Annotated in this window: 65 protein-coding genes and 2 tRNA genes (1 of these 67 only partly in view); 17 read left to right on the top strand and 50 right to left on the bottom strand. The window is 57.5% G+C overall.

Annotated features, from left to right (window positions below):
- Positions 1-253 carry the 3' portion of a hypothetical protein gene (locus ACXAHG_RS18495; protein WP_475059698.1) on the top strand. Its footprint begins 113 nt before the window's first position, so the window shows 253 of its 366 coding nt (coding positions 114-366); the start codon falls outside the window, past its left edge; its stop codon occupies positions 251-253.
- Positions 254-1,015: 762 nt separating this feature from the next.
- Here the strand turns inward: ACXAHG_RS18495 and ACXAHG_RS18490 are convergent.
- The gene (locus ACXAHG_RS18490) at positions 1,016-1,378 is read right to left on the bottom strand and encodes a helix-turn-helix domain-containing protein (RefSeq protein ID WP_475059708.1); all 363 of its coding nucleotides are present in this window, start codon (positions 1,376-1,378) and stop codon (positions 1,016-1,018) included.
- 587 nt (positions 1,379-1,965) lie between these two features.
- On the opposite strand from ACXAHG_RS18490, the gene ACXAHG_RS18485 reads away from it, so the two are divergent.
- Positions 1,966-2,253, top strand: a complete 288-nt coding sequence (locus ACXAHG_RS18485) for a hypothetical protein (protein WP_475059696.1) — start codon at positions 1,966-1,968, stop codon at positions 2,251-2,253.
- A 265-nt stretch (positions 2,254-2,518) separates the two neighbouring features.
- Here ACXAHG_RS18485 and ACXAHG_RS18480 read toward each other — a convergent pair whose 3' ends face one another.
- The 9 genes from ACXAHG_RS18480 to ACXAHG_RS18440 form a co-directional block, all read right to left on the bottom strand.
- On the bottom strand, positions 2,519-4,867 hold the full coding sequence (locus ACXAHG_RS18480) for a calcium-binding protein (protein ID WP_475059693.1): 2,349 nt from the start codon (positions 4,865-4,867) through the stop codon (positions 2,519-2,521).
- A 965-nt stretch (positions 4,868-5,832) separates the two neighbouring features.
- Complete coding sequence (locus ACXAHG_RS18475; RefSeq protein ID WP_475059691.1) at positions 5,833-6,024, bottom strand: hypothetical protein; 192 nt, start codon at positions 6,022-6,024, stop codon at positions 5,833-5,835.
- A gap of 14 nt (positions 6,025-6,038) precedes the next feature.
- Positions 6,039-6,770 (bottom strand): NlpC/P60 family protein, encoded by a 732-nt coding sequence (locus tag ACXAHG_RS18470; protein ID WP_475059688.1) that lies wholly within the window; start codon positions 6,768-6,770, stop codon positions 6,039-6,041.
- A gap of 30 nt (positions 6,771-6,800) precedes the next feature.
- Complete coding sequence (locus ACXAHG_RS18465) at positions 6,801-7,115, bottom strand: phage holin family protein (protein WP_475059686.1); 315 nt, start codon at positions 7,113-7,115, stop codon at positions 6,801-6,803.
- 10 nt (positions 7,116-7,125) lie between these two features.
- Positions 7,126-7,419 carry a hypothetical protein gene (locus ACXAHG_RS18460; protein ID WP_475059684.1) on the bottom strand — a complete coding sequence of 98 codons (294 nt, stop codon included), beginning with the start codon at positions 7,417-7,419 and terminating at the stop codon, positions 7,126-7,128.
- On the bottom strand, positions 7,416-7,748 hold the full coding sequence (locus ACXAHG_RS18455; RefSeq protein ID WP_475059681.1) for a hypothetical protein: 333 nt from the start codon (positions 7,746-7,748) through the stop codon (positions 7,416-7,418). The genes ACXAHG_RS18460 and ACXAHG_RS18455 overlap by 4 nt, the downstream gene beginning before the upstream one ends.
- An 11-nt stretch (positions 7,749-7,759) precedes the next feature.
- Complete coding sequence (locus ACXAHG_RS18450; RefSeq protein WP_475059679.1) at positions 7,760-8,518, bottom strand: hypothetical protein; 759 nt, start codon at positions 8,516-8,518, stop codon at positions 7,760-7,762.
- Positions 8,515-9,423: a hypothetical protein gene (locus tag ACXAHG_RS18445; protein ID WP_475059677.1), complete on the bottom strand. Its 909-nt coding sequence runs from the start codon at positions 9,421-9,423 to the stop codon at positions 8,515-8,517. Before ACXAHG_RS18445 ends, ACXAHG_RS18450 begins: the two co-directional genes overlap by 4 nt.
- Positions 9,420-14,459, bottom strand: coding sequence for a phage tail tape measure protein (locus tag ACXAHG_RS18440; RefSeq protein ID WP_475059675.1), 5,040 nt, complete (start codon positions 14,457-14,459; stop codon positions 9,420-9,422). Before ACXAHG_RS18440 ends, ACXAHG_RS18445 begins: the two co-directional genes overlap by 4 nt.
- Positions 14,460-14,525: 66 nt before the next feature.
- Between ACXAHG_RS18440 and ACXAHG_RS18435 the strand changes: the two genes are divergently transcribed.
- Positions 14,526-14,924, top strand: coding sequence for a hypothetical protein (locus ACXAHG_RS18435; protein ID WP_475059672.1), 399 nt, complete (start codon positions 14,526-14,528; stop codon positions 14,922-14,924).
- 37 nt (positions 14,925-14,961) lie between these two features.
- On the opposite strand, the gene ACXAHG_RS18430 is transcribed toward ACXAHG_RS18435, so the two are convergent.
- The 4 genes from ACXAHG_RS18430 to ACXAHG_RS18415 all read right to left on the bottom strand — a co-directional run bounded on the left by ACXAHG_RS18430 (position 14,962) and on the right by ACXAHG_RS18415 (position 16,786).
- Positions 14,962-15,321, bottom strand: a complete 360-nt coding sequence (locus tag ACXAHG_RS18430; RefSeq protein ID WP_475059670.1) for a hypothetical protein — start codon at positions 15,319-15,321, stop codon at positions 14,962-14,964.
- Positions 15,318-15,614, bottom strand: coding sequence for a hypothetical protein (locus tag ACXAHG_RS18425; RefSeq protein WP_475059668.1), 297 nt, complete (start codon positions 15,612-15,614; stop codon positions 15,318-15,320). The genes ACXAHG_RS18430 and ACXAHG_RS18425 overlap by 4 nt, the downstream gene beginning before the upstream one ends.
- Positions 15,611-16,309 carry a Rha family transcriptional regulator gene (locus tag ACXAHG_RS18420; RefSeq protein ID WP_475059666.1) on the bottom strand — a complete coding sequence of 233 codons (699 nt, stop codon included), beginning with the start codon at positions 16,307-16,309 and terminating at the stop codon, positions 15,611-15,613. The genes ACXAHG_RS18425 and ACXAHG_RS18420 overlap by 4 nt, the downstream gene beginning before the upstream one ends.
- A 261-nt stretch (positions 16,310-16,570) precedes the next feature.
- Positions 16,571-16,786, bottom strand: coding sequence for a hypothetical protein (locus tag ACXAHG_RS18415; protein ID WP_475059665.1), 216 nt, complete (start codon positions 16,784-16,786; stop codon positions 16,571-16,573).
- Between the two features lie 63 nt (positions 16,787-16,849).
- On the opposite strand from ACXAHG_RS18415, the gene ACXAHG_RS18410 reads away from it, so the two are divergent.
- A complete protein-coding gene (locus ACXAHG_RS18410) occupies positions 16,850-17,293 on the top strand; it encodes a ubiquitin family protein (RefSeq protein WP_475059663.1) in 444 nt (147 codons plus the stop codon).
- A gap of 19 nt (positions 17,294-17,312) precedes the next feature.
- Here the strand turns inward: ACXAHG_RS18410 and ACXAHG_RS18405 are convergent, their stop codons facing one another.
- The 17 genes from ACXAHG_RS18405 to ACXAHG_RS18325 form a co-directional block, all read right to left on the bottom strand.
- Complete coding sequence (locus ACXAHG_RS18405; RefSeq protein WP_475059661.1) at positions 17,313-17,549, bottom strand: hypothetical protein; 237 nt, start codon at positions 17,547-17,549, stop codon at positions 17,313-17,315.
- Between the two features lie 134 nt (positions 17,550-17,683).
- Positions 17,684-18,157 (bottom strand): hypothetical protein, encoded by a 474-nt coding sequence (locus tag ACXAHG_RS18400; RefSeq protein ID WP_475059659.1) that lies wholly within the window; start codon positions 18,155-18,157, stop codon positions 17,684-17,686.
- 96 nt (positions 18,158-18,253) lie between these two features.
- Positions 18,254-18,739, bottom strand: coding sequence for a hypothetical protein (locus tag ACXAHG_RS18395; RefSeq protein WP_475059657.1), 486 nt, complete (start codon positions 18,737-18,739; stop codon positions 18,254-18,256).
- 105 nt (positions 18,740-18,844) lie between these two features.
- Complete coding sequence (locus tag ACXAHG_RS18390; protein WP_475059654.1) at positions 18,845-19,054, bottom strand: hypothetical protein; 210 nt, start codon at positions 19,052-19,054, stop codon at positions 18,845-18,847.
- Positions 19,039-19,446: a DUF4128 domain-containing protein gene (locus tag ACXAHG_RS18385; protein ID WP_475059652.1), complete on the bottom strand. Its 408-nt coding sequence runs from the start codon at positions 19,444-19,446 to the stop codon at positions 19,039-19,041. Before ACXAHG_RS18385 ends, ACXAHG_RS18390 begins: the two co-directional genes overlap by 16 nt.
- Positions 19,443-19,844 carry a hypothetical protein gene (locus ACXAHG_RS18380; protein WP_475059651.1) on the bottom strand — a complete coding sequence of 134 codons (402 nt, stop codon included), beginning with the start codon at positions 19,842-19,844 and terminating at the stop codon, positions 19,443-19,445. Before ACXAHG_RS18380 ends, ACXAHG_RS18385 begins: the two co-directional genes overlap by 4 nt.
- A complete protein-coding gene (locus tag ACXAHG_RS18375; protein ID WP_475059648.1) occupies positions 19,844-20,227 on the bottom strand; it encodes a hypothetical protein in 384 nt (127 codons plus the stop codon). The genes ACXAHG_RS18380 and ACXAHG_RS18375 overlap by 1 nt, the downstream gene beginning before the upstream one ends.
- Positions 20,224-20,688 carry a DnaT-like ssDNA-binding protein gene (locus ACXAHG_RS18370; RefSeq protein ID WP_475059646.1) on the bottom strand — a complete coding sequence of 155 codons (465 nt, stop codon included), beginning with the start codon at positions 20,686-20,688 and terminating at the stop codon, positions 20,224-20,226. Before ACXAHG_RS18370 ends, ACXAHG_RS18375 begins: the two co-directional genes overlap by 4 nt.
- Positions 20,685-21,128, bottom strand: a complete 444-nt coding sequence (locus ACXAHG_RS18365; protein ID WP_475059644.1) for a hypothetical protein — start codon at positions 21,126-21,128, stop codon at positions 20,685-20,687. The genes ACXAHG_RS18370 and ACXAHG_RS18365 overlap by 4 nt, the downstream gene beginning before the upstream one ends.
- The gene (locus tag ACXAHG_RS18360) at positions 21,121-21,387 is read right to left on the bottom strand and encodes a hypothetical protein (protein ID WP_475059642.1); all 267 of its coding nucleotides are present in this window, start codon (positions 21,385-21,387) and stop codon (positions 21,121-21,123) included. Before ACXAHG_RS18360 ends, ACXAHG_RS18365 begins: the two co-directional genes overlap by 8 nt.
- Before the next feature lie 60 nt (positions 21,388-21,447).
- Complete coding sequence (locus ACXAHG_RS18355) at positions 21,448-22,416, bottom strand: major capsid protein (protein ID WP_475059640.1); 969 nt, start codon at positions 22,414-22,416, stop codon at positions 21,448-21,450.
- Positions 22,417-22,428: 12 nt separating this feature from the next.
- Positions 22,429-23,130 (bottom strand): hypothetical protein, encoded by a 702-nt coding sequence (locus tag ACXAHG_RS18350; RefSeq protein ID WP_475059637.1) that lies wholly within the window; start codon positions 23,128-23,130, stop codon positions 22,429-22,431.
- 41 nt (positions 23,131-23,171) lie between these two features.
- The gene (locus ACXAHG_RS18345) at positions 23,172-24,266 is read right to left on the bottom strand and encodes a phage minor head protein (protein ID WP_475059635.1); all 1,095 of its coding nucleotides are present in this window, start codon (positions 24,264-24,266) and stop codon (positions 23,172-23,174) included.
- Positions 24,256-25,656, bottom strand: coding sequence for a DUF4055 domain-containing protein (locus tag ACXAHG_RS18340; RefSeq protein ID WP_475059631.1), 1,401 nt, complete (start codon positions 25,654-25,656; stop codon positions 24,256-24,258). The genes ACXAHG_RS18345 and ACXAHG_RS18340 overlap by 11 nt, the downstream gene beginning before the upstream one ends.
- Complete coding sequence (locus ACXAHG_RS18335) at positions 25,653-26,903, bottom strand: terminase large subunit domain-containing protein (RefSeq protein WP_475059628.1); 1,251 nt, start codon at positions 26,901-26,903, stop codon at positions 25,653-25,655. Before ACXAHG_RS18335 ends, ACXAHG_RS18340 begins: the two co-directional genes overlap by 4 nt.
- Entirely contained in the window at positions 26,881-27,450 is a 570-nt protein-coding gene (locus ACXAHG_RS18330) for a terminase small subunit (RefSeq protein ID WP_475059625.1), read from the bottom strand. The genes ACXAHG_RS18335 and ACXAHG_RS18330 overlap by 23 nt, the downstream gene beginning before the upstream one ends.
- Positions 27,451-27,566: 116 nt before the next feature.
- The gene (locus tag ACXAHG_RS18325; RefSeq protein WP_475059622.1) at positions 27,567-27,704 is read right to left on the bottom strand and encodes a hypothetical protein; all 138 of its coding nucleotides are present in this window, start codon (positions 27,702-27,704) and stop codon (positions 27,567-27,569) included.
- A 464-nt stretch (positions 27,705-28,168) separates the two neighbouring features.
- Between ACXAHG_RS18325 and ACXAHG_RS18320 the strand changes: the two genes are divergently transcribed.
- Positions 28,169-31,717, top strand: a complete 3,549-nt coding sequence (locus ACXAHG_RS18320; protein ID WP_475059620.1) for a calcium-binding protein — start codon at positions 28,169-28,171, stop codon at positions 31,715-31,717.
- Between the two features lie 228 nt (positions 31,718-31,945).
- Here the strand turns inward: ACXAHG_RS18320 and ACXAHG_RS18315 are convergent, their stop codons facing one another.
- The 11 genes from ACXAHG_RS18315 to ACXAHG_RS18265 form a co-directional block, all read right to left on the bottom strand.
- A complete protein-coding gene (locus tag ACXAHG_RS18315; RefSeq protein ID WP_475059617.1) occupies positions 31,946-34,849 on the bottom strand; it encodes a hypothetical protein in 2,904 nt (967 codons plus the stop codon).
- Positions 34,850-35,084: 235 nt separating this feature from the next.
- Complete coding sequence (locus tag ACXAHG_RS18310; RefSeq protein ID WP_475059614.1) at positions 35,085-35,381, bottom strand: hypothetical protein; 297 nt, start codon at positions 35,379-35,381, stop codon at positions 35,085-35,087.
- A gap of 267 nt (positions 35,382-35,648) precedes the next feature.
- On the bottom strand, positions 35,649-37,394 hold the full coding sequence (locus ACXAHG_RS18305; protein ID WP_475059611.1) for a calcium-binding protein: 1,746 nt from the start codon (positions 37,392-37,394) through the stop codon (positions 35,649-35,651).
- Between the two features lie 140 nt (positions 37,395-37,534).
- Positions 37,535-38,143 (bottom strand): transcription termination/antitermination protein NusG, encoded by a 609-nt coding sequence (nusG, locus tag ACXAHG_RS18300; protein ID WP_475059609.1) that lies wholly within the window; start codon positions 38,141-38,143, stop codon positions 37,535-37,537.
- Complete coding sequence (locus ACXAHG_RS18295) at positions 38,140-38,352, bottom strand: hypothetical protein (RefSeq protein WP_475059607.1); 213 nt, start codon at positions 38,350-38,352, stop codon at positions 38,140-38,142. The genes nusG and ACXAHG_RS18295 overlap by 4 nt, the downstream gene beginning before the upstream one ends.
- Positions 38,349-39,230, bottom strand: a complete 882-nt coding sequence (locus tag ACXAHG_RS18290; protein ID WP_475059605.1) for a helix-turn-helix domain-containing protein — start codon at positions 39,228-39,230, stop codon at positions 38,349-38,351. The genes ACXAHG_RS18295 and ACXAHG_RS18290 overlap by 4 nt, the downstream gene beginning before the upstream one ends.
- Entirely contained in the window at positions 39,227-39,583 is a 357-nt protein-coding gene (locus ACXAHG_RS18285) for a RusA family crossover junction endodeoxyribonuclease (protein WP_475059602.1), read from the bottom strand. The genes ACXAHG_RS18290 and ACXAHG_RS18285 overlap by 4 nt, the downstream gene beginning before the upstream one ends.
- Positions 39,583-40,122, bottom strand: a complete 540-nt coding sequence (locus ACXAHG_RS18280) for a class I SAM-dependent methyltransferase (RefSeq protein ID WP_475059599.1) — start codon at positions 40,120-40,122, stop codon at positions 39,583-39,585. Before ACXAHG_RS18280 ends, ACXAHG_RS18285 begins: the two co-directional genes overlap by 1 nt.
- Positions 40,122-40,508, bottom strand: a complete 387-nt coding sequence (locus ACXAHG_RS18275) for a hypothetical protein (RefSeq protein WP_475059596.1) — start codon at positions 40,506-40,508, stop codon at positions 40,122-40,124. Before ACXAHG_RS18275 ends, ACXAHG_RS18280 begins: the two co-directional genes overlap by 1 nt.
- The gene (locus tag ACXAHG_RS18270) at positions 40,505-40,717 is read right to left on the bottom strand and encodes a hypothetical protein (RefSeq protein WP_475059594.1); all 213 of its coding nucleotides are present in this window, start codon (positions 40,715-40,717) and stop codon (positions 40,505-40,507) included. Before ACXAHG_RS18270 ends, ACXAHG_RS18275 begins: the two co-directional genes overlap by 4 nt.
- On the bottom strand, positions 40,717-40,983 hold the full coding sequence (locus ACXAHG_RS18265; RefSeq protein WP_475059591.1) for a hypothetical protein: 267 nt from the start codon (positions 40,981-40,983) through the stop codon (positions 40,717-40,719). The genes ACXAHG_RS18270 and ACXAHG_RS18265 overlap by 1 nt, the downstream gene beginning before the upstream one ends.
- 300 nt (positions 40,984-41,283) lie before the next feature.
- On the opposite strand from ACXAHG_RS18265, the gene ACXAHG_RS18260 reads away from it, so the two are divergent.
- Positions 41,284-41,598 (top strand): hypothetical protein, encoded by a 315-nt coding sequence (locus tag ACXAHG_RS18260; protein ID WP_475059589.1) that lies wholly within the window; start codon positions 41,284-41,286, stop codon positions 41,596-41,598.
- A gap of 150 nt (positions 41,599-41,748) precedes the next feature.
- Positions 41,749-41,994, top strand: a complete 246-nt coding sequence (locus ACXAHG_RS18255; protein ID WP_475059587.1) for a hypothetical protein — start codon at positions 41,749-41,751, stop codon at positions 41,992-41,994.
- 2 nt (positions 41,995-41,996) lie between these two features.
- On the opposite strand, the gene ACXAHG_RS18250 is transcribed toward ACXAHG_RS18255, so the two are convergent.
- Both ACXAHG_RS18250 and ACXAHG_RS18245 read right to left on the bottom strand, forming a co-directional pair.
- A complete protein-coding gene (locus ACXAHG_RS18250) occupies positions 41,997-42,467 on the bottom strand; it encodes a hypothetical protein (RefSeq protein WP_475059585.1) in 471 nt (156 codons plus the stop codon).
- A 101-nt stretch (positions 42,468-42,568) separates the two neighbouring features.
- Positions 42,569-42,784, bottom strand: coding sequence for a hypothetical protein (locus ACXAHG_RS18245; RefSeq protein ID WP_475059583.1), 216 nt, complete (start codon positions 42,782-42,784; stop codon positions 42,569-42,571).
- 87 nt (positions 42,785-42,871) lie between these two features.
- Here ACXAHG_RS18245 and ACXAHG_RS18240 point away from each other — a divergent pair, with 87 nt between their 5' ends.
- Positions 42,872-43,192 carry a hypothetical protein gene (locus tag ACXAHG_RS18240; RefSeq protein WP_475059581.1) on the top strand — a complete coding sequence of 107 codons (321 nt, stop codon included), beginning with the start codon at positions 42,872-42,874 and terminating at the stop codon, positions 43,190-43,192.
- 653 nt (positions 43,193-43,845) lie between these two features.
- On the opposite strand, the gene ACXAHG_RS18235 is transcribed toward ACXAHG_RS18240, so the two are convergent.
- Positions 43,846-44,514 (bottom strand): hypothetical protein, encoded by a 669-nt coding sequence (locus ACXAHG_RS18235; RefSeq protein WP_475059579.1) that lies wholly within the window; start codon positions 44,512-44,514, stop codon positions 43,846-43,848.
- A gap of 803 nt (positions 44,515-45,317) precedes the next feature.
- Here ACXAHG_RS18235 and ACXAHG_RS18230 point away from each other — a divergent pair.
- The 8 genes from ACXAHG_RS18230 to ACXAHG_RS18195 all read left to right on the top strand — a co-directional run bounded on the left by ACXAHG_RS18230 (position 45,318) and on the right by ACXAHG_RS18195 (position 49,822).
- The gene (locus tag ACXAHG_RS18230) at positions 45,318-45,686 is read left to right on the top strand and encodes a hypothetical protein (RefSeq protein ID WP_475059576.1); all 369 of its coding nucleotides are present in this window, start codon (positions 45,318-45,320) and stop codon (positions 45,684-45,686) included.
- A gap of 398 nt (positions 45,687-46,084) precedes the next feature.
- Entirely contained in the window at positions 46,085-46,786 is a 702-nt protein-coding gene (locus ACXAHG_RS18225) for a lambda exonuclease family protein (RefSeq protein WP_475059574.1), read from the top strand.
- Positions 46,783-47,472: a hypothetical protein gene (locus ACXAHG_RS18220; protein WP_475059572.1), complete on the top strand. Its 690-nt coding sequence runs from the start codon at positions 46,783-46,785 to the stop codon at positions 47,470-47,472. The genes ACXAHG_RS18225 and ACXAHG_RS18220 overlap by 4 nt, the downstream gene beginning before the upstream one ends.
- Positions 47,472-47,882, top strand: coding sequence for a hypothetical protein (locus ACXAHG_RS18215; RefSeq protein WP_475059569.1), 411 nt, complete (start codon positions 47,472-47,474; stop codon positions 47,880-47,882). The genes ACXAHG_RS18220 and ACXAHG_RS18215 overlap by 1 nt, the downstream gene beginning before the upstream one ends.
- On the top strand, positions 47,879-48,220 hold the full coding sequence (locus ACXAHG_RS18210) for a hypothetical protein (RefSeq protein WP_475059567.1): 342 nt from the start codon (positions 47,879-47,881) through the stop codon (positions 48,218-48,220). The genes ACXAHG_RS18215 and ACXAHG_RS18210 overlap by 4 nt, the downstream gene beginning before the upstream one ends.
- 139 nt (positions 48,221-48,359) lie before the next feature.
- A complete protein-coding gene (locus ACXAHG_RS18205; RefSeq protein ID WP_475059565.1) occupies positions 48,360-48,650 on the top strand; it encodes a hypothetical protein in 291 nt (96 codons plus the stop codon).
- Positions 48,651-48,935 (top strand): helix-turn-helix domain-containing protein, encoded by a 285-nt coding sequence (locus tag ACXAHG_RS18200; protein WP_475059562.1) that lies wholly within the window; start codon positions 48,651-48,653, stop codon positions 48,933-48,935.
- On the top strand, positions 48,821-49,822 hold the full coding sequence (locus tag ACXAHG_RS18195) for a tyrosine-type recombinase/integrase (protein WP_475059705.1): 1,002 nt from the start codon (positions 48,821-48,823) through the stop codon (positions 49,820-49,822). Before ACXAHG_RS18200 ends, ACXAHG_RS18195 begins: the two co-directional genes overlap by 115 nt.
- 75 nt (positions 49,823-49,897) lie before the next feature.
- Here the strand turns inward: ACXAHG_RS18195 and ACXAHG_RS18190 are convergent.
- The 5 genes from ACXAHG_RS18190 to ACXAHG_RS18170 form a co-directional block, all read right to left on the bottom strand.
- Positions 49,898-49,973 (bottom strand) — tRNA-Val (locus tag ACXAHG_RS18190).
- Positions 49,974-50,048: 75 nt separating this feature from the next.
- Positions 50,049-50,618 carry a histidine phosphatase family protein gene (locus ACXAHG_RS18185; RefSeq protein WP_475043905.1) on the bottom strand — a complete coding sequence of 190 codons (570 nt, stop codon included), beginning with the start codon at positions 50,616-50,618 and terminating at the stop codon, positions 50,049-50,051.
- Between the two features lie 115 nt (positions 50,619-50,733).
- Positions 50,734-50,808, bottom strand: a tRNA-Val gene (locus ACXAHG_RS18180).
- A gap of 13 nt (positions 50,809-50,821) precedes the next feature.
- Positions 50,822-51,352 (bottom strand): HU family DNA-binding protein, encoded by a 531-nt coding sequence (locus tag ACXAHG_RS18175; protein ID WP_475059560.1) that lies wholly within the window; start codon positions 51,350-51,352, stop codon positions 50,822-50,824.
- A gap of 148 nt (positions 51,353-51,500) precedes the next feature.
- Complete coding sequence (locus tag ACXAHG_RS18170) at positions 51,501-51,956, bottom strand: Lrp/AsnC family transcriptional regulator (RefSeq protein ID WP_475043909.1); 456 nt, start codon at positions 51,954-51,956, stop codon at positions 51,501-51,503.
- A 132-nt stretch (positions 51,957-52,088) separates the two neighbouring features.
- Here ACXAHG_RS18170 and ACXAHG_RS18165 point away from each other — a divergent pair, with 132 nt between their 5' ends.
- A complete protein-coding gene (locus ACXAHG_RS18165) occupies positions 52,089-53,144 on the top strand; it encodes a Glu/Leu/Phe/Val family dehydrogenase (RefSeq protein ID WP_475059558.1) in 1,056 nt (351 codons plus the stop codon).
- The last annotated feature ends 106 nt before the right edge of the window (positions 53,145-53,250 follow it).

The following is a 53,250-nucleotide window of genomic DNA, read 5'->3' as shown; positions in this document are numbered from 1 at the left end:
GCTCAAGATTCAGTGGTTCGCCGATCAGCAGCGCCGGCTTGTCACTCTGGACGAATACCGCGATCCGCCCAGCATCCAGACACGCTGGGTGTCTATCAAGGAATGGCTGGAGGTGCACGACAGCCGACACCTGGCGGGCTGCCGACGCGGCCGGAGATGGAGAGGTCAGATTTCGGACACTGACGGGCTGACACTCCTTACTTGGATGAACCTTTTACGGTTCCTCAACAATCCTATGCCAAAATCACCCTGAGAGTGGTCAATGCTCTCACTACCTTGCGAAGACCTGATAGATTGGGCGCCTCACCCCCGGGGCGCCCTTTTTATGTACCTTTGACGAAGCGTAAGCGCCCCCTTAACCATTTTCACCTAAAAAGAGAGCAAGGGGAAACCCGTTCTCCCTTGTCATCTAGGCAGATGATCCTGCGGGCGCTAGCAACACCGCCCGCAGGTCTCCTATTCTGGGCTCTCGTCTGCAGTTTTTATGGCTGCCAAGGCCTCATCACCCAGAGCCGTTCGAAGCACCACATCCACCTCCGGCAAGTAGGACGTCCACATAGGGGCGCCGTCCATCTTTGCGTTCGGCGGGTGTCCCTCGAACTCACATAGCGCCCGCGCCGCACGCTCACGGGTCGACTTTTCCTTAGGCATAGCCAACTCCTCATTCGCGGCAGAAGACTAGCACCAGGCGAGCCATCCCCAGACATAGAAAACGCCCGGCCGCCAGGGCCGGGTCGAATTGAAAGCTACCTGCTATCAGAATATGAAGTCGCCGGCGCTTAGATTGGAAACCCCTACACCTGTGAGGTGCATCTGATTGCCGTCCGCCGCTTGGCCACCTGTTCGTTCTTTAGCTTGCTTGAAGGTCCCTCCCCTACTGTGGACCTTTGACGAAGCGCAAACGCCAAAGCAACAGATCGCACGCACAAAGAGTGGGAGAGTATTGGCGCTCCCATTCACTCCTTCTAGGCCATTCAGGCCCGGCAGCACCCTAACCGCTTGCCGGGCCTGGTTCTTAGGTAGCGAGAACTTTTGCAAGACGTGTTAGCTGAACACGCTTCTCCTCTGGAAGGCTGTAAAAAACCCTGACGAGATCAGCGGCCTCCCTGGCCTCCAGAATTTCGGCCGAAAGGCTGCTACCAGCCGAGGCCCCTTCTGTCTCTTCCACACCTTCAAAGAAGTGGGTGATGTCCACTCCAAGAGCAGAAGCGATTTCCCAAAGACGTGACGCACTTACACGATTTTCGCCCTTCTCGTACTTCTGGATCTGCTGAAACTTTACGCCGACTTCAGACGCCAAATCTTGCTGATTTTTCCCAATGAGCCAACGCCGTTGGCGAATTCGCTTGCCAACGTGGACATCAACTGGATGCGGCATGTAGGCTTCTTTCTCTTTCAACTTTCGACGCTATCACACTATCCATAATTGAGCAGAAAACCACAACTTCCCGCGATAAGGAAAGACTATTGGGTCTGGCAGAAGGGCTGCACTTGGCGGAGCAGTTACCAGAACTCCAGTCGTCCGTCCGATGGTGGCTGTGCCGGGACAACGCCGTCATTCGTTGCAAGTGCTGCTAGTACAGCCAAGAGCGTCAGGTTTGTGCAAAGTGAGTGGCCGTAACAAACTTCATCCAAGATCCAGGGCGCCAAATTTCGCGAGGAGTGCTCGCCGGTGCTTCTGCCATTCCGACCCCCGAAGATCAATCCACCCATGCTCGGTGAATTCCTCGGCCGGATGAACCGCAAAACTTGGGGAAGGCACAAGGGAAATCTACGCCCACAGAGGTAATCTATATCACTAAAATTCGCGCAAAAGTGGAAAGATTTACGTTTTGTTTACTAAGGTCAGTTCAACTTATGTTCTACTCCAACAAGCCACTAAAGCGGGCCTTTAGAGCAAGCGCAATGGCACTTCAGGCAAGAACTCCTCGGGCACCCACGGGTGGGAAATCGTGGAGAAGTCACATGTCAAGCATCTTTGACGCCCCCGAGAAGTACAGTTGGGACAACATCGCTCCGATATCTAGCAATCGATTGCTAAAACTAAAGAAAAACCTGGAGTCTGGAAATGTCGAGATCATTGATCTCAGACCCCTCCCACAACAAGCTGACAAGTCTTTACCGCCTATTGACGAAGACTTGATAACAGGGATCGAGCGTCAGATCGAAGCGCGAGCCCGGCCTAAAGAGGTAAGAAGTATTGGCGAACAACATCTTAGAATAGTTGAAAAACCACGCCAACCTAAGCCCTGAAGCAAGCTCTGGTGGCCTCGGCGGACGCTGAAGTCACCAAGCATCTCGAACTCTGTTTTTGGAACCGAGATCGCAAACTACAATGGCAGCCTCTGCGGTAAGCCCATTAAGCTTCGGCTTTTTCTGAGCCCCCCCCTCTGTAGGGTACGTGACGTGACCGGCCGGGAGCCCTGCGATACACGCCCAAATTGGTTCACCGCTCCGCATCTCCAAGTATAGCACGAACTGCAACGACCTTCTGACATGTCGAGAATGTTTCTCGCCCCTAAAGGAGCAAAGTCTCTCCTTCTACCAGAGACAAAATTTCATCAACGGAAACTCCGGACAGAACCAGGCGTTCATCATCGGTCGAGATCGTGGTTGTAATTTCACCATCAACAGCGACTTTGTCGAATTTCAGAGACGAAACGTGATTGCTTCCCCAGGCTCTCAAGTCAAGAAGATCAAGTCCGACCTCAAAGTCGCCCAAAACATCCTGCTTTCCATCCGAAGTGAAAACAAAATGATCGGCGCCTTCGCCGCCGAAAACTGTGTCACGGCCTGATCCATCGTAGATTTTGTCCGAACCTTCTCCACCGTTTATGTAATCACTTCCTCTTCCGCCATCGATGGTATCATTGCTCTCTCCACCATCAAGCAGATCACCTCCAACACCGCCGTCAATTTTGTCGCGCCCCTTTCCTCCTAGGATGTTGTCGCGACCAGCGCCACCATCAAGCGTGTCATCCCAGGTTCCGCCGGAAATAGTATCACTTCGCCTTCCACCGTAGATCAAATCTCGTCCGTTTCCACCTTCTAGCCGATCCTTTCCACCTTCACCCATGATCGTGTCATGCCATGCTCCACCCATAACGGTGTCATTGCCCGCGCCCCCAACAATTTTGTCTTTACCGGCCCCCCCCTGAAGCACGTCCCGTCCCTTTCCACCGTGCAGGTAGTCGCGCCCGACGCCGCCATTGATAGTATCATTTCCCTCCTCACCAAAAAGCCGGTCAGCAGCAGAATTCCCATCAAAATAATCGTCGCCTGCACGGCCATAGATAACGTCCTTGCTATCGCTTCCATCGATATGGTCGTCACCATCTCCGATTCTAGTAAATTCGATGAAGTTCAGTGCCCAGGGATCTAGGGAGATTACCACAGTCCCATCGTCAGACGTGGAGCTCTCGCCGTTGATCACAACCGGATCAGCTCTATGGTCGGCGCCACCTTTACCGCCATCAGTGAGCATAGTAGATTTGATGAAGTACAGGTCATCACCTACGATCTCTGAAAAATCAAGCTTGAAACTATCGCGGGTTTCACCGCCACGGTCGGAAGCAATAAATGAGAACTCATCATCATTCCCGAAACCATGCACATCAACTTCACTCTCCAGTGACCAGTCGAGAACTGGTGATTTACCAACAAGCCTATCGCGCATTTGGGAAAATGTTTCACCAGCAATCGTCAAGTTCTCCTGCTCAACATCCGTCAATGTAATGCTTTGTGTGGTGTCAAAAGTGAGCGGCCAAATTTGGGAAACATCGATTCCATGGGTGATTTGCTCATAAAACATCTCAACCAACATCGATGCATGTTCAAGTCCGCGCGCATTTTCTCCGTAGTAGTTCGAATTCCACTCTGTGACATGAAACGAAACCGGGTCCATAGAATCCGAACGGTCCAGAAGATCGACAAAACGGTCATATTGAGAGAACATAAAAGCGTTCTCTTCATCAACAGCATCCAGCCCCGTACTTACATAGTAATGCTGAAGAACACCATCTACTAAGTCAGCCGACTCAGGCACACGATTAATTTGCTCTACCAGGTCTCGAACTTGATAATAGGCGCTTCCCTGTCCATCTACTTGAGTTGTGATAAAACCTTTTGGGACTTCACCATCAAATTCTTTCTCTATGTAGTCCTGGGAGTAAATTCCGTACATATCCTTTTCAGGATCGATATAAACGATGGTGTCCTCTCGTGGCGAGTATACCGCAGACGCTGACGACGTTCCTTGCACAACGAGATCAGGCGCCTTCAGATCATTCCGTTCGTAAAAATTCGCAATCACCGGCAGAAGGTTCGCCACGAGGTAGCCATACTCGGAGGCTGTCATCTCGCCAGACCCCCAAAATTCGTTTCCCAATTCAATCGCAGAGATTCTCACGCCGTTCGCAGAGGACTCACGAACGACCGCTTCCAGAAAGGTCTCCAGATCATTCAGGTATTCATCGCTAATCTCTTCACGGCTCCCGTAACTGCCATCGCGCATTGCCTTCGCAGCGCTTTTCTCAAAACCTGTCCGAGTTGGGATCACAATCGAAACTGAAAGCTCAGACTTGCCGGCCTGTTCAAACATCTCGTCCATGGGCAGAAGATCCTGAACCCTCTGTGTTGTTGACAAATCAGCGTTGGGGTTCGCCATGTCAAAATAATATTCGGTAGCGGCTCCTCCAGGATATCGAAGATTGGTGATCCCCATCTCTTCAACCAGCGAGGACAGGTTGGACGATGGGTCGACATACTCTTCGTCGTAGATTGTTACGAGATTAACGCCGAAGTGATCTTCGGTTACCTTATTACCAGTATTATAGTCAGTTTCGTCCCTAACGATATGCGTCACCATACGAGCCACCCACTGTAAATTTTCACGATTTGTTCCCATCGGAAAACTGGCCGAGATATATTACCGAAACAATAACGGCCTAACGGGTAAAATCACGCACTTACCATTTACAAGGCTTCAATATTTTTTCGAAAAATACTCACATTATCAATTACAATGCTCCAAAAACTTTATCCCTATTTTTGAAAAATCGTCAAACCCACAAATTTGAAACACAATTATCCACACCTCTAGAAAACCTCCATCGCCAACCCAAGTACGAATATTTCGGAATACGGTAGAACCCACCGACGGAGTCTAGCCAATACGCAGGAAAACTCTCGCCTGCTGTTCCATCAATAAATTTCCGTGAGAGTCTTGAGTGACGAGCAATCGATGCGTAAGAACTTTTTGGGGATGTTAACAAGCCACCTCACAGAGATGAGGAAGTGCGAATATCTCATACGAACTTTTGAGGCTCATGTTCTCCCGCGCAGAGTGATCGAAAGTCGCAACCTTTCGGCAGTATAGACAGCACTGCGCGCACTCAGAGGGCCAACCTTAACCCTTACCGATTGCCCGAATATCTGCACGCATGCCTCAATTATCCGCAAGGCGCTGTTCGCGACGTGCTGCCCGTGCGAAGACTTAGCAGGTGACCAATGACTGCCATGGGCTCTTTCGAACTTTGCGACAGGGTAGCAATCAGGCTCCCTGCCCGCCACCTTGCATCTCCATCCCCGAAGTTGCACGGCAATACCTGCCAGTGTAACCCGTTCTCCTTTGATGGATCTTGGGCCAACCCTAAACACTTCATCAACCATTTTCCCGCTAAAAGCGTAGGAGGGATTTCAAGCTCCCTTTCTACCTTCAAGGTCAGGCAGGCCCAGCAACACCCTAACCTGTTGCTGGGCCTTGCCCCGGTCCAGAAACGACAAAAGGCCCCAGTTTTCACCGGGGCCTTTCCTTTGCGCGCGCAGTGCGGCTCAGCGGATGCGCGCCAACAGGCCGGTTGCGATCCCCTTGCGGAGCGAGCCGAGGCCAAGGGCGTTCATGACCACAAGTGCCCAGCTATCGGTGACATCGATCCCGGGGACATCGATCCCCAGGCCGCGTTCAACGAGAACACTCAGCAGGATCATGGCTGCAATGATGTACGTCTTCTTGCCTTCAAGCATGTGCTTTCCTTTCGTCAGGCTTCATTGGTGGAGAGGACAGCGCCGCTGGCATCGAGGAGAGGCAGCGGGCGCTGATAGGAGGCGGACCAAGCTTTCGGCCAGCGCAGGGCAAGCTTTCGTCGCCCCGAAATCCAACTGTCGCGGACAGAATCCTGCTGGTTGCCCCCACGCACGCGAAACCGGTTGAGCGCAGGATCGTAACCGACCGCAAAGCCGACATGCCCACCCTTGCCACGGGTGAAGCTGATGACGGCCCCGTAAACCTTGCCGCAAGCGATACCGTAGTGGGCGAAGTTGCGCGCCCAGTACGGATTGCGCTCAAGGGCATCCGGCAATGGCTCGCCGGGCAGCGCCAATTCCAGCGCAGTGATCGCGGCATCGCCGCACCAGGGGTAAACCGCCGGATCTCCCAGCGTGGAACCGTCCGACGCCAGCCAGGCGCGCAGCTCAGCGTTGTCGTGTTTCTCATGCAGGCCCATCACCTTGCCGATTTCCACCAGCCACGGCGGCTCTGGCGCGGTGTCTGGCCCAAAGCGGCGCGGGGATTGATCCTCGACGGCATTCTCCAGCCGCTCCAGCGTGATGGGGCCGACGTAGAACCGGGCGCGGAGCCCCTGCCCTTGCTTGAATGCGATCACCGCGGCCTGCGTTTTCGGCCCGGCAATTCCGTCAACCCGGCCGGAATAATGGCCAAGCGTCTTCAGCGCGCGCTGGAGCCAGCGCACGTCATAGCTATGCAATGTCATGGGAACCTCAGTTCAGTTTTTCAGGAAGGATCAGGGCTTAGCCTTGGCGATCCACTTGCTCAGAAGGGCCTCAGCACCCCGCGGCCCGATGTAGGCGGCGAAGGCCACAATGCCGGTGGATACCGGCTGGCCGACTTCCAGATAGCTGGCGATACTTTCGCCAATGATAGCCATCCCGACCGCAACCGGGATTTCCCACAGCAGTTCCGGGCCGAAAAAGCGCCGGGCGCCTTTGCGCACCTCGCCGGAATGCCACATCAGACGGCCCACAGTGGCGCCGATCAGAGTTGTGAATGCCCCGCCGGTCCAGGAGGACAGCCAGGCCACAAAACCAGTTTCATCCATGGGCCACCTCTCAGAACGCTGCGGCGAGTTCGGCCACGCCCGGCGGCACGTCAGGCCAGTTGCCGTCAACCTTCGCCGCGCGCATGGCATGGATCCAGGCCACGCCAGAGCGGAAAATTTGCAGCTGAGTTTCATCCAGAGCCCCCGCTGCCGCAGCAGCCGCAAGGTTCATCTGCGCGGTTTCATCTGCCACAGCCAGGATGCGCTGCCGGCACTCGGCCTTGCGCTCCCGGGCCTGCCCCGTTGCCGCCGCTGCCGCCTTTGCCTCTGCCGTGATCACCTGCGAAAAGTCGATGTTGCTCATTCTGCCTGCTCCTCTTCAGCTTCTTCAGCCACGTTGTGCAGCGGCACTGGCACCGGCCCATCGGCGCTGACAGTCACCGGCTGCGGGAACTTGGTCTCCTGCGGGGCATTGGCGCCGTGCGGCAGGATCAGCGTCAGGCTGGTCACGTCGCCGTTGCGCTCCACATCCGAGACCAGCCATTCGCACGGCACCGCAGAGAGCGGCAGCGTTGCGCCATCGGGCAAAGGACCGAAGTCAAAAACCTCGCCGTTTATGGTCAAGGCATCGCCTTGCCTGGAAACAGTCAGCACGTCATCCCGGCGGACTGGGGACCAATTGATTTCGAACATGGGAACCTCCGTTATTTCCAGCGGCCAATTGCCATCAATGACACGCCCAATCCGTCCAACCTTGCGGCGCTGGTGTTCCAAAGGTTGAAGCTGACGCTTGAAACGGAGGGCGGGCGAACAGAGCAAAAGCACGCATTAGCGCTGGAGCGCGGCGCAGCCGTTACCGCAAGCCCGGCAGTTGTTGAGAAAGGCGCCGGGAAGGTCCAAGAGCTATCCACCGTGTCGCTGGTAGTTGAAGTGACTTTGGTGCAAATCAGCGTCCCGTCCGGGAATTTCACATATTCGCCGTTGGCGTTACTGTCCCGCTCCGGCTCGAAGCTGATCCAGTCAGTGGGCACCCCGCTAGCGAACCGCCGGTAAAGCAGCGGGCCATTGCCACGCTGCCAAAGCTGAAACGCTCCGGGGTTTCCTGTGCCCTCGCCACGCTGCACATGCAGAAGCGCGCCGTTCACGGGAGTCTCAGACCCGGTTCCGGCGGTATTCGCATCGGTTGTATAGAAACCGCTTGGAATACCATCAGAAATGTCATTCCCGGGCGGCGGTGAGGTGCTTTTGGCACCAAGCCCGAAGGCCCCAACCGGCATTAACTTTCCAGCGGTCGAATCTGTCAGGCTCGCCATCACCTGGAAGAAGTCCTCAGCGGACAGCCCCTCTTGTTCGGCAATGTGAGTGCCGACCAGCCAGGAGAACAGCGCCAGAGAGTGAGCGTTGAAGTTCGCTGGATCGTTCAGGCTTGGCAGCGTCGGTGCCGGAGTGAATGAAATCGTCATGTCAGACCCTCAATTTCGAGTGAAACAGTAGATTTCCCCTTCTTCTTCAGGGGGATTTCGTAATCTTGGAAGAGCCCGAAGGAGATGGCGGCATAGTCTGCAACCAGATCCTCGTGGGCGAAATATACGGCCGCCGTGTCGCGCAGGCTGTCCAGCTCCCGCTTCACCCGGGCGGCGTCATTGGCGGTCATCGAGAAGGTGAAGTTGACCGGATCAGACTTGGCGCGGCTGACAATCATCCAGTTGCCGAAGGCGTCCTGCTCTTTGGTGCTGAATGAGGTGAGTCCGATAGTGGTCCCCTCATGCGTCACTCCCAGAGAGACGATTTTCCCAAGGGAGATTTCACCCACCCTGGCAATGCAGGAACCGTTCCCGATGGTAATATCGATGCGGTATCCGGGCAGCGCGGTGAGGTCTGCAAACATGGCCAGCGTTTTGAACTGGTCCAGATCGGTCGTGAAGAAGGAAAACCAGTCTACGATATCCCCGTCCTCAACGAGGTCCAGCGTCCTGTCGTAAACCTCTGCAAGGGCCGCGTCGAGCACCTGGACCCGGACCTGAGCTGCGCTCAGATTGAAGAAAGCTATCCCCGTGACCAGCTTGTTCGTCGTGATCGAATAGGTGATGCTGCCGGCGTTTGAGGTCTGGTCAGCCAACACCCCATCAAAGGCCTTCCAGCGGTTCGTTGCGCTGATCTCCAGCCACCAAGTGCCGTCGTCGGCGGCTGGATCGTTGCCCTGGTTTCCGCCCTGCACGCTCTCATAGACGCGGTGCGCAACCGTATCGATCACCCGCTCCTGCGCCGCATAGGTCGTGCCAGCGACCCATGCGGCATGATCGTCTTCAGCCACGTTGGACGCGGTAAGAAGCGCGTCTGTCATCGGAATTGGCTTGATGATTTTCATTCTGCCACCTGTGTCACTTTGAGCGAACCGGGGTCTTTGCTGAACTTGGTCAGCGCATCGCCGCTGCGCTTTGCGTGCTTGATGCTGGCGATCATGAGCTGCTGGATCGTATCTTCGAGGCTTTCGATCCGCTCGTTTGCTTTGCGGAGCTCTTTCACGACTTCGCGGTTATCGAGCATCGCCTTGGTTTCTGCCGGGTTGTAGATCCGGGACGGGGCCACCATCTCGATGTCGTTTTCCCCAACGCGGGCAAGGCCACCCCGGTGCGTGCCGCCGTTGGCAAAGGCCGGGATGTCTCCTAGATCCCGAACCTGTTTGCGCAGTGCTGCAACACGCGCCTCCGCCTTCCCGACGCTCGTGTTGGTCGAGCGAAACACTGAGCCGATGGCATCCGTGCCAAACTCGGTGCGCAGGGCTTTCTTGAAGCCGGCAACATCGCCGCCGCTGTAGTAGTCGAAGGAAGAGACAATGCGCCCCGCATCGTTGACGGACACACTCCCCTTCTGCCCGACGAGCCCGATGCCGTACTGGCTGCGCAGCGCGTTGAACTCATCGACCACGCCCTGGGCCTGCTGCGCCCGCGCGGCCGCATCGGCCCCCTTCACCTGCAGCCCGGCAATCTTCAGCGCGCTCTCCCGCTGTTCCCGGTCCGCATTCACCGCGTCCCGCAGCTCGCCCAGCATGCCGCGGAGCTTGTTGATCGGCGACACCAGATCCTGCACGCCGGTTTTCAGGCCCTTGAAGGCTTGGTCAGTGGTGAGCTTAACCCCACCGCCGAAGGTGATCTTGCCGTTACCTTCGGTGCCGATCAGATCCTGCAGCCGGCTGATCCGGCTGATCGCCTTTTTGCTGTCTCCCTCTAGCGCGACGTTCACACGCCGGGTCAGGGATGCATTGCGGGTCAGCAGCATATGGCGCGTGTCCGCGTCCAGATCCTTGGCCAGCGTCAGGTTCAGATCCCGGTGCAGGCCGCCAGTGGTTTCCAGCACCAGGCGCCGGGTGCCCTTGTCCAGATCGTTGCGCAGAACGAAGTCCAGCGCGGAGACGTGCTCTGAAGCCGCATTGGTGGCGATCCACTTGTCGGCCGGGCTCAGCTCATCATTGCGGATGACAAAATCCAGCGTCGTGCGCAGGCCTACGTCCGCGCTGTCCACCAGGCGCTGCACCCAGCGCGGGGCATCGTCTGCCAGAGACACGGCCACATCGAGGCGCCCAACGAGATCATCATAGCTGAAGGCCTCGGCATTGCGGATTGCATCCTCCAGCGCGCCTAGAGAGCTTTCGAAAGCCTCCACCGTGCCGTCCCAGTCTTCGGTGAGCGCCTTCACACCGTCGCCGAGTTCGGCCACCTGATCGCTGGTCAGCCCTTCAAGCTGCAGGAACCGGCCCAGGCCGGTCAGAACCTCAATCTGCTGCTCATAGAGGCCGCGCAGCACATCGTCATTGGCACCTTCCAGATCGGCAATCCCCGCCAGGAAACTCACCTGCCCCTGCACCTGCGCGGCAATCCGGCGGTATTCCAGAGAGCTGGTGGCGTTTGCCCGGGCGCTCTCCAGATAGGCCTTGGCCAGCGCCGGCACATCCCGGGCGGCGTCCACATCACCGCCGCGGGCCATGTCAAAGGCGGTTTCGAACCGGCCCCGGTTCACAGCCGCTGCCTGGCTTGCGCTGGCCGCGGTCAGATCGGTGTTCAGCAGATCCGACAGGAAGCCGCGCAGCGTGGCTGCCGTGCGATACCATAGAGACGCAGACTGCTCGGAGATCCGCGCCATGTCCTGCGCCGCGGCGCGCTGCGCGCCAATCTCGCCGCCGATGCCGTCAACCAGCCCCTGCATAGCCTCGGTATAGGCCGCAACCTTGGGCAGCACCTGATCCATGCCAGCCGACAGCTGCAACAGCTCCGCATAGAGTGCCTGCCCGGAGGCTGAAGTCAGATCGATGCTTTCGACCAGATCACGGAACTCCGCGCGGCTTTGCGGGAGGGCGATACCCAGCTCACCAAACTGGCCTTGCAGCTGCTCCAGCGTGCGGCGGCGCAGCGTCGCCTCCTTCTCCGCCTCCGAATAGAAGGCCGAGAAATAGGCATTGGCCGCCGACAGCATTTGCTCCTGTCCGCCGAAGGCCTCAATCAGACCGGACGCGGCCTGGCCGCCCATGACGCTGGCTTCAAACGCGGTGGCGTTCAGCAGGTCCAGCATGTCGTTGACGGCCATCAGGCCACCGGCCAGGCGCGACAGCGTCTCACTGGCTGTCTCGCCAGAGCGGGCCACATCGTAGCCCTTGAGGATCACCTCAGCCATAGAGTCCGAGACCGCCCCCATGTGGCTGGCGAACTCCTCCTGGATCTCCTCCTGCGACTTGCCGTTCACCCAGACCGAAAAATGATCGCCTTCGATCTTGCTAATCCCCCTGGACCTGAGGCCAAGGGCAGCAGCCATATCCCGAAGACCGGCCACCTGAAGCTGCATCGCCTCATCAAGGGCCGCCTCGATCTCGCTATCAACGGCGCTGCGGGTCCACTTGTCGCCGCGCAAGAAGCCGCCCTTGTAGTGGGTGAACTTGTTGCCGGTGAAGCCTTCGGCGTCAAAGGTGCCCTCAAAGCCCTCGCCGTTGTATTTCCGGGAGAAGGCCTTTTTCAGGAGGGCCGCGGCGCCAATGATGATGCCAAGCGCCGGAAGTGCAGCGCCCGCCGCGCCTGCAGAGAGCCCGACACTGCCGCCCGCCAGCCCGCCAAGGGTTGCAAAGGACGCGCCGAGGCCGCCGCCGCTCAGGATGCCGCCCAGGCCGGAAACGAAACCCGGAACCGCCCCTGCCAGTTTAGTCAAAGTGCTGCCGCCGCTGAGAAGGTCGAAGATACCGCTTTCTCCGCTGCCCAGCAGTCCACCGGCTGCCTGCGTTGCGATCCCGGAGCCGCCACCGAGGCCCAAGCCGATCAGGATCTTGTTCCGGGCCGCAAGCGCGATCATCTGCGCCAGCATTCCGGTGAAACTGTCGAGGACGGCGTCCGCAAAGCCTTTGAAATCACGAAAGCCGCGCGCGATGAAATCGCCCCAGGCGTTCGAAATGCCATCAAGGCCGCCAACAAGGATGCCCGCTTTCTTTGTGCCCAGCTCTTCTGCGGTATCGGCGGCATCCTTCATCGCATCCGCGAAAGCCTCGGCTTCGGTTTTGGCCTTCTTCAGCCCTTTGCCAGCCTTCTTGCCACCCTTGCCGAGATCCTTGAGGGCCTTGTTCAGGGCGTTTGCAGCATCTGCGCCATTGTCGGTAGAGTCTGCCGTTCCTTCTACCTGCGCACGGAGTTTGGCTGCAGCCTCTTTCGCCGCACCGAAACCAGTAACGAAGGCGTCTGACGCCTCTTCTGCAAGAACAATTGAGCGCTCTGCCGCATCCCCCGAGGCCTTAAGGAAAGCGGTTACAGCCTCATCGGCTGAAGCACCACTCAGACCCATCATCTGAAGAAAGTCGCGCCACTGGCCAGATAGTGTCGCCATAAGGTTGAGGAAATCGGACTTCACCAACTCCCATACTGAAGCCAGAGAAGAAGGAATGGCACTTGCGCTGGTTTTGATGCCATCCCATACGCCGGATGCCACCTCTCCGAGCAGCTCCAGGGCCTCACCCCAGCCACCGGTTGCTTTGACCAGATCCAGGAGCTTCCCGATCAAAACCCCCGCCCCGACCACCAGCACGCCAACGCCGGAAGCAATAAGCGCACCACGCAGTGTGACGAGAGAGGTGATCCATGCACCGGTAGCTGTCACGGCGCCAAAAACCGCTGGCGCATAGGCCGTCGCCACTGCAATGCCAGCTGCAGTTACCACCCCAATCACGCTATTAAAGTTATCGCTCAGGATACCAGCACCGGCAGCCAAGACCTCAACAGCCGGAACTCCAACTGTTAGAATTACTTGACCCGCTTGGGTGGCTAGGTTGGTGAACTTTCCAAAGGCCGCATTCAATCTCTGGTCAAGTCCCGCTGCAACCTTTCCAAAGGCCTCATCTGTTGCACCGGCCTTGTCGCCCATGTCTGCCATGATGTCTGCAAAGGTCTGACCAGCAGCCCCGGAAAACGCCAGAACCGCATTCAGCGCTTCGACAGAGCCAAACAGCTGCGTCATCGCATCCGTGCTGCCACCGGTGGCATTGACGACGTCAGCCAGGAAGCGCTCCAAGCCCTTGGCCTGGAGAGCGTTTGCCGAGAACTCAAGCCCTAAGGCCTTTGCTGCGTCGGCGGCCTGTTTCGACGGCTGCAAGATCCCTGTGATAGCGGCTCGAAGACCAGTCGTCGCCATGGCAGTTGATTGGCCCTGAGTGGTCAAAGCAGAGACACCGGCAATCATCTCGTCAAACGACACGCCTGCGGCGCTGGCGATAGGAACAATCTGCCCCATCTGCGCGGACCGCTCGCCGATTGTGGTTTTGCCTGCCTTCATGCCGATGAACATGGCATCTGACGCCTCGGCAGCAGTCAGCCCGGTTGCGCTGTATGCGTTCACTGCAGTGGTCAGGGCATCGACGCCCGTCGTGATATCGGTCACACCGCCGATGGCCAGCCGGTTTGACTGGTCGAGAATTTTGGCTGCGGCCTCGACGCTATCAGCGCCAGCAGAAATTGCCTGATAGAACGCCTTGACCTGCTGTGTTGCGTCACCCCCGAAAGTCGCGGCCATCCGGCGCGCCTCTTGCTCCACAAGGCTCATTTCGGCCCGCGTTCCCGCAATCAGAGTGGAGGTTTCCGCCATGGCCGCCTGGAAGCCCCTCGCCTGGGCCACGGCTTGCTGCGCGGAGGCGAAGCCCGCCAACCCGACAGCCACAGCGCCGATAGCCTTCCCTAAGGCTGAAGCCGCGGCGGTGGCGCCACCTACCGACCTACCAAGGCGCCTGACCTCGTCACTCGCACGGCCGGAGGAGCGTTCCAGCTTGTCAGCTGCGCCAGACGCGTTGCGGCCAGCACGCACGAAGCCGCCAAGATCGTCTCGGGCGCGGACGACTTGGCGGGTGTCAACAGCGATACCGAGGCGTGCAAAATCGGTCATGATCACCTCATGATTGCAGGGGGCCTCGCATCCTCATAGGTTGCGGGGCAGAATTGGGAGATTTTGATGAAGAGATTCTTGGCTGCCCTATCAGGGCTTTTTGTTGTGGCGGCGTGTAGCGCGCCAGAATTCACTCAAGAGCAAGCCGCATCAATGACGAATATGCAGCTCTGTCAGGCCTACGCTTACGCCAAAGAGTTCAACGACGCACAACGCTTAAATCGCTCGAAACATGAGCTAAAACAGCGGCGAGCAGTGTCGGATCGTGACCTTTCAGATATGGCAAAAGGTATGATCCGCACCGGAATGAAAGATTTCGTCGCAGTTTGCTCTTGGGGCCCTTACCGCAAGATCAACGCCTCAGGCGGATCCTACGGTGAGACGGCACAGTTTGTGATGAGCCCGCAGGGAACCTATGTTTACACCCGCAATGGTAAAGTTACATCCTGGCAGCAGAGCTACTGAGGGGGCAGCCCAGCCCCGGAAAGGCTGGGCTTTTGCCTTAGGCGACCGCTTCGAGAGTGGCCGTGATGGTGTCTAGGATGCCGGCGAACTCGTCCGTGATCATACCTTCGAACAGATGGCTGTAGTCATCCTTGAACCATTGCAGCTGCGCCAAGGCGCCTGCGGTGGTCTGCGCCAGAGTGTTGCAGATCTTCTTGCCCAAGGCTTCGCGCGCGTCCCAAGCGCTTTGATACTCAGGTGTTCCGTCCTCGGTCTTTTCCCATTCGGCATCAGCGGCTCGCCACTGCACCAGCCACACTGGGTGCGGATCGACTGGAGCGGCCTGGGCGAAGGAGCCGGCAAATCCGGCAACCGGGACGGCGACCGCGGCGGCGATCAAGCTTCTGCGATGCATCATGCCGCACCGCCTTCCCGGTGACGGTGGATTGCGGACTGCAGTCGGCGCTTTGCGTTCTTTGACAGCCGCTTGGCTTTTTCGGATGCCTCATATTTAGCCTTGGAGTGCTCCAGCATCTCCCGCCAGGCGGGCGTGTCGCGCTCAACGTAGTCGATGCTGAGGCCGGCCTTGTAATCGTCATAGGCTTCGTTCAGCTCTGCCGCCGCGTGCTTTGCTTCGCGCTCCAGGCGGTCAGCTTCAATCGCTTTTTCCGCGACTACGAGGAGGCCGGTTAGCTGCTTCACATCGATCATTTCGAAGCCTCCAGCTTGGGCGCAGTGGCGTTGGCATTGAGTGCAATCGCAACGCTGTGGGTTGCGCGCTTTGTCTCCTGGTAGCACTCGCTGAAACCATCGCTGGCGGCTTCACTCATATTCTGTTCGGCCAGCGCTTCGATAAGGCCGGTTGCCATCAGCTCCACACTGGTCATGCCGTCACGAGCGTTTTTAACACCACGCTCTTCACGAAGCTGCTTTGGCGTCATGCCGGTTGCAGCCTTGGCAACAACCTTGGAGCAATTCATGAAGTGATGCGGTTTCATGCAGCCATGGTCGCGCAAGGAGTCTGTGAAATCTTTCCGGATTGCCTTCCCATCTTGGCGCAACATCTGCCGACGCTGCTCCCCGCTGGAGTTCTGCCGAACCAGCTGCTCCAGCTCTTCCCAGCGATCCACCAAGCGAGCTGTGAACTCAGGGCTGAGCTGGGCAACCACCACATAGGTGTCCCGCTTTTCCAAGCGATACACAGAGGTTGTGCGCTTCCGGCCCATTGCATCTGTACCTTGTTCGTCCGCCATTGGCGGCTGAACAATTACGCCACGATCCGCGAGACGTTTGATGCTGCGCTTCACGTCATCGTGGCGGCTTTCAACCAACTCAGCAATCTCGAGGCTGGACATTGTGAGCGGCTCAGCATTGAAGCCGCTATCGATCAGTGTTATCCTGCGCATTGGATAATCCTTTCGTGAGAGTTTGGGTTTTCATTGAAGCCGTCGAGAGTTGCCGCTCTCGGCGGTTTCGTTTTTGGACCTTCTTACGTGTTCTCATTCATCTACTTGCTCCATCAGTGCATACTACGAAAAGGCGTTGTTTTGTTGCCATTCATCGGAGTGGATTCGTGGATTCAAGTCAATATTTGCAGAGATAACATCCACAGAATTCTCATAAGCACCTGTTAATTATAAACATTTACCTTGAAAACCATCCACACCCTAAGACTGTTCTTGTGCGGCGGCCTCCTGGGACTTCCACCCTGCCCCCTTCTTGAGGCAGTGAACAATTTCGCCACTGTAAGAACGGTCGTTCTCAATCGCGCGAACTTTCAGCATCTTTCGCAGGCTGACAGGCACCGAGATGGTAATCCTGGCTTCTTCCTCTTGTTCCATTGCGGACCCTTTCACTAAATTGGTGATGCGCTCAATATGCATTTCACCAATTTGGTGCGCAACCTTTTTCTTGCCCCTCGTTCACTTTTTTGGTGATAAGCAAATATGGCCAAGCAAGACGAATACACCCGGTACACGATCCGCATCCCCACCCCGCTATATGAGCGGGTGAAATCGGCTGCCGGAGAAAAGTCGGTAAACGCTCAGATCATTGAGGATTTGGAGGAGAAGTACCCAGCTCCAACCAAAGAAGAGCTTGTTGAGAATATCTTGTCGGCGATGTCCGCCCTTGCAGAGCTCTATGAAAAAGACATCCCACCTGCAACTCGTAGAGGGATTATGGAGGATGTGGTCTCAACTCTCATTCCCGACCCCAATGACAGTCAGGATTTCGACAGAGATGAATATCTGGATTCAATCGACTATGAAAAAGCTGAGTTCCCAATAACCAGCGTGTCCGTAGGTGGCCTAGAAGGAAAGCTCTCCGCATCTCCTGCCGAACCCACACCACACCACACCAAGCCGAAGCACGACTCTTCCACGGACTGAAGGTTAAGTCACCGCTGACTTACTCCCTCTCCAGAGGCGCCATTGTCAGTGCTTCAGCGCCCTTGCGCTTCTCGGATAGATATTCCTGGCTCATCCGCACCAGCGCCTGAACTTCCCATGCGCTGGCGATTTCCGGGCTGTTCCGGGCGTAGGCATCAACCTCCGCCCACGACAGCGACGCCTCATCCATGGCGCCCGGCATGGACGGGCCAACCTCAAGGAAGGCCCGCCAGATCATGTCCTGGTATTCGCTCAACTCGGGAAATGGCGGCTCCTGCCCTGCATCCAAGTATACTTGGATGCGCCGGGGTTCCGTGCGCTCAATACTGCCATCGGGCTTTTTGACCTCGATAGCGCTGTGCAGGAACCCCAGCTGCTGGGCCGCGAGGATCAGCTGTTGACGATTTCCCGCGTGAAATTGCCCTTGTCGCCCAAAAAAGCGTCGATACCCTCCATGATCCAGGTGCGGGTGCTGAACAGCTTCAGCGCGTTCTCCCGCGAGAATTCCAAAGGCGCGGGCTGGATTTCCGGGTTATCCAGATCGGCGTCCTCGATATAGCTCACGCGGCGCCAGCCGGTGCAGAGTTTTGAGTAGAACTCCGCACGGGCCAGTTCGCTGTCCTCGGCAGCGTCGATCATGTCCTGGACGCTCATGGACGCGCTCTTGCGCTTGCCTTTGCTCTTCTTGTCCATCTTGCGGACCATCGCAGCGGCCGCGCGGCGGCCGGCATCGCTTTCAAGGCCCAGGAAATCCATCTCGATTGCCTCGCCGTTGTCGAACAGCGGCTCGCCGTCGAATTCAACCTGCCAGGTTGCGCCCTGCTCTGCGTCGCGGCGGGTGTTGATGCGTGCAAATGCGGTCATAGATCTTTCTCCGTGGTGGTGATGTGTGGATCTCGTGGTTGCATGATGCGGGGCGGGCGCGACCACGAACGCTGCCCGCCCCAGTCCCGGCCGGGATTAGGCGACAGCGGTCGTGACTTCGATTTCGTTCTGCGAGAACATCACCTTGGCCCCGGCGTGGCTGCTGTCCGTCGCTTCGTTCTTGTCGAAATCGCTCAGGACGCCCTGAGCGTACTCAACAACGTCGCCAGACTCCGCGGTCGGGTAGCCGTCCGCCCCCTTGGCGCCGCTCGCTTCAACGATCTTGAACGAGCACAGGCCCCGGGGATCACGGGCGATCTGCTCAAGCAGGACCTGGCCTGGATCAGTCCCGGAATCGGGCTCAGCCACAGCAAAGGTGCTGTCATTGAACTCAGCAATGCCCTTGACGGTTTCTTTGACCCCTTTGGAAAGATCCGGGATCTTGTCCTTACTGTGGGTGACGCCAAAAGTGGGGAAGCCCTGCAGGCCTTTGACCAGAACAAAGGTGCCGTCGATGGCACCGAAGCCGGCGGCATCATTCGTTGCAGGAAGGGAGCTCGATACATAGAGCAGAGTGTTCAAGTGGTTACGCGGCATAGTGTTTCTCCATGCGTAAAGACCCCGCTCACGGGGCTGTTTCAGTTCAGGTTGTGGGGGTTGCCCGCCTTACCCCGCGGGCGGATGGGGTTAGCCGGTGCGGCTGGTGGTTTCGTCGGCGAGCTTCCAGCCTTTTTCAAGCCAGGGGCCCGTTTCGTTTTCGGGCACAGTCGCCCTCGCGCCAATGGCGCCATTCCGGCGATGGGCATTCACCAGGAAAACCAGCTTTGCAGGGGCCGGTGCCTTGAGGTTTTTTGTTCTGCGGGTGGTGGGTTTCTTTGCAGTCATGCCATGCTCCAATAGCTGATCCTGATGGGCGTTTCCCAGCGGCCGCCCTCCTGCCGCCCCGGCCGCACGGTGTGACCGGTTATTGTAACCTTGGTCGAATTCATCTGAAGGCGCTGGCCGCGCCTGAAATAGGCGGCAATCTCGCCTGCCTTGCGCTTAGTCACCGCCTCGTACTGGCCGAGGTCAGAAACAAGCGTCAGGTAAAGAAAGCCCTTCCGGTCCATCACGTCAGAGCAGAGGTCCAGTGGAACGTTGTCGTTGGGCACGTGCGACACGCGGATGTGCTCTGCTTCGGGCTGATCTCCGCCCTTTTGCGGCCAGAGGAACGGGTACGGCAGAGCCGCTTCAACAATCTCCGCCTGCGCCATCAGCGCCGTATGAAGGTCGCTCTCGGGATTGCTCATACTTGCACCAATTCTAAGCCGGCCTGCGTGGCGATTTGCTGGAACTGCTGGACAGTGAGCCCGACCATGCCCGCCGGGGCCTGCCCGGAATAGCCATCTTCAAGCCGCTGGATGTATGGGAGGTTGTTGGCGAGGTAGATCACATCGCCAGCCTTCAGGCCTGCCGCCGCGGCGTCTGCTGCGCTGATAGTGGCGGATCCACTCTTGTCTTCCAGCTCCAGCACGCCATCCGGAACGCTGCCGATTGCAACCTGCCAATTCGCCCGGGCCCGGCCCGATTCCACCGGCGTATTCAGAATGACCCGGCTGAACATCTCCAAGGCGATTTTGCGAAAAGCCAGATCCATCTTGTGTTCCGTCTCGCCCGCAAAGGCGGCAATCTGGTCCCCGAAGTTCATCAGCGCGCGCCTCTGCAGATCATGTCGTAAAGCGCAGTTTCGCCACCTGAGGCCACCCGTCCCAGCTTCGCAATGGTCAGCGCGCCGCGGTCGCAAACAACCTTGTCTTGCGCAGTGATCTCGATGCCGATGGGCTCCACGATCACCTGCAGGTCACCTGCTAGGATGTTGGTCCCGTCGATACGGTCGGAACCGATCTCAAACACCGCCATGCGAGCGGGAACCGGATCGGGCGCCGCGCCGGCCGCCCCGCCGGTGACATCGGACGGCCCGCCTCCGGTGACATGCGTCGGCTGCTGAATGAATCCGGTTTGGAGCGCGTCGGGCTGCTTCTGCTCGATCAGATCGAAGGCGCGTTTGGCGTGCTGGCGAATAGTCGTCATCCGCGGATCATCCTCGCCTGGCCCGGGCCCGCCCCGAGGTATGGGCGCAGCAGCCCCTCCACAGCCTTGATCCGGTCTGGATTGGCCGGCTGAGAGTCACCGCCGATAGTAATCGGGCCTACTTTGATGGTTTCGGACGTGCTGCTGTCACCACTGGCGAAAGGATCCAGGCCGCCTTGGATCAGGTACGCCAGCTCGCACTGGGCGTCTTTCACGCGCTGCGGGACGCCATCCCAGCCAGTGCGCGGGAATGCTCCGGCCTGATCCGCACTGACCGGCTCGCCCAGATAGGTCCACAGCCGGTTCAGGGCCTGGAAAGCGCGGCGCAGGTTGATCTCATCAGCGGCATCATCCCCGCCCATGGTCCAGCCAATTGCCACGCCATAACCCTGATAAGCTGCCAGGGCCACATAGGTGTCAGCGTCAGCAACGCCCGTGCCGTCTTCCAGGGTCAGGGTCATTCGTCCCACCACTCCACTTTGCGAAGCCTCTTGGAGAGGCCGGAATTGCACATCAGATGCGTGCCGTAGTCGTGGCAAACGAAGCGGCGGCCGATCATGCCGTAACTCGCTCGCTTCGTGTCTGTCAGCCAAACAGGCAGCTTTTCAGGGAACCTCTTGGCCGGTTCCGTTTTCCTCTGGATCAGCACCAGCCCGCAGGGTGAAATACTGATGCATGGGGCCAGCCACTCCAGCCCGTGCGGCATGAACTGGGCATCCTGCCAGACCTGCCATTCAGCGATGTTCTGAAAGGATTGCGCGCCGTTTTCGATCTTCACCACAAGACTGTCGTCATACGCGCAGTGGTAGACCTGCCGGGAAGACCCTGCGGCGATCTGGTCACCGCAGAGCATCCGGAAAACCTCCACCTCAACGGTGGACTTAAAATGACCGTCAAGCATCCGGGAACAGGATGGCGGCCAGCTGGTCGCGCAGCTCGGCCACGCCGCCCTCGGGCTTTTCCACGCCGTTCACCTTCAGCAGCTTCACGACGCCTGCTTTCGGCAGTTTGGCAATGTCCTCGCGCGACTGCGGGTCCGGATCTGCACTCTCGTCCTTGCAGGCCGGATCGAAGCGGGCATCAATTATCTTGAAGCCGCTTTCGCGCAGCTCTTTTTTGCGCTCCGGCGACACCGGGTGTTTTTCATAGGCAATTTTCATGGCAGTTCTCCTTGGTGGCTTGAGAAAGGGGCCGGATCCCCGGCCCCTCAAAAAGCCGCCTTACTGGTCGGCATCCGCCACAGCGATCACGCCCGCGGTCATCTTGTCGAACTCGGCAATCTTGTCCCAGTTCGAGCCAGTGGCGATTTCAGCATCGGAGGGCGATGCGCCGCCGTTGGCCTCATCCCAGCCGTATCCCTTCAAGCCGAGGGAGAACGAGTAATCCGCCTGGAAGGTGGTTTCGATCCGCTCTTTGCCGTTGGAGGTTTGAACGTTGGTGATGATGTCCGATGAGTTGCCAACAGTCGCGGCACCCGGCACCAGGCCCAGAACCTTCGACTTATTGGGGGTGCCCGCCTCGTAGAGTGCCGGCGCATCGGTGATGATGACCGCCTTGCCCAGGATGTCGATCACGTTGACGTTGCCAGCCTGGAACAAGCGTTCACCGTTGGCCAGGTTGTCACCGATCAGCTTGTGGGCGACAGTACCGGTCATCACGTCGGCAGCGATCTGGCCAGAGGTGTCACCAAACTTGGCGTGAGCCGAGTTGATCACGCCATAGGTCATCCCCGCAGAACCGGAGACATCATTGGTGACGGCCGTGTTGTTCTCAAGCGCAGCCACCAGGGCAGCAATTGCCGTGTTCAGCTGATCCTGCAGCAGCAGTTCTGCAAAGGCTGTGGCAGCGGCAGTGACGCCCTGCTGGGTCGGGCGCTGCAGCCAGGTCATCTGCGACGGCTCATAACGCACCGGGCCGAAGCCGCCTGCGATTTTCACTTTGGACCCGGTCAGCTCGGTCAGATCGGTTGGCGAGGCGTTGCCGTTTGAGCCCTTGCGGTCGACCCGGCGCTGCGCAGCTGCCAGCGACGCAAAGAAGGTTTCACGCAGGAAATCACCCGTCATGCCCTCGCTGGAAAGGATGATGGTTCCGGCCGACCCCGCGTTGAACTTGCCGATCATCTGATCAAGCGAAATGATAGTGGCAGGCATGATGAAGTTATTGAATACCTGCATGTGCGACAGCGACATTGCTGCTCTCCTTTACTTTTCGGGCAGGTCCGAGAAACCCGGAACCTTTGCCGCAAATGGGTTGTCGTGATCAGGCTTCCCGCCTGCGCTTTCTGGAGGCTTCCCGCCGCCGCCCTTGCCCTCGTCCACAACAAGGAAGGGGTTTCCTTCGGCCAGCTCTTTGGCCAGATCGGCGAGGGTTGCCCCGCCGTCAGCACCATTCCCGATCATCGGGCTGGAGCCGTCTTTCGTCATGATTTTCGGCGAACCATCGTCATGGAATTTGATCCGCGACGAAGAATAACCCGCCAGCATGTCGATCCCGTCCGGGATGACGCCGGCCTTTGCGAGTTCGGCTTTCAGCTCGGAGATCGCAATGCCGTTCTGCAGCTTACTGAACTTCTGATCGCGCGCGGTCAGCTCGCCCGCGTGATCTTCTTCCATCTGCTTGATCTTGGCCTGGAACTGCTCGGTCTTGTCGTTGCCGCGCGACGCCTCTTTCAAGGCTTCATCATGGCCCGCAAATTTCTCGGCGATCTCTTCCGGCGTGCCGAGCTTGGAATACTTGCTGACGTTCTCGCGCTCTTTGACAAGCGCCGATTTCAGGCCGTTCACGTCTGCGTCGTGCTGCATGCCGTCCACTTGCAGAATGAACTTCCCGTCCTTCTCCGCGTACAAGGGCTGCAAGGCTTCGTTCACGCCCTCGAGCGTGTCCAGTACTGCTTTCAATGTCATGGTTTAGCTTCCCGCTAGGTTGGTGGGGCGTCCCGCCCCGGTCAGTTACGCTCGCGCAGCTGCTCAAGCGTCAGTTCCCGCCCCCGGCCGTCAACCAGGTCGCGGAAGGAAATCCGGCCATCCCGCCACAGGTCAGCCCGGCCGGGGCCAAGCGCCTCATCCTGGGCCGCTTTCGATTTCTTGCGCAGCCAGGCCTCGAAAGAGGTGTCGGCAGGCACCTGGCCATCCATGGCCGCGCGGGTACCTTCCGGCAGCTCATCAATGTCAAAGCCCAGTTGCCGCCAGCTTTTCACCACTGGCGCCGAGGTGCTGCGGCAGCCCCAATGGCGCTGCCCCGGCCCATTATCCCAGGGCAGATCGTGATCGATCGGTTTGCGGTCCGGCAGCGAATACAGCTTCTTGTCCCGCACCGCGCATCCCAGCGTGGTGCGCAGATCCAGCGTGCTGGCCCACATGACGCCCTTGAGAACGTCCGCGTTGGCCTCATAGGTTGCCTGCCGGGCTCGCTGTGAGACGGCCTGCGTTGCCGAGCGCACCAGCGCCTCTGCATGGCGGCGGCTGGTCTCCAGCAGCCCGCGCACTGGCTCCCCGTTCTGCGTGCCGCCGCGGACGCGGCGGATCAGCTGGCCGATGGTTTCCCCCTGGGCCATGCCAAGGCGCATCTGATCAGTGAACCGCTGCAGGGTGTCTCCTGCCTGGCGCTCCCACCACTCTGATACCGGGGCACCCTGAACCAGCACGCCCTCCAGAAGCGCAGACAGCTGGCCGCGGGTCATGCCATCTTTCATGAGGTGCACACCGGCCGCCGTGTTCACCGATGACGCGGCAAACGCTGCCTCCAGCTCTGCCAATTCCAGCAACTCACCAACCAGCTTTGTGCCATGGGAGCGATATCCGGCCCGGATGGTCTCCCTTACCTGCTTCAGCAGCGCATCCAGGCGCTTCGCCCGGTAGGTGGCGCGCTCAACCCCGGCCGGGTCGATCTTTGCCAGCTGCGCAACGATATCGGCTTCCAGCTCCTTCAGAAACCGGGCTGCGTCCCGGCGCTGCCCCGCTGTGAACCGCTGCAGATCCAGTGCCCGGTCCGTGATCAGGTCGAGGATCCGCGTGTTAATACCCCCGCCGTCAGGTGGCATCGCCCAGGCTCAGCTTGCCGCCCTGCAGATCCGGCACGGTTTCCGACAGGCGGTCCAGCTCTGCTTCGGTATCCAGGTCTGCCCGCACAAACCCGCGGCGCTTCATTTCTTCCAGGAATGTCTCCCGCGACATGTGGCCGTTGTTCACTGCAGCAATCATCGCGGTGAGCTCCTGAGCTGTCAGCAGGGAAACCCCGAAATCCTTGTTCACGCTGACCGCGGCGCCGGTCTCGCCAAGCCCGCCGTAGAAACCCATCCAGACCATGGCCTGCTCCAGAGCATCCTTCAGGCTGTCCGCCAACATGGAAAGCTGGCTGGTTTCCTTGGCTGCGTCGAGTGCTTCACCAGTGGCTGACTGCGCCCGCGCAACGAGGAGCTGCAGACCTAAAGCCTCCATCTGGAATTCGAGGTCTTTAAGATCCTGGCGTCCGGACTCGATGGCCGCACCGCTGTGCTCAACCCACTCAAGCTTTGCGTTCGGGTTGCGGGATGTGGTGGCGCTCCCGGCACTGATGACCAGCGGCGCCTCATCATCCCGGCCCGCGGCAAACAGGATCGGAACCCGGGCAGAGTGCAGGATGTTGCGCTGATCGCTCTGGCTTTGCCAATGCGCGATATTCACATCGGCCAGATCTTCCAGCACAGGTTCACCGGTGAAGAAACCGGTGCGCTCGGCATAGAAGGGAATGACCGTGATCTCTTTGGCGGCGCTTTTGTATCTTTCGGCCTCCGCCCATTCTTTCTTTTCGTTCTGCCGGAATAGGCGGACAGTGACGCCATCGGGCGCGCGGTCCAGCACCCGCACCTGCTTCAGGGAGACGCTCTTGAATTCGTCTTCCCGGTCGTCTTTCTGCACCGTTTCCATGATCCGCAGCTGGGACAGCACGGTCACGTTGCCGATGACTGCCGTCTTCCAGCCCAGAACATCTTCGACGGACAGGTGGACCAGGTAGGGCCGCAGGTTTTGCCGCTCCGCCTGGGCCTGCGTCACCTCGCCTTCGCGGCGCGGCGCATCGACCATGATGTAGCTGATGCCGGCATCATACCCCTTCTTGAAAACATCCTTGGCGAAGGTGCTCAGGTCGCGGCCCTGCATATCCGCATTTTCGCACCAGGTCTTGAGCTTCTCCGGCGCGCCCTCTGTCAGCTCCACCGGCTTGTCGAACACTTTGCCGGTCATGTCCCGCACGGTCTTCTTGTAGCCGTTGAACAGAAAGGTACTGTTCTTGCGCGCCTTGTAGGCCTCATCACTCTCGCTTGGAAACTTGGGCAGATAGGCCTCGCCTTTCGAACGCATGGCATCCGTGCCGCCCATGAGCGCACGGCCCTTGGCAGCCGCCTTGACCATCGCTTCGACAGCCTCTGTGCGTTGGGCAACGGAATCGGTCAAAGCCTGAGCTCCTGAACTTTGAAGGTTGGTCTCACAACCGGCATTTTCTGGTAGACGAAGTAGCCGCCCGCGTCCGGATGGTGGTCATGCCCGCCGGATTTGTCGGGCTCGCCGTTCTTGTCGTAAGCCTGCTGTTCCAGCGCCTCCGCATAGGCCTTGCAGCGCAGCGCGTTCACAAACAGTCGGCCTTTCTCAAATGCGGTGTTCACCGCAAGGATCCGGTCTTTCACTGGCGGGTTTGCATCAGGCGCCCGGATGGAGAACCTGGCCTGCCGCAGCAGTTCGATATCCGACGTGCTGGCGTTCACCGTTTTCCGGCCGCCGCCGCTGGCATCGGGATAGACCGTGATGTGATGGCCCTCGTATCTCTCACCGAGAACCTGGATCAGATGCGGCGTGTCCTGCAGCCCCTGCAGCTCATCAACCGCGTGCCAGTCGCCGCCGCGCTGGACGAAGACAACAGACGCCATATTGCCCACGTTGAAGTCCTGGCCAATGTGCAGAGGCTCGCGCAGCTGGATACTCTCCGTGGACTGGTGCCGCTGCCGGTCATAGCTGCGGTAGACAGTGCCGCTTGTCAGGTTGACGAATTGCCCAAGAAGATAGGCGTCAATCAGCGCCTCAGGATAGGACTCCCGCAGAGATGGAATGTAGTCAGGCGGCAGAAACCGCTCGTTCTCATAGGTGCTGGCCTGCACCATGCTGTAATCGCGCTTGGGGTTGCGCGCGAAGGTGTCATAGACAAACCGGAACCCCTCCGGCGTGGTGGTGACCCCGATCCCGTTGACCACGCCCGGAATGACCAGGCGCATCCGGGCGATAATCTTGCGCCAGGCAGCTTCGGCCTTGTCCTTGGCCATGATGTCGATTTCATCCACCAGGCCCCTGGCAATCTTGAAGCCGACGATGTTGCCGGGCTCATCCATTGATCGGCACTTGATCGTGCCATAGTTGGCCCGGCCGCGGTAAAGCTCGACCTCCTTGTCTCCGGTCTTGATCCTGGTCGAAAAGCCCAGAAGGAATGCGGCCTCATCCATGGTCGGCCAGAAGGTATCCCGGATGTCCCGGTATGTCGGAGCAAAATACCCCTGCACTGCTTTGGGGTGCTGCCCCGCGAACAACCCCAAATCCAGGCAGCCCACGAAGGTCTTGCCGGATCCAAAGCCACCGACATAGGCGCGGAACTTGGTATTCAGCCCGGAGAGAAAGATCCCCTGCGGCGCGCTAACTGTCAGATCGTGTGACACGCACGTCACCAACCGGAGCGGCTGTATTGATGTTGATGTTCAGAGCGGGAGCCTCGTCTTCCCCTGCCCCGGATCCGTTCAGCATGCCAAGGTGGCGGGCGATCTTGTCCAGCGCGCTGAGCTTGTCGTGCATCTTCAGCTTCACCCCCTGGACAGTCAGAGAAACCTCCGAAATGGCCGCCGCCGTGTCATCGTCAACCTCACTGCTGGGCATCAGTTCGACCGGATAAACCCCGAGGCCATTCGGATCCGCTTCCTCCGCCTCGGTGTCTACCGGGCTGCGCCCCCAGGCAACGGCCTTGCGGATGTCAGCAAAACCGATCCGCGCCAGCTCCTGCAGAACCCGCTCTTGGGTAATTCCTGTCTTCTCTGAACGCTTCGCTTGGGCCTCTTGGATCGCTTTCGCGATTTCAGGTTTTCTCAGGTTCTCGTGCCCGACCGAATGTGCGGTCTTAGCGCTGTATCCCGCCCTGATGGCCGCCTGGGTGGCGTTCAGGTCTGTGAGGTATTCCGCAACGAAGCACTCCTGCTTTGCAGTGAGCGCCATGATCGACTTCCCGTCTGTTGTGGAGATTGTTGGGCATCCCGCCCGGCATTGTCAGATTTCGGCAACTGATCTGCCCCGATCCCAGTATCCCACCGGTACGCGTTGTTGCCTTTGTGCTATTTCTGCGCTGCTTTGCGTACGGCATCGCTCAGCTTGGCGATTTGCATTGCACGAGGATCATCCTGCCAGCCTGCAGGCAGTTTGCCACTGTTACGTGCGATATCCGCCAGGTATTTCTGGATCAGGTCAGCCATAGTGTCACCTTGGTATGGGGAAAGCGCAACGGCCCGTGCCCGGGCAACGCAGGTGTTCAAGCTCTGGATGCAATGGAAGCGTCAGCGACCGAGCCCTTTAGCTCTGCCTGTTCCTGAATATCCCGTCAGGTACGCCACGTGGCCGGCCCGGAGCCATGCGATACACGCGCAATTCGGTTCTCTACTGCAACATACCACATCTTGTGGTCGCATCAAGAGAACAACTATCCGAAACCACAATCATTAAAAAATAATAGCGCCAAGGCTAGCGATTGAAGTCAATAAATCAAAACGAATCCAGACCGTTAACTTCCCATCCCCGCCAATTAAGACTTTTGCACCTTCGCTCACTACCCGTTTGGGTGATGTCGCAACCTGCAGGCATCTTTTATTCTAAGAGCGCGCCGGGGAGTGACTAGTCATAAGGTTCAAGTTACCCATGATGTCATGGGAATGGGGGAGAAATGTCTAAATGGGTGCGTATCGAATATAGTGTGCGAACTGAAAGCCTGGTCGTTGACAGCTCACTTTCAGGTTCCGCTGCGTTGGGAGAACTGGAGGGTAACTTTGGGTTGGCTGGCAACAGACTACTCGTCAACGGCGATGAGATTGCCATACCCTATTTACGGTTATCACCGAGCCTCGACCTGGGCTCTTCGCTGACTTACGGACCATCCGAAACATTTGATTTCGTTCTTGAAACTGCGTTGATGCGATCTTCACGAGTGGAGATCAACTCCGAAAGTGATCGAATAACAGCCTACTATTTGGACGCGAGAATAGCCGAAACACACGAAGCCGAAACCTTCCGTCCTCCAATTAGCGACATCCACCTACTCTCTCCCATAGCACCCAACGACCCGAATGAACCTCGTGAATTGGTCTCGTCAACCAACCTGCTAGGTGGCCAGGTTTCACCTGGAAAGTTGCAGTTCAATGGGGAGCCAATCAGCGGGCTTCCCCTAAAGGACTTTCGGACCTACTCAGAAGCCCCTTCTGAAATTTGGCTTTTGGTGGACGAAAATTATGTCGGCCAGAGCGACTACGAAGGTTTCCCTGAAAAAATCTCTTTCTCCTTTCTTGAAGGCGACGATATCAACTTTGGTGAACTCGCACGAAGCTCTGGGACCCATCTCTGGACGTCCACGGACTGGCGTAGCTCTTCGGGTGGCAATGACACGATCATTCTGCCGACTGCCGAAGAAGCGAAATTGATTAGAGATGAGCTCTTCAATCCCGAGCTGGCTGTAAACTTCCTGCGCCTTGAGGTTCTCGGCCATGAAGCATTTTTTGGGGGGGCGGGAAATGACACGATAGACGCCTCTCATAGCATCTCAACCCCTTGGTACCTTTATGGAGAGAGCGGTGACGACACCTTAATTGGTGGGAGACAGGACGATGCATTGTTCCTTGGATCCGGAGAAAACACCTTAACGGGAGGTGCAGGGGCGGACTATTTCAAAGGAGTTGCCCGTGATTTTGATCCATCTGAAACCATTGGCGCAAGCGAATTAGGAAAGGACACCATTACAGATTTTGAGCGCACAGTGGATAAAATTGACGTTTCAGACTGGGACGCAGTTTTCTCCACTTTTTCTACGAACGAAGTCTTCATTGCGAGACCTGACTCCCACCTTACAGGAAGCGCTGGCCAAGTAGCTTGGAGCCTAGTGGAAGGCGGAACGCTCGTCGAGTTTGATACAACAGGAGACGGGACTAGCAATCATTCGGTGATGCTCCAAGAAGTAGAGGAGCTTGAGGTTAGCGACTTTATTGGAGTCGAAGCACCTGAAGAGATTTTAGTCACTGTAGAAGATGTCCTAGCGAGCGAAGGTGATCGTGAGCTTAGAATCCCAATTCTCCTCAGCAAACCCGTATCGAACGGCAGGCTGGTTCTAGAGATATTTCAATCATATGAGGGGGTTATGCCACCTATGAATGGTGGTGTGGCCGCCGGCGACATCATGGAATGGGCGGAACCTGGTCCCCTCGTTTCGGGAGGCCGTTCCAATCAATTTGCGTGGAAGCAAATTGAATTTCTAGAAGGTGTATCAGAAGGAGAGTTTTCAATCCAAATCACACCAGATGAAGTAAAGGAATCAGACATCGAACTTTATTTCGGCGTAAGAATAGCTGAAGAAGAAACCACTACTACAGACCTTGTCTCCGCAGGCAGCTTGGAGCATGAAGCATTTAAAGTAACCATAACTGATAAAGAAATTAAAACTGACGACGATGAAACACCCGAAGGCAGTGTTACGGTCGATCTAACTCAGTTCACAACAACAGACGAACAAATCAAAGCTTACCTTAAGTCCGACATCGAGGCGGCCGCCGCAAGGATCTATGACAAAATTCCATCACTCGGCAACCTGAACATCATGGTATTGCCGGACACAAGCATAAATCCATACACAGGTGAGCTTGCAGAAGCTGATGATGTGCACGATGACACTCTCCTTCTAAAAATGAAGGGGCTCAATAGCCAAGTGGCCGTTCCATTGCCGTTATACGAAGATATCAACGAAATAGACATATCCGGAGGAGATACTAATTCGATCATAAAACTAAACCCGGACTTTCTAATTCTTTGGTACGACGGATCTGGAGGGACATATTCAAAGAACGAGGCAATTTCTTCCCAGTCATTCGACATAGAAAGGCTAATGGTCCATGAGATTCTTCACACATTAGGCGTCGGCTCCACCGCCTCACCGTGGGATAATCTACTGGATCAATCGGACGATCTAATTTCCTTTGAACTGTCTGAGGAAGTAAAAGGAGTGAATTCTGTCCAGACTTCCTTTGGAAGAACTCATGTTATGCCACCAACGGGTCAAAGCTCCATTATGGTGCAGGGAGATTTCACACCAAATCAACTACTTACCGAGCTGGACGTGGCCATTCTAAGAACGCTCGGCTACGGTGATACTCCTCCGGAATGGCTGGATACTGGTGCAAATGAAATCGAAGCATCAGAGGAGCTTGAAACACACGATCTGAATAATCCCGACGGAGAAGAAACCATAAAGGGAAATCTCGACGAACTTGATGGTGATACGGTTCTAAACTTCGACACAAGTGACAAAATCATTGTCGCTGGAGAGCGCCTTACAACCGACAATGTTTCTGTTACCTTTGGATCAGCAATACTCAAAATCGACGCTGACTTAGACGGCGAAGTCGACAGCACAATCATTTTGGAAGGTGACTTCGAGGGAGCTGAGTTCAACGTCAAAGCAGTCGGGGGAAACACCGAAATAACCTTCACTGCCGAGGGTTCCGGCGCTTACGAAGGAACCAATGGCCCGGATAAACTACTCGGCAGCGACGGACACGACGAAATCCTCGGCAAAGCAGGCCATGACGAGATACTTGGCCTCTTTGGGAATGATGTTTTGAAGGGTAACCGTGGAGATGACACCCTGTTTGGTGGCGGCGGACGCGACGAGCTTTTTGGAGGCCGGGGTGCCGACTTGCTGTTTGGAAACTCTGGAATTGACACCCTAAGCGGCGGAAAAGGATCCGATACGATTTTCGGGGGACAGGGAGACGATGAGATCAAAGGTGGACGGGGATTAGATCTTCTAAACGGAGGCAGAGGGGCCGACGACATCCGAGGCGGGCAAGACTCGGATTTCATCTATGGTCGCAAGGGTTCTGACACACTTAGTGGCGGACGCGGTGCGGACAGTCTAGTTGGAGGCAAAGGCAATGACTTGCTCTTCGGTGGCGGTGGCTCTGACACACTTGTCGCAGGCAAAGGCAACGACACCCTCTTCGGCGGTCACGGAACGGACGAGTTCTTTTTCCGCAAAGGCTTTGGAAGCAACGAAATCGAAGACTTTGACCTTAGCGCAGACCTTATTTCGATAGGAGCAGGAGCGAACAGATTTGAAAAGCTTGAGATAGAAAGCGAAACGAATGGTGCGATGATCTCTTTCAAAGACGTTTCTGTTCTGCTGAAAGGAGTGGATCCGCTTGGACTTACAGAGGACCACTTTGTCTTCTAGTCAGCTCAGTCGTAACTTTTCCGCCCGGCAACCGAAGGCGCTTTCTAACTAAGGAACATGCGCCCAGAGCACACAGATTTTCTGTCTTGCATGCTCCTTTCTGCACGAATGGAGCGCAGCTTGTGCAGTGATTTTTTCTGGAAGCTGCCACCGCATAAACTTCTGGTCAGATCTTCTTGGCGAATTACTCGAAGCGGGAGTGGTCAAAAAAATTCAGGAATGCGCCCTCTAGAACAGATCGCTACCGTAAATGACATAATCCTGGGCATCCGACAGCATGACTCGAATATCGTCGAATCCATCGTTGTTCATATCTCCTGCAGCGGCAGCGGTTGAGTTTACTAGGGGCTCAGTTGTTTCATCTTCAGGAATGATGAGAAAACCACCGTCGCCGTTAGCAATGTCTGACAAATAAATTTTTTCCTTCGACTTCGTACCAAGAATTACGAACACGCCAAGTGCTCTACCCACTTCTGTGTCAGCACCGGTTACGGCAAAGTCGTCTAAACCATCCCCATTGACGTCTCCCAGGAAAGATATAGAGCTGCCAATTCTAGTCTCAGCATCAATCCCTACAATTTCCACCCCACGATCGTCCAAGTTTCCGAGTGAAACGCTTTCTACCTCTGCACTTCCGAACACGACATAAACCCGACCGACATTATGAGCTTGCGGAGACCCGGCATAGGGTAGGCCCCAAAAGATATCGTTCAGTCCGTCGCCGTTGAAATCTCCTCCGCCCGATAGCTGCATGCCGCTGCCAAGCGCAAGTTCCAAGTCACTCTCATAGGCGTGATGAGAAACAATTTCAAAGCCGCCTTCAGAGAAACCTTTACCCAGTTTTACTGCACTCCCGCCTTCCTTGCCATGGATGACAAATGCTCTTTCGGTGCGTGCCGCAGCGTCGGATAAAGCAACAACCATATCGTCAAGCCCATCGCCATTTACGTCGCCAAGCCCAGCGGCGTTTAAACCTGGAAAAAGCTCGAGGCCGGCATCAACCACAAAACCTCCATTGCCTGCCTCAATCTCCCTGATCTCTCCAACAGAAGGGTCTGTAACTATATAACCGAAAGGGTGATCAAACTCCGTGTCACTTGCCGCGCGAAGAATATCAGTGACAAAAAAATCACCGCGGCCATCGCCGTTGATATCTCCAAGAGACGCGCCAGTGTTTCCAAGCAGGCCCAGTGACATGCTTGAGCTTTCTAAGAAGCTTACCCCTTGCTCAGTGAATTCATTTAGACTGATATCCATATTTCCGGTATACGTGAATACGGCACCCACCCCCAGCAGTGAGGACACGCCCAATACTAGATCAGAATGATCATCCCCGTTCAGGTCGTCCACAGCAGAAGTGAAATTGAATATTGCTAATGGATCGCTTGCTTCGAGAGCAACAGTAAAGCTTTCTCCCCCTTCTCCAACTGCGACTGTATCCGGCAAGGACGATGCCCCATAAACTACATGAACTTTATTTACCTCTCGGATATCGTGTAGAATGAGATCGGAGTATCCATCATTATTGAAATCACCGTGCAAAATACCACCTGAATTCAGGCCTACATTAGGCAAAACACCCGTCAGTTTAAAGCCCTGAAAATTCCCGGCGACCCCAACAACTCTGTCTTCGTGAACCACCCCACCACTGCCTGGCGTATCCGTTCCAAAGCTGCTTAGAGTTACACTTGAAAGGTATTGATGCTGACCTGTCGCTGTTGATCCATTAAGCACAACAACACGTTGAATATTGTAGTGAATGATCGTGTCAGTTCCAAGGTTTCCTTGGCCTGTCTCTATCCATATTTCCGAACCATCATGCGTGCGGTTATCACGGATCATCTCGCGCAGAGATTCCGCCGAGTAAGAACTGCTGCCGATCGTCAATGTGTCGTCTTCATCAAAATGGCTAATCGTATCATGACCATCGGCACCAAAGACTCCCTGCAAATGGTTAAACCCCCAATATTCATTTGACGCACGGTACTCTGAACCGACGTGATGCAAAACGAAGTGGTCTGCTCCTAATCCACCTTCATAGTAATCGTTGCCACTATATCCGGAGATCGTGTCGTCGCCATCACCACCTATTAGCGAGTCGGCTCCCCCCCCACCTCTTAAAAGATCATTGCCGAGCCCACCGCGCAAAGTGTCGTCACCAGAATCCCCATACAGAAAATCATTGCCAGCCCACCCCCAAATACTGTCACCTCCAACTCCACCTACGATCGTGTCTCGCCCTGTCCCACCATCCAAAGTATCAGAGCCAAAGCCCCCGATCAGCAAGTCGTTGCCACTCATACCGCTCACGCTGTCATCGCTGCGGCCTCCGCTCAAGAAGTCGCTTTGCCTGCCGCCAAATAGGGTATCCTCACCGCGCCCGCCAACGATCCGATCACGGCCGTTTCCTCCCCAAATTTGATCCTTTCCGGAGTCGCCAAACAACCGGTCGCTGCCTGCTTTTCCAAAGATGCGATCATTTCCGGTGCCGCCTTTCACAAGATCACGACCTTCGTCACCCGAAAGGAAATCGTGGCCACCTCCTCCAACAAGCGTGTCTTTCCCAGATCCTCCCCTAAGAGTATCTTCGCCATTGCCACCATTCAATTTGTCAAACCCGTTGTGGCCCTTCAGCACGTCATTCCCGGCTCGCCCTTTCATGACGTCGCCTATGGCGCTCCCCACAGCCCGATCATTGCCCCCTCCGCCGGAAAAGCTGACAGAACGAGGAAGTGACTCTACAATCGCTCCAAAGCTTGCTTGAAAATCAAAATCTGTCTGGCTGCGAGAAACGACTTCAACACTCTTCGAAGTTGCGAGTAGATCTCGCATCATCTCGGGCCAATCTACCGAGGGTGCGGTGCTGGCGGCTATGAGAGTAGACAAGCTCCAGTCGACGTCTTCTATTCTGGCCTCTAACGAGCCATCGGACGAAAAAAACTCTAGGATACTTATCCGCCCGTCGACTGGTTGCGATTGAGCGTCATACGCGACCTGTTGCGTAATCAGCTCGACTCTCCGCCCTTGACTATCAGAAAACTGAATTGGTGTGCCGGGTGCCCAGGGCTGCAAACCGCCTGAACGCAGAACATCAAAAAAACGGCTACTGCCACCCAGAAACGTTAAGCGCACTTGAGTAACTCCCACTGTTAGAAATCATCATTAAAAAAAATTCGGGTTACAAGCAGCTTGCTAAGTCCAAAGGACAAAAACAACGATAAGTTTTCATAGGTAGGAAAATGAACTGCGTTCCGAATCTGTGTTCTGATCCCCCCCCCAACACCTGCTTATCCGGAAAAATTATCCTTTTTGGTACTCGCCCGCACAACTGCGCCAAAACTTGACTGAAGGCTTACGCGAGGAAGTTTCATGACGCCCTCTTCACATCCAGCGGGTCGATCTTCACACTCACAGATTGCCCGAACATTTCAGAACGCGCCTCAATCAAGGGATGCATGTCGTGTGCAGCTTGAACCATGTCAGTGAAGCTCACAATGCGCACCATGAACGGCCCGGACAGCACCTCCAGCGCAGCCCCCGGCTCAAACTGGCACATCGCAGCCCTGTCGCGGCTATCGATGATCCGCTGAGCCTCGGCGTTCTCCTTGCTATCCTTGCCCTGGAATGGCTGCCCGGGTCTGCAAATGTCCTGCCCGCTGTCCATTATCAGCAAACAGTTACGATCTGGATCCTGGAAAGTGTTGGAAAGACCAAATGAGCAGCTCCGATGACGCTCGCCCTCTCAGGTAAGCCATGTGGTAGGCCCGGAGCTATGCGATACACGCTCAATTCGACAATGGGTGCACAGCACCAAATTTCGCCAAATCTTCAAGTAGTTGCGCAAGGCATCTGATAAAACCGATAACCACCTGAGCCCATTGGCACTTTGAAAAAGCATTTGCAGGCCGGGTTAGCGGCTATTGCAGCGGTCTCACACGAGAACCAGCGTGTCGGCCAACCCGTCAAGGCTGCTGACACCATCCAAAACCAGGATATCACCGCGGCCGAAATCGAACTCAACCCGGTCACCAATGACCTCGGCAAAGCGATTTACAACGCGGTCTGGGTCATCACGGCCTTGCAGCAATCTGCTTTCCAACTCGATTTTGTCACGCTCGACGTCGAAGTCGGTAACGGTGTCGATGTCATACCTGCGCGCGAAAACAAATGTATCACGTCCTGCGCCGCCAGTGAGAGTATCGTTACCTTCTCCACCATCCAATGTGTCCTTTCCCCGGCGCCCGTCCAACTCGTCCTGACCGGCCTGACCTGAGAGAACGTTGCCCCTATTGTTCCCATAGATGCTTTCGTTTATGGCGCTGCCGGAAATATTTTCAACGCTGCTCAAGGTAATTTGCGTTGCGAACCCAGTGCTGTTGTTCCGGTCCATCAAGTCAAACACATGAGGTTCAAATGTTTGATTTGCATTGAAAATCTGAAAAGTATCTTTTCCCTTGCCACCAGAGAAAAAGAAGTTATCGGACGTGAGGCGCCCCGACCGGTCGGTTGGAAACACCAAAAATGTATCATCTCCGCTACGGCCGAATACATCCGTGTCTGCTCCTATTCTGGTCGCAGGTGTAACCACGACAGTTTCGCCTGTAGATGATCCTTTGAAAGTGCTTCCGCCAATCAGTGAAAACTCTTCCAGATCGACAAGCTCAAGCTTTCGGGCTTCACCGCGATTAGCGGACTGCTTGTTCAAATTTATTTTCACCTCACGCGAAAACGTCACGGTGTCATAGCCTGCACCGCCATCGAACAAAGCCCGCTCAAAGCCATTGGCGAAAAACTCGTCGTTGCCTCTTTCACCAAAGTACTTGTTCTGGCTCAGATTTTTCGTACCGTCACCCATGCGCTGGAAACTGTCGTTCCCGTCGCCCCCGTGAAAGGTGTGACCGCCGCGCCGGTTGCTCGTGGCAATGTCAAAGATATCAGCGCCGCCTTCTCCATAAATCGTGAGCGTGTCCCCAAATCTTGCCGTAAACCGGTCAGGCAGCTGGCTTCCTATAACATTTACTGTCTCTGCCCTGAATGTGGCGCTCTGGGTGGTGGTTGTCTGGGAATTGGTACCGCCGCTTAAAATTGACAGGCCCGATGAGTTGATTGTGTGCAAACCGCTTGGAAGCCCATCGCCACCGGTTGCTCCAAAGGCGCCACTATTGGACTGGTCAAAATCGGAAAAGTCGACCGTGATCACTGAACCCTTGTTGTAGCTGGAAAACTCGAAGTCTCTTCCTGCGCCGCGCCCTTCATCCAAAGGGATCAGTTTCAGATTAACATTCATAACTGTGTCGACGGATGAAATCCTGAGGCTTTCAATATCGATCAATTGAACGTTGCCAATCGTCAAATCAAAGCTGTATTCGGGGTTAAGGTCCAGAGACAGGCTTCCGCTTGAAGTTTGCCTGATTGCGACACTGTCTATTCCTGCGCCTCCATCGAAGGAGAAACCGGCTCCTGTGAAAAAATCATGGCCAGAGTAGTTAAAGTTTCCCCGGGTTGGTCCGACACTCAGGTGATCACTGCTGTTCTCGCCGAAGTAACTGTCACCAACTTGAGTACCATCGTAGGCAAAGACAACATCATCACCATCCCCCAGCCTGATTACGTCATTCAGCTCGGTCGCAATAACAGAATCGCTGCCAGAAGTGCCTGTAATAATGTTCTCGTTCATAAAGGTGTCCCAAAAATACAGTTATTCAGATGCTTCTCTGCTCACAAAGAGAATGTCTTAGTGGTCCGTTATATTAATAGTGCATAAAGTTGTTAGGTTCTCAAGAGATCAGCGATGTGGTGTATTCCGCTCCTAGCCTCTCACACCGCCCCCTTCACATCAAGTGGATCAACCTGAACCCGCACTGACTGTCCAAACATCTGCGTTTGCGCTTCAATCATTGGGTGCACATCGTGGGCCGCCTGGACCATGTCTTTGAAGCTCACAATGCGTCCCACGAATGGACCCGCCAACACCTCCAATGCTGCGCCTGGCTCAAACTGGCACATGGCGGCTCGGTCCCGGCTATCAATGATGCGCCGCGCCTCGGCATTCTCCTCCTCGACTTTGCTCAAGAAGGGCTGCACGTGCTTCTGCACCTCCTTCTTGGTAACCACCATCAGCGACGTGTTCAGACCGCGGCACTGGACGGCCTGGGCGAACAGCACCGGTGGGATCTCCGCGAAGATGTAGCCCGGCAAGTAGGCGCTGGTGACGGGCTCCGCGTGGCGCTTCTTGCCCTGGCGTTTGAATTCGATCTTGCGCGGGGCGAATGCCTCAATACCGAGAGCCCGCAGCTGCCGCTCGACGGCGAACTCCCCGCGCTCCTGGCTCACGGTTTCTGCCCCTTCGCCTACTTCCACTTCGAAATGCAGATGGCGCGGCAGGGTGACATTCTTGGTCGTGGTGATGCCCAGATACCAGGTCATGCGTGGTTCCTCTTCTGCCCGGTTGTTCTCTTGTGGCGGAGCGGGTGCCCTGCCCTGACCCGTGAAATCGCGCTGGCCAGCTCATCGCGTGTCCTGATCGCGTAGCGCTGGCGCTGCATGATGACTTCCAGGATGTATTCGGCGTCCCGCTCGTCTTGCGTTTCGATGGCGAAACGGTCGGCCTCGTATTTGCTGTCGATCTTGCTCAAACGTTGATCCCCGCTGCTTGGCATTCCGCCGCTGTGATGAGGTTTGCCTGGATGCATTCCCCGGCCTGGCTGGGGAGGATGGTGTGGGCCCAGGGCTTACGGGCCCGGATATCGGCCGCTCGTGCCTCCAGCACCTTCATCGGATCCGCCTTCACCGATGGCGCCGGTACATGCGCCCGCCAGAAGTCATCGGCAAAGAAGTTCTGGCTGAGCTTGATCCGCTGCTGGTCATATCCAGCCACCCGCTTTCGGTAAACTTCAGTCGCGGCGAAGATGTCGTCAGGTTTTTCGCCTGCGTCGATCAGCGCCTTAACCGCGCCCTCGGTAGCTGCCCACTGATCCTTGTTCGGATAGGCCCGCCACACACGATCAAAGAAAGATCCAAAATCAAAGTGGCCGTGCGGGGCGTCAGCCGCGCAATACTGTTCCTTTTTCGGTTCCTTTACAGGATAGTCTCCAGTGGACTGGAGTTTGCTCGCCTCAAAACTGGAGTTTGCTCCGTCCGAAACTGGAGTTTGCTCGGGGGCTGCCTCCAGTCGGATGGAGTTTGAGCTAACTCCATTTTCTGGAGTTTGCTTTGTCGGCAGCGGCCCATCGCACCCCAAGATGTAGTAAGTGCGCGGCTTCGATGAGCCTGGCACGGTGGAGCGCCGGCGTTTCAAAATGCCGCCTTCTTCCATGGTTTTGAGAGCGTTGTTCAGCGCGCCGTTGGACAGGCCGGTCTTCCGCATGAGCGTATCCTGAGACGGGAAGCAAGCCATCTCAGGGTCGCGCTCATCATTGTGGTGATCGCACAAGTGGAAGAGAATGCGGAACGCACCAGCTTTGACAGCTTCTGGCGGGAGGAGAGCCAGCCATGCGTTAGCCTTGTGGCTCATGAGATTTGCCCCCTGATCTCGACATAGACCGCCCCGCCCTTCTCAACCTGGCCGAACTCAACCGGCCACAGACAGCGGAATCCGTGGTCATCAACGCCCATTGCATCGGCGATGCCGTCAATCAGCGGCTTCATCTGGCCGGGCATGTTCTGAAGGTCGCGCCGCAGGCGGTTCGGCGGGCAGAAAGTGAAGGCCAGCACCGCTGCCGGATCGGCCTTCACCCGAGCCAATTTGGCCTGCCAGTGGCTTGTCTGGCGATAGGCTTTGGTCGCCGCCGCCTTGGGGCGCCAGTGGCCCTTGGCGTGCGGCTGCAGGCCTTTCGGCGGCCAGGGGAACTTGATGACCTGCGCCATCAGGCAGCCCTCCCGATGAATTCAGGGTTGCCGTCATACCGGGCATCAAACAGATACCAGGCGCAGTTATCCTTGCCCGTCTGGTTCGTGTTTTCGATCCAGCAGAGACGGCCGACAGAAACCACCTTAGGGCAATGCCGCAGATACGGCTGGGCCTGCAGGGTGTGCTTCCAGTCGGCATCGAACAAGAGCCAGGTCGGCCGCATGGAGCAGAACTGCATAATCATCTCGTGGAGCAGCTTGCGCGACCAAACGGGGTTCGTGATGATGTGCGTGGCTCCGGTAGTGTCCAGGTCCGCCGGCGACACAGTGAGAGCATCCAGGCGGTAGACGCCCTCGCATTCCGGGGCAATGTCAGTGGCCGCCACGCACTCAGGGCCATAGGGCTGCAGGTTCTTGATCAGGTCCGCGGCGCCCGCGCAAGGCTCCCAGAAGCGGACACCCCACGGAAGATGAGGCGCCAGCAAGGCTGCCGCCCGCGGGTCGAAAGTGCGGTACTTGTCCTGCGGTCTGCGCTTGAAGTTGCTGCGCTTTCCCATCAGTTTTTCCCCGCTGCCCGGCGCATCCGCTTGATGCAGCAAGCTCGGATCACTTTGCGCTCTTTGAGGTCATCAGCCAGGATCAGCCGGCGGCGTTCGATCCGCACATGCAGCTTTGCCAAGCGCTCGATCTGTTCCGCGTCTGCAAACTGGAACCACGGGGCATCGATCCCGAAAGGCTCGACCAGCGGCGGGCCGCCGTTGTCGCCGATCATGGCGGCAAGGCGTTCGGCTTCCCGGTCCTGAGCCGCTTCTTCGGCCTGCTGCTCCCGTTCCAGGCGCAAAAAAAGCAGGTCCAGCGGGTCAGCCTGTACACCGGCTGGTGGTGTACAAGCACTGGCCGCGTCGGCTGCATGAAAGGAGGTCGGGCGGATCAATGCAGTCATTTGCGGAGCCACCCCATCTGAGAGGCGCCAGCAAAGAATGCGCCGTCTATCCGGTCCTTCGCTTGCTTGAATGTGCCGGCGTCGTCAGAGCGCGCCGGAGCCGACCGCTTCAGCAGCCGCTCAAACAGCTCATAGCCCGCCCGATCCATCTGGAAGGTGAGCAAGCCGCTTTCGGCGCTGGGAATGGCTTTCAGATGTTCGTCGGCCATCAGTGCTTGCTCGCGAATTGACCGCAGGCCCAGGCAGCGACACCATCGAACAGCTTGCCCCTCTTCTTGGTGTGGACCTGAACCAGAGCGCAGAAGCCGAATCCCTGGTTCTTACCCTTGGTCACCTCACCGTCGCGATAGTGGGCGCAGGCAGTGCAACGCTTGTTCAGATCCGGCCGCGCCCAGGTGCATTGGCCGGCCTTTGTCGCCGCAATGCGCGCTGTCAGGTCGCCGCCGTCAAGGTTCTGGTGAGTTGGATCTTTCATAGGCATAGGCATTCCTCCTGTGCTTAAGGACGGGTTCACTCGTTGAGAGGGTCTGGCGCCGCGCGCCGATCCGGCGAAAATCTCGCCGTCTTCAGTTCAAATTCAGGGGATCAATCTGGGCCGGTAAAAAATCACGCTCCGGCTCTTTAACTACTGCTCGACTGACCACTGCCTCTGTTGGGGAGAGAGATAGGATGGGTGCTGCTTCACGGCGGAACCCAAGCTTTTACGAGGAATTTACCGCCTTTCCGGTAGTGTAATGAAGTCGAGTTACGCCAGTAGTTGAGGTAAGCGGTTTCGATGTCCGACAATTCAAGCATCGGCATCTCCATCAATGGAGTGGAACACCCGGTTCTTTGCGGTATCTGCGAGACGCCGGTATCCTTCGTGGGAGGAAAGAACGGTAAGGTCCTGGATGCCGGATGTGCCAAGTGTGCAAACGTTGCAGATATTCTGGAGGTCCTGGCGATGGCCGCGGAGTATACTAAAGACAAGGAGATGCAGCATCTCAGCCAAATAGCTCGGGGAGTGCCACGCAGTCTTAGAGCCATGAGAATTGATGGTCAGACCACGCACGATCAGGTCTATCGCTTCATTGTCGATCTCAGCCTTTGAAAAACCGCGAGCTGGAGAGTTGCTCGCGCCACCGTCCAAGGCAGCGAAAGCGAAACCGCAAGAAACCTCGCTCATGTCCCCGGCTTGTTGGGGTCGCCTTAAGGAATACTGGCCTATGATCCACCCGCTTTGGTTTCGAAGGATTTGAGAATGAGTGACAACATTGTGTACTTCGACGGATGCACGACTTTCGGAAAAGCCGGCGGATCCATCCAAGTCGAGCTGGAAGCAAATATGCTCGACCCCGCGCTCAATGGCAGCGTCGAAGTAAGGCGCGCAGTGACGGCCCGCCTCAGATGCAGCAGCGCCGCCGCCATGCAGCTGGTCGAGGCCTTGCAAAGAGCAATCGCGATGGCAAACAAAGAGCCCAGCGATACCCCCGTCACTAAGAACTGACATCACCCCTGCCCCCTCTCGTGAGCGGCTGCCCTGCTTATCTGGGAAACGTTGCCCGCAACCTGAGCCTCGAAATACTCCGCCATCTTGGTGAATTCGGCGGCCGCCTCGCGGGACTCGACCGCCGCGGAGGCATGATCCCCGGCCTTTCCTGACTGCGCGGCCCGGATTCCGGCGGCGACGGCCTGACCGCCCTCCTCCGACGCGCGCCCCGAAAGCGCGAACAAGCACACATCCATATTCGGAACCGTCGTGGCTGTCCGGTAGCTGTCAAAGCAGTGGTTGCCGGTGGCGTCCATCAGCGCCCAGGCCCAGAGCAACGGCACCTCGGCGTGACCGCCCTTGATCTTGGAGAGGGTGCCAATGCTGATCGGGTGCCCGACTGCGGAGGAGATGACCGAGGCAGCGGCTTCCTTGCCGCCAGCTTGCGTCACCAGGTTGTCAAACATTTGCGCGGCGATCTTAGGCTGCATGGAAAGGCCTTTTCCTTGGGTTTCGGCTCCCCCGCTTCCATTGTGTGAGCATGGATGCAGGCGGATTTGGTTTTGCTAAGAGAATGGAGGGAGGCGGCTGGTCACTGGCGCACCGTCGGGCGCGGAGAAGATCTTTCAGCCCAAAACGCCGCGATGGAGGCGCTAATTTTGCTTGCGGTTTCAGGCCAAACACGCCCACCAGACCGCAGCCTTTCAAGCAGCCGGCCATTGTTGGCGATCAGAATGCCGATCCTGTGATCGGAAAGGCCCGTCTCGCTCTGAATTTGCTCAAGTTCGGTAAGGAGATCATGGGTCATGCGCCACAATATGCACGCTATTGCGTGTAAGTCAATGCACGCTATTGCGTTGAGACGTGCGTGCAACGCGGTGATAGGCTTAAGCCTATGAAAAACGGTTGGTTTGATCGATTGTCAGAAGTGATTGCGGATGACCCCAGGTCTATGCGCGCCTTAAGCCTTGAGGCGGGGCTGGGGCCAAACTTCATCTCCCAAATGCTGAAGAACAAGAAGGATCCGGGGGGCGACAAACTCTTTTCGATCCTGAGCAAATTGGATCAGTCCGCCATAGCCTTCATCTTCTTGGGCATCCGCATTAGCGCGGAGGACCTTGAGATGCTTGGCCTCTATTCTGAACTTCCAGAGCGGGCCCGTGGTCAGTTCCGCGAGCTTCTGGGCTCACTGTCTCACGGCGCAGATAATCCATAGCGATACTCTTTGCTGACGGCGACAGCTTTGACCACAGCTCCAAAACCTCAATCAGCTCGCTAACTTCAAGCATACATCCCCCACACTATCATACTGACATAGCCGCAGCAGACTTGCGGCCAACTTCCCGCCAATGCGGTATGGGAGCGTGAGGGGCGCTGCGAGGCCTGGGGCCGAGGCTCATCCTGCACTTTGCAGTATTCTGATATGAACAAATGGGGAACATTGCAAGTCGCAAGATGTAGCACAGGCGAAGAGTGAGAAACGTGGTAGTATCGCAGTGCGAGCGCTAGATGTGGTGGAATCACCCATTCACTCTATACTCTCACAGCGACAGCAGCGGGCCAGCTATGGACGCGCTAGAAGGGTTGGCCTGAGCCCAATGCCGCCCTTGCCTTTCAGCTGGGATGCCGCAGGCGCACTAGGCCGGAAGCGCCCTCAAAGGCGACCTTCGCATCAGGCGCAGCAATGGCTATGCAGCCGATGCGAAGCATTTCGACCTCCTTCCCGAAAGCTGCCATTCGTCAGGTGGTCGCGGCCCAGGCTGGTTCCGCGTTCGTCACTGAGGTCAGCTATGCGCAATTGCGACCTTTCCAAAGCCGGCTCTCCCGAACTGTAGGATGGACCTGACGGTGCAATGCCACAAAATACTATCACACCCTCGGGTTTATCTTTCTGGGCGGTACAATGTGAACCCGACCTTCAAAGGTTCCAAAGTTTCTCCTTAACTTTCTGTTTTCACGCTCCTCAAGGAAACTACAAACGTCATCCTCGAAGGTGTCCGAGTTCATTGCAGCCAAAGGTAATTGTGTCACGCGAAACTTTGGGCTTGCTAGAGGGGCTACTCCATCCACCCTGGAAAAATATTTTGAGTGGATGAAACCGACTAACTCCGAATGGTTTGTAACGAGAAAATGCATATCACCAACGTAACCAAGGAAGCTCTTTCGTTCTTCAAAACTCAAACTCTTGTCTGGAAAGATGCCTAACCGATCTGAATGTATGCAGTAGCTGCCACCGTACTGAACTTCCTTAAAAGCTCGACCAATATAGATGAAATAGTCATTAGGGACTTCAAGAACCAGGCGAAATCTTTCGTTTCGTTTTCGGCGAGACTCTGCAGCCTTTTCAATAACTTCATCCACCACCTTTAGTTCAAATACCTCTTCTGGAAGAGCATACTCAGTGGCGGCTTCAATGACACAGAATTTTAGAAAACACCATCTCTTTATAGAAACAAAGACTTCTGGATCAAAATAGTTGCCAGTGGATTTGAAAACACTCTGAAACTGATTTGCCATTTCGTTTTCGATTCGGGACATCCAGTTGTTGTTGCAATCGAGGCAAACAACCTTGCTTGTATTGAGGAAAGAGTGTTCACCGCCCTTAAATTGACCTCTCGCAGGTACTAGTTTTCCATCTTTACCATTGCGGTCTTCTATGTGCGAAGGTTTGGGAACTTCATCAGCTACTGGATACACCTTTCGAAGCCAAGCACCCCAAATGTGCTCTCTACTGTTAGCTTTATTATGACAAAAAATGCACTGCATAACTGTCGACCTTTCACCGCACTCTCACGACTTTCTACCTTGAAACGGCTTTGTGGCACAAATCGGGATTGGAGCGGACTTCCCCTTCCCGAAAGCTGACCATCAGAGAGCCAAGGCAGTCGAAGTCGATGCTGCTTCAAGATCTGCGATGCGTAGAACTGCCGACCGTAGAACCTGTAGCAAGGTAGGAGGTCCAGTCACCTTTCGAACGTCTGCTTCGGGAGTGGGTGGTGCTCCATGTGCCCAAGGCGAAGGTCAGACTCTGCAAAGTTCGCAACCTGCAGCAAAGCTGCCACTCCTCGCTGTCTATGCTGCGTGAGCGGCGAACGGCGGTTCCGTCCCGGCCTCGTCGGTCTCGCCCATTCCCAAGCGAAGCCCCCTCTATCTTGCCCCCTCTTAGTCCCTAACCCCGCTCCGGTGGGCTTTTTTCTTTGCGCGCACGCTGCGCTGGTGTTTGCCAAAGAGGAAAGGCGATTCTGCAGGACCGGAAAGTGAGTGCACGCTTTTGCGTTCATTTTTAGTTGACGCGCACGCTATTGCGTGCAATCTTACTCCCAAGCAAAGGGAGAACCGAGATGCACAGCACGGCCTTCAAGGAAATCGAACTGACGGATCGCAGCGGCGAGGACTTCGGGGGTTCCGCCGAGTTCTGCTGGACCGCTTCCCGCGTACCGGCTGACCCGGAAACCGGTGAGGCCGGCGGCTGGGAAGCATACGCTTCCATCGCCTTCGCCCTGGTCGATGACATGCTCTACAGCCGCGACGAGCTGGTCCTGCGCTTCGGGAAAGCAGAGGTGACCCGCATCGAGGCCTATTTCGAGGAAGAGGCTTTCCCTGAGGAACTGACCGAGTTCGAGAACATCTACGATGACGAGGACGCCAAGTTTGACGCTGCCGCCCTCCTCCGCGCAGCTGAGCCGCTTTTGGCTATTGCAGCTGAGTGATTTCCATGGAACAAGTTAAACTCAAGGTTGAGCCACTCCTTAGGGAAGCAGGCTCGCCCCCGGCGGGCGCCACCAAGCGCCACCACTCACAACGAACGGCTCGCCGGGGGCTCGATCACAACTTCAGCACAAGCACATGGGCACACCCTGCCCTGCAGCGCCCGCGCCGCGGCCGCCACACCGCAATGCACGTCCTCTTCTGGGCCTGCATGGCAATCGGCGGCCTCTCCATTGGTGCCCAGCTGACCGGCCACGCCGAGGCCCTGCGCACCATGTGGCACCAGAACCCCTGAACTCCCCTACGGGCGCCCCTGTCACACGTCCCGGCGCCCCACTCTCCCCGGCGGTGCATCTGTGCCCGCAGAACGCCGTCGGGGGCTTTTTGAAAGGAGCGAGACATGAACCAGTTTTCACCCGTGAAGCTGCACAATGCAGAACAAGGCAGCGATGAATGGCACCAGCTGCGCTGCGGCGTGCTGACTGCAAGCACAGTCAAAGAGATCGTGACGCCGACGCTCAAGCTGGCCGCCAACGACAAAACCCGCGCCCTGGCGAACAAGATCGCTGTGCAGCGCATTACCGGCATCCCGGAGGAAGAGGGTTACACCTCCGAGAAGATGCTGCGCGGCCATATCGACGAGGAAGTTGCCCGCGACCTCTATGCCAAGAAGTACGCCACCGTGAGCGAGGTGGGCTTCATCACCAATGACCGCTTTTCGCACTTCGGCTATTCGCCTGACGGCCTGGTCGGCGCTGACGGATTGATCGAGGTGAAGAGCCGCGACCCGCATCTGCACATCGCCAGCATCAACGCCCGGGAGCGTGGCGAAGGCATCCCCAAGGAGTACATGGCCCAGGTGCAGGCCGGGCTGCTGCTATCCGGCCGGGACTGGTGCGACTTCATCAGCTTCTCACACGGCCTGCCGATGATGGTGCATCGCGTCGTGCCGGATCCTGACTATCAGGCGGCCATTGCCGAGGCCGCCCGCGCCTTCGAGGAAACCGTGCAGGGCATCATCGCCGATTATCACACTGCCACTGCGAACGCCTCCGTCTACACCCCTACTGAACGTATCGACTATGAAGGGATGATCCTGTGACCTCTATTCTGCACACCATCGCTGCCAAGTCCGACCAGCTGAACGCCGATGACCTGATTGGCGGCGACCGCACCATCCGCGTGACTAGCGTAAGGGTGAACACCTCCGAAGACCAGCCCGTCTGGATCCAGTTCGAAGGCGACAACGGCAAGCCGTTCAAGCCCTGCAAGACCATGCGCCGGCTCCTGATCCGCGTCTGGGGTGACGATAGCGCCGCTTATGTCGGCCGCTCAATGACGCTCTATCTCGACCCAGAAGTGAAGTACGGCGGCATGAAGGTTGGCGGCATCCGCATCTCGCACCTTTCGCACATGGAGGCGCCGCAGTCGTTCTTTCTCGCTGAAACCCGGGGCAAGAAGAAGCAGCACAGGGTTGAGCCGCTGGCAGCGCCGCAGGAGCAACAGATGCCCGCCGAGCCGACTGCCGAGGAAATCAACGCCGTCCTGCATGATGCTGAAAAAGCGGCGAAACGCGGCAAGGAAGCTTTTACCGCATGGTGGAACAGCGAGAAGGTCAAAGCCAATGACAACTGGGCACGCAAAGTTGTCAACGGTTTGCTGCCCGGCACCGAGATCAAACTCGACGCGCTGCAGAAGATTGCCATGCAGGCTGATCAGGCTGCCGCGCAGGATGACGACGCGGTGACCGAGGATGATCCGTTCAGCACCAGTGAGCAGGTCGCCTGATGGACAAGGCGCCCGACATTCTGCTGATCAAGACGCCTCGGGGTCTGGAGCCCTACGGCCGGCACAGCGCGCCGATGCTGGAGGATCTGGTGCCTGGGCAAGTCCTGACCGCCAAACCTCGCAAAGGCCGCGGCCTGCCCCGCAACTCCGCCTACTGGGCTGGCCTGCACACCGCCATTGAGCATTGCGACGTCTGGCCCACGACCGAGCGCCTGCATGCCGACCTCAAGAAGTACTGCGGCTATGTCGATGAGTATTTCAGCCCTCTGACCGGGCAATGGGAGGTCCGTGTGCAGTCCACGGCCTTCAGCAAGATGAACGAGAGCGAGTTTGCCCAGTACTTCCGCAAGGCGCAGCTGCGCTTCATTTCAGAGATGGGCTTTGACCCCTGGCTGCAGGTGGCGAAATGAACATCATGAACCGCGGCCCGCTTGGCCTCAAGCAGCCCAAGGCCAAACCGAACCCGGAGCATTTACGCAAAGTACGCGCCCTACCCTGCTGTATTTGCGAAGCTTTCGGGTTCACTCAGCTTTCGCCGACCACAGCCCATCACCCGATCTGCGAGCGCCACGGCAACGAGCGCGTACCGGATCACGAAGCCATCCCGCTGTGCGACGGCCACCACCAGGGCGACTTTGACACAACCAAGATCGCCATCCACCGCGACCGCGAGCTCTGGGTCGAATGGTACGGCTCAGACCGCGACTGGATCGCCGCCACCCAGGATCGCATCAACGCTGCGCCCTGACAGCAACCGGGCACCCGAACCAGCATGAAGCAGCCGCACCCCGCGGCCTGCCAGAAACCCGCCAGACCTGGTTCACTCTCTTTGCCGCAATACCCGCCCGGTTGCTTTCAAGACGCAGTTTAAACCCTTGGAGAAACGCATGATCGAATTCTTTGCAGGCATCGCCATGGGTGCGTGCGGCGTGATCGCCCTCGCCTATGTGAAGCGCAACGAACAGGCCGCGCCGCCAGCTCCCACCACCCCGACCCGGGCACAGCTGGAGGCAGCAATCCGCATTGCGCAGACGAACCTGCGCATCCTTGAAAGCCGGAACCAGTTCGACCCATCGGGCGCCAAGCAGGCCGGAAAGGCCCTGAAGCGCATGGAGCAAGCCCTGGCCGTGCCCGCTTCGGCAGAAGATCAAAACGCCGCACTACAGGAGGTGAAATAGATGGAGCAAGCCCGCCCATTCTCTGCGGACACCCTGGCCGAACGCTGGGGCTGCTCCGCCGAAAGCGTGCGCGAACTGGCACGCAACCAAAAGATCCGTTATTTCCGCGTCGGGAAAATGTACCGCTTCCCCCAATCCGCAGTTGAGGAATTCGAATGCCAGACATCAACATCGGACGCCTCCGCGGCGGCCTCTGCGTCTACTGGGACGACCCTGAAACTGGAAAACGAAAGCGGTATCAGCTTGCGGCACGCACCCGAAAGGAAGCGGAAGCCGAGGCAGTAGATGTTTTCCGGCGTGAGACCTTCAAGTCCATGCCCCGGGGCGCAACAGTGCAGCAGATCTGGGACGCCTACGTTACAGACTTGGGGGACAAGCCCACGGCGAAAACGATGGGCTACACGGGTAAGGCTATCCTCCCCCACTTCGGCCCCTTCCTGCCGCAGGATATCGACAAGCCCCTTTGCCAGGCCTACCAGCGCGAGCGCCTTGCAGCTGGGAAAAAACAGGGGTCGATTTGGACCGAGTTAGGGCACCTCCAGAGTGCGCTGAATTTCGGGAAGAAAGCTCGCATGTTCGAGGGCGCCACTCCCCACATCTGGCGGCCGGCCAAGCCCGACAGCGATAAGCGAATCCTGAACACCAAGGAAATCCGCGCGCTGATCAGCGCCGCGCACGACCCGCACATTCGCCTCGCCTTGATCCTGCTACTGGGCACTGCGGCCCGCGTCGGCGCGGTCCTTGACCTCACTTGGGACCGGATCGACCTGGAGCGCGGTGTGATCAACCTCCGCAAAGAGGACGGCGCCACCAGAAAAGGCCGCGCGGTTGTCCCAATGAACGCCAGCACCCGCGCAGCGCTGCAGACCGCGAGCGATGCCGCGCTGAGCGATTATGTGATCGAGTATGCCGGCGGCCCGGTTAAGAGCATCCGTAAGGGCGTGTCAAATGCCATCGAGCGCGCGGGCATCGGTCACGTCACAATCCACGAGCTTCGCCACACGGCTGCCGTCCACCTGCTGGGCGCAGGCATCCCGATTGAAAAGGTTTCGCAGTACCTGGGCCACAGCAACGTGCAAATCACGTTCAAAACCTATGCCCGATTCCTGCCTGATCAGATGCAGGACGCGGCCGAGGTGCTGGATTTCATGAACTTCAGGAAAGCAAACTAGGTTCATGGAACCGCTGTGCGCTTCGCAGATCCGCAGTCGACAGAGCGTCAAACCTAATGATTTCAAGGGGTTGAATGGTGGGTCGTGAGAGGCTCGAACTCCCGACATCTTCGGTGTAAACGAAGCGCTCTACCAACTGAGCTAACGACCCGATGAGCGGGGATTTAGACAAAGCCGCCGGGCAGCGCAAGAGGAAAATCAGAAATTTTTTTCCGCCGCGCCCGGCTCATTCCAAAACAGTTTCCACTCCGTTTTCCAGCACATAGACGCAGCCCTGCCCGTTCGGCAGCGCCGCCATACGGTCCCGGCTCAGCCCGCAGACGATGCCGCGCATCACCTGCCCCAGCAGCCCATGCGCCACCACCACCGACGGGCCGCTCAGCGATTGCATGAACTCCAGAATGCGGCCGTGGAAACTGGTATAGCCTTCGCCGCCCGGCGCTTCGCAGAACAGATCCAGATTGCGCGGGTTGGCGCCATGGATCTGCGGGTACTTTGCCGCCACCTCCTCCAGGGTCATGCCCTGAAAGTCGCCTGCATAAGCCTCAGCCAGGCGCGGGTCGGTCGCAAAAGGCGCGCCGCCCAGCGCGATATCGGCGGTCTGCTGCGCCCGCCCCAGCGGCGAGGCAAAACAGGCAGGCCGCTGCGCCATAACCGGCGCCATCAGCTCTGCCTGGCGGCGGGCGTGTTCGATCCCCAGCGCCGACAGCGGTGATTCCAGCTGCCCCTGAATGCGGTGTTCAGCATTCCATTCGGTCTGCCCATGCCGCAGCAGCCAGATTTTCGGAAATTGCATCAGATGCCCCCTGCCCGGTTCCTCAGGCAAAGTGGTAACGGCACCAGCCGCACAGCGGAACCCCGGAAAAGAGAAAAGGCGCTCAACCTGTTCAGGGAGCGCCTTTCCAAAATGATGGTGGGTGATAAGAGATTTGAACTCCTGACATCTTCGATGTGAACGAAGCGCTCTACCACTGAGCTAATCACCCGTGAGGCAGGCTTTTAACTGTCAGCCGCAGCCTCTGCAAGAGGGTCATTGGAAGATTTTTCGCCCTCCCCGGCATTTTCTTTGGCGGCTTCCGGCGCCGCCGCGGGCTGGCGCAGCTTGCAGACATAGACTGTACCGTTGCTGCGCTCCTGGCTGCGGTTGATGCGCATCTTCCCGAAGGGCTTCAGGTTCAGCTCCCGGCCCTCAGCCACGGCCTCCCCCAGCGCGGCCAGTACCGCTTCCACCACCGGCTTGGCGTCCTTCTTCTTAACACCGCTGCGCTCCACGGCCATTTCAATCAGTTCTTTCTTGGCCAGCTCAGGGGCAGACACCACTGGCGCCGCTGCGGCAACAACTACCGGCGCCGGCGCCGCAGCTGCGGTCTCAGGCGCCTTTTGCACCGGGGTTATCCTAGACTGCGGCTTGGCAGCTGCCGCAGCTGCGGGTTTTGCTCCCGCGCTCAATGTGCCCGTCTTGCGGCTGGTTGCCTTGCGCGCCCCGGTTTTGCGCGCAGCCGTGCTGCTCTTGCTGGTTGCTCGTGCCATCTTATGCCCCATTCCACCTGTTATTGCGCCCGGCGCCTGCCCCTTGATCCGCCCCTGAAGAAAGCCGGGCGGCGGGCGGACGGGCTTGTCCTGTCCACAGAGGATAGCACAAAACCTCCGCCGCCGTGAACCTGTTAGGATCCTGATCCTAGCAATCCGGCAGCGCCTCGCGCCGGATCATGGTCCGCAGGGTAAAGCTGGACCGGGTGTTGCGAATGCCCGGAACCCGCATCAGCCGGTCCTCCAGAAAGCGGTCGAAATCCGGCAGATCCTCGGCCACCACCCGCAGCAGGATGTCCCGTGTGCCGGTCATCAGATAGCATTCCATCACCTGGTCGAACTTGCGCACTGCTGCTTCAAACGCCTGCAGCGCCTCGGCCGACTGCCGCTCCAGCTCCACCGCGACAAAGATTGTCACCGGCAGCCCCAGCTTGGCCTGATCCACCCGCGCCGAATAGCCGCTGATCACGCCGCTGTCCTCCAGGTTCGCCACCCGCCGGGCGCAGGGGGTGGGCGACAGGCCGACCATCTCCGACAGTTCGGAAATCTTCAGCCGGCCGTTGCGCTGCAGCGCGGCCACAATCTTGCGGTCAATCGAATCCATGGCGATTACCTCTATTATTTCGCCAACCTTTAGAGCTTTTCGCCAAATCATACAATTTCACCTCCGGTTTTTAGTGAAAATCCGCGCCGCCGGGCCAGTATCCTGAATGAAGGCTGAGGAGGAACATTCCCAATGACAGTGACGGCCGTCGCATCAGACACCCACGAAGAGATTTACCGCGTCGAGGAGCCATCCGCTGGCCTCCTGGGCTTTATCGCCGTGCATTCCACCCGGCTGGGCCCGGCAGCCGGGGGCCTGCGCATGCGCCCCTACGCCAGCGAGGACGAGGCCCTGACAGACGTCATGCGGCTCAGCGAAGGCATGACCTACAAGAACGCGGCGGCTGGGCTGACGCTCGGCGGCGGCAAGGCGGTGATCATCGGCGATCCGGCCAAGGACAAGTCGCCAGAGCTGCTGCGCGCCTTTGCCCGCGCCATCGAAGGGCTGGACGGCCGCTATTTCACAGCCGAAGACATGGGCATGAGCCCGGCCGACATGGGCATCCTGGCCGAGGAAACCCGGTTCGTGGCCGGCCTCGCGGATGGTGAGTTCGCCAGCGGCGACCCCTCGCCAGTCACTGCGCGCGGCATCTTCAACGCAATCCGAACCGCCCGCGCCCACAAGCATGGCAGCCGCGAACTGGACCGCGTCACCGTGTCGGTTCAGGGCCTGGGGCACGTGGGCTGGTATCTCTGCCAGTTCCTGCACGAGGCCGGCGCCAAGCTGGTGGTCACCGACATCGACGCGGCCCGTGTCGAACAGGCAGTTGCCGAATTCGGTGCCAAGGCAGTGCCCCTGGAAGGGATCTACAGCGCCGAGGCAGACGTTTTTGCTCCCTGCGCCATCGGCGGCATCCTGAACACCCGCACCATCCCGCAGCTGAAGGCGGATATCGTCGCGGGCGGCGCCAACAACCAGCTGGCCACGGCCGGGGACGGCGCGGCGCTGCACGCCCGCGGCATTCTTTACGCGCCCGATTTCGTGGCCAACGGCGGCGGCATCATCAACGTCGCGACCGAGATCCAGAAGATCAAGGACCGTGAGGGCTTCGTCGCCAAGAAGCTGCAAGCGCTGGATGAAACCATGGCGGCGATCCTGACCCAGGCCCAGGCGGCGGATGTCAGCCCGGCAGAAGTTGCGGTTGCCACGGTGCAGGCCAAGATGGCCGGTGCCAGCAAGGCCGCCTGACCCCATTATCAGAAGGGCTGCGGGGAACTCCCGCACCCGCAGGACGCTTGGCCTGCGGCCGGGCATCCTCCGGATTTTGGGCCCGGCGGCCTGCCCCCTCCGGGGC

The organism is Leisingera sp. ABD4_442 (genome assembly GCF_056160905.1).
Note: the sequence above shows the minus strand (reverse complement) of the source record. Positions and strands in the feature narration are given on the sequence as shown.

Bases quoted from the DNA above. Each gene is read 5' to 3' on its own strand.
- ACXAHG_RS18490 (WP_475059708.1), bottom strand. From the start codon at position 1,378: ATGCCGCATCCAGTTGATGTCCACGTTGGCAAGCGAATTCGCCAACGG.
- ACXAHG_RS18485 (WP_475059696.1), top strand. From the start codon at position 1,966: ATGTCAAGCATCTTTGACGCCCCCGAGAAGTACAGTTGGGACAACATC.
- ACXAHG_RS18480 (WP_475059693.1), bottom strand. From the start codon at position 4,867: ATGGTGACGCATATCGTTAGGGACGAAACTGACTATAATACTGGTAAT.
- ACXAHG_RS18475 (WP_475059691.1), bottom strand. From the start codon at position 6,024: ATGCTTGAAGGCAAGAAGACGTACATCATTGCAGCCATGATCCTGCTG.
- ACXAHG_RS18470 (WP_475059688.1), bottom strand. From the start codon at position 6,770: ATGACATTGCATAGCTATGACGTGCGCTGGCTCCAGCGCGCGCTGAAG.
- ACXAHG_RS18465 (WP_475059686.1), bottom strand. From the start codon at position 7,115: ATGGATGAAACTGGTTTTGTGGCCTGGCTGTCCTCCTGGACCGGCGGG.
- ACXAHG_RS18460 (WP_475059684.1), bottom strand. From the start codon at position 7,419: ATGAGCAACATCGACTTTTCGCAGGTGATCACGGCAGAGGCAAAGGCG.
- ACXAHG_RS18455 (WP_475059681.1), bottom strand. From the start codon at position 7,748: ATGTTCGAAATCAATTGGTCCCCAGTCCGCCGGGATGACGTGCTGACT.
- ACXAHG_RS18450 (WP_475059679.1), bottom strand. From the start codon at position 8,518: ATGACGATTTCATTCACTCCGGCACCGACGCTGCCAAGCCTGAACGAT.
- ACXAHG_RS18445 (WP_475059677.1), bottom strand. From the start codon at position 9,423: ATGAAAATCATCAAGCCAATTCCGATGACAGACGCGCTTCTTACCGCG.
- ACXAHG_RS18440 (WP_475059675.1), bottom strand. From the start codon at position 14,459: ATGACCGATTTTGCACGCCTCGGTATCGCTGTTGACACCCGCCAAGTC.
- ACXAHG_RS18435 (WP_475059672.1), top strand. From the start codon at position 14,526: ATGAAGAGATTCTTGGCTGCCCTATCAGGGCTTTTTGTTGTGGCGGCG.
- ACXAHG_RS18430 (WP_475059670.1), bottom strand. From the start codon at position 15,321: ATGATGCATCGCAGAAGCTTGATCGCCGCCGCGGTCGCCGTCCCGGTT.
- ACXAHG_RS18425 (WP_475059668.1), bottom strand. From the start codon at position 15,614: ATGATCGATGTGAAGCAGCTAACCGGCCTCCTCGTAGTCGCGGAAAAA.
- ACXAHG_RS18420 (WP_475059666.1), bottom strand. From the start codon at position 16,309: ATGCGCAGGATAACACTGATCGATAGCGGCTTCAATGCTGAGCCGCTC.
- ACXAHG_RS18415 (WP_475059665.1), bottom strand. From the start codon at position 16,786: ATGCATATTGAGCGCATCACCAATTTAGTGAAAGGGTCCGCAATGGAA.
- ACXAHG_RS18410 (WP_475059663.1), top strand. From the start codon at position 16,850: ATGGCCAAGCAAGACGAATACACCCGGTACACGATCCGCATCCCCACC.
- ACXAHG_RS18400 (WP_475059659.1), bottom strand. From the start codon at position 18,157: ATGACCGCATTTGCACGCATCAACACCCGCCGCGACGCAGAGCAGGGC.
- ACXAHG_RS18385 (WP_475059652.1), bottom strand. From the start codon at position 19,446: ATGAGCAATCCCGAGAGCGACCTTCATACGGCGCTGATGGCGCAGGCG.
- ACXAHG_RS18380 (WP_475059651.1), bottom strand. From the start codon at position 19,844: ATGAACTTCGGGGACCAGATTGCCGCCTTTGCGGGCGAGACGGAACAC.
- ACXAHG_RS18375 (WP_475059648.1), bottom strand. From the start codon at position 20,227: ATGACGACTATTCGCCAGCACGCCAAACGCGCCTTCGATCTGATCGAG.
- ACXAHG_RS18370 (WP_475059646.1), bottom strand. From the start codon at position 20,688: ATGACCCTGACCCTGGAAGACGGCACGGGCGTTGCTGACGCTGACACC.
- ACXAHG_RS18365 (WP_475059644.1), bottom strand. From the start codon at position 21,128: ATGCTTGACGGTCATTTTAAGTCCACCGTTGAGGTGGAGGTTTTCCGG.
- ACXAHG_RS18360 (WP_475059642.1), bottom strand. From the start codon at position 21,387: ATGAAAATTGCCTATGAAAAACACCCGGTGTCGCCGGAGCGCAAAAAA.
- ACXAHG_RS18355 (WP_475059640.1), bottom strand. From the start codon at position 22,416: ATGTCGCTGTCGCACATGCAGGTATTCAATAACTTCATCATGCCTGCC.
- ACXAHG_RS18350 (WP_475059637.1), bottom strand. From the start codon at position 23,130: ATGACATTGAAAGCAGTACTGGACACGCTCGAGGGCGTGAACGAAGCC.
- ACXAHG_RS18345 (WP_475059635.1), bottom strand. From the start codon at position 24,266: ATGCCACCTGACGGCGGGGGTATTAACACGCGGATCCTCGACCTGATC.
- ACXAHG_RS18330 (WP_475059625.1), bottom strand. From the start codon at position 27,450: ATGGCGCTCACTGCAAAGCAGGAGTGCTTCGTTGCGGAATACCTCACA.
- ACXAHG_RS18325 (WP_475059622.1), bottom strand. From the start codon at position 27,704: ATGGCTGACCTGATCCAGAAATACCTGGCGGATATCGCACGTAACAGT.
- ACXAHG_RS18320 (WP_475059620.1), top strand. From the start codon at position 28,169: ATGTCTAAATGGGTGCGTATCGAATATAGTGTGCGAACTGAAAGCCTG.
- ACXAHG_RS18310 (WP_475059614.1), bottom strand. From the start codon at position 35,381: ATGGACAGCGGGCAGGACATTTGCAGACCCGGGCAGCCATTCCAGGGC.
- ACXAHG_RS18305 (WP_475059611.1), bottom strand. From the start codon at position 37,394: ATGAACGAGAACATTATTACAGGCACTTCTGGCAGCGATTCTGTTATT.
- nusG (WP_475059609.1), bottom strand. From the start codon at position 38,143: ATGACCTGGTATCTGGGCATCACCACGACCAAGAATGTCACCCTGCCG.
- ACXAHG_RS18290 (WP_475059605.1), bottom strand. From the start codon at position 39,230: ATGAGCCACAAGGCTAACGCATGGCTGGCTCTCCTCCCGCCAGAAGCT.
- ACXAHG_RS18285 (WP_475059602.1), bottom strand. From the start codon at position 39,583: ATGGCGCAGGTCATCAAGTTCCCCTGGCCGCCGAAAGGCCTGCAGCCG.
- ACXAHG_RS18280 (WP_475059599.1), bottom strand. From the start codon at position 40,122: ATGGGAAAGCGCAGCAACTTCAAGCGCAGACCGCAGGACAAGTACCGC.
- ACXAHG_RS18275 (WP_475059596.1), bottom strand. From the start codon at position 40,508: ATGACTGCATTGATCCGCCCGACCTCCTTTCATGCAGCCGACGCGGCC.
- ACXAHG_RS18270 (WP_475059594.1), bottom strand. From the start codon at position 40,717: ATGGCCGACGAACATCTGAAAGCCATTCCCAGCGCCGAAAGCGGCTTG.
- ACXAHG_RS18265 (WP_475059591.1), bottom strand. From the start codon at position 40,983: ATGAAAGATCCAACTCACCAGAACCTTGACGGCGGCGACCTGACAGCG.
- ACXAHG_RS18260 (WP_475059589.1), top strand. From the start codon at position 41,284: ATGTCCGACAATTCAAGCATCGGCATCTCCATCAATGGAGTGGAACAC.
- ACXAHG_RS18255 (WP_475059587.1), top strand. From the start codon at position 41,749: ATGAGTGACAACATTGTGTACTTCGACGGATGCACGACTTTCGGAAAA.
- ACXAHG_RS18250 (WP_475059585.1), bottom strand. From the start codon at position 42,467: ATGCAGCCTAAGATCGCCGCGCAAATGTTTGACAACCTGGTGACGCAA.
- ACXAHG_RS18245 (WP_475059583.1), bottom strand. From the start codon at position 42,784: ATGACCCATGATCTCCTTACCGAACTTGAGCAAATTCAGAGCGAGACG.
- ACXAHG_RS18240 (WP_475059581.1), top strand. From the start codon at position 42,872: ATGAAAAACGGTTGGTTTGATCGATTGTCAGAAGTGATTGCGGATGAC.
- ACXAHG_RS18235 (WP_475059579.1), bottom strand. From the start codon at position 44,514: ATGTCCCGAATCGAAAACGAAATGGCAAATCAGTTTCAGAGTGTTTTC.
- ACXAHG_RS18230 (WP_475059576.1), top strand. From the start codon at position 45,318: ATGCACAGCACGGCCTTCAAGGAAATCGAACTGACGGATCGCAGCGGC.
- ACXAHG_RS18225 (WP_475059574.1), top strand. From the start codon at position 46,085: ATGAACCAGTTTTCACCCGTGAAGCTGCACAATGCAGAACAAGGCAGC.
- ACXAHG_RS18215 (WP_475059569.1), top strand. From the start codon at position 47,472: ATGGACAAGGCGCCCGACATTCTGCTGATCAAGACGCCTCGGGGTCTG.
- ACXAHG_RS18210 (WP_475059567.1), top strand. From the start codon at position 47,879: ATGAACATCATGAACCGCGGCCCGCTTGGCCTCAAGCAGCCCAAGGCC.
- ACXAHG_RS18205 (WP_475059565.1), top strand. From the start codon at position 48,360: ATGATCGAATTCTTTGCAGGCATCGCCATGGGTGCGTGCGGCGTGATC.
- ACXAHG_RS18200 (WP_475059562.1), top strand. From the start codon at position 48,651: ATGGAGCAAGCCCGCCCATTCTCTGCGGACACCCTGGCCGAACGCTGG.
- ACXAHG_RS18185 (WP_475043905.1), bottom strand. From the start codon at position 50,618: ATGCAATTTCCGAAAATCTGGCTGCTGCGGCATGGGCAGACCGAATGG.
- ACXAHG_RS18175 (WP_475059560.1), bottom strand. From the start codon at position 51,352: ATGGCACGAGCAACCAGCAAGAGCAGCACGGCTGCGCGCAAAACCGGG.
- ACXAHG_RS18170 (WP_475043909.1), bottom strand. From the start codon at position 51,956: ATGGATTCGATTGACCGCAAGATTGTGGCCGCGCTGCAGCGCAACGGC.
- ACXAHG_RS18165 (WP_475059558.1), top strand. From the start codon at position 52,089: ATGACAGTGACGGCCGTCGCATCAGACACCCACGAAGAGATTTACCGC.